Source organism: Aquamicrobium sp. LC103 (genome assembly GCF_001014615.2).
Lineage (GTDB): Bacteria > Pseudomonadota > Alphaproteobacteria > Rhizobiales > Rhizobiaceae > LBCQ02.
On the sequence record NZ_LBCQ02000012.1, the window covers coordinates 57,672 to 113,385 of the forward strand.

The following is a 55,714-nucleotide window of genomic DNA, read 5'->3' on the forward strand; positions in this document are numbered from 1 at the left end:
GCGTGGTCGACGACGCGGCCGAGCGCCAGGTGGCCGAGGACTATCGCCGCACGCTCGGCATCCGCACACCGAGCATCTTCCAGAAGGTGATGAACCTTTCGGGCGGCAACCAGCAGAAGGTCGTGCTCAGCAAATGGCTCTTCGCGGGGCCGCAGGTGCTGATCCTCGACGAGCCGACACGCGGTATCGACGTCGGCGCGAAGTTCGAAATCTACGGCATCATCAACCGGCTGGCCGATCAGGGCAAGGGCGTGATCATGATCTCCTCCGAAATGCCGGAACTGCTGGGAATGTGCGACCGCATCTGCGTCATGCGCGAGGGCGCGATCGTCGGCGACCTGCCGGCGGCCGAGGCGAACCAGGAAAGGATCATGGCAATGATCGTGAAGGGGCAGGAGGGGCGGCAGTGGCATTGACCAAGAGCGCGGCGGAAACGCCCAGGTCGTCCGCGGCGCGGTATCTTTCCAATCATCTGCGCGAATACGGGATGCTGCTGGCGCTTGTCGTCATCATGATCTTCTTCCAGATCGTGACCGACGGCACGCTCATGCGCCCGGTCAACATCACCAATCTGTTCCTTCAGAACAGCTACATCATCATCATGGCGCTCGGCATGCTGCTGGTGATCGTGTCGGGCCATATCGACCTCTCCGTGGGATCGGTGGTCGGCTTCGTCGGCGCGCTGGCCGCGATCATGCTCGTCCATTGGCAGTTGCCGACATTCGTGGTCATCCCCGCCTGCCTCCTCGTCGGCATTCTCATCGGCGCCGCACAGGGCTATTGGGTGGCCTATTGGCGCATTCCGTCCTTCATCGTCACGCTCGCGGGCATGCTCGTCTTCAGGGGGCTTAGCCTGTGGATTCTCCAGGGGCAGTCGGTCGGCCCGTTCCCCCGCAATTTTCAAGCGCTCAGCACCGGTTTCGTTCCCGACCTGTTCGGCGTCGACAAGCCGAACCTGACCGCGCTGCTGCTGGGTTTGGTCGCTGCCGGCACGATCCTATTCATGGCCGCCCGCTCGCGAAAGAGACATCAGAAATTCGGCATGGAGGAGGAGCCATTCGGCTTCTTCATCGCCCGCAACGGCCTCATCGCGCTCGCCATTATCTACATCTCATACCTGCTTTCGACCTATCGCGGCTTGCCGAACGTATTGATCACGATGGCGATCCTGACGGCCATCTACGCCTTCCTGACCAAGAGCACGACGATCGGGCGCAGGATCTACGCTCTCGGCGGCAACGAGAAGGCGGCGAAGCTCTCCGGCATCAATACCGAGCGACTGACCTTCCTGGCCTTCGTCAACATGGGCATGCTGGCGGCGCTTGCCGGCCTGATCTTCGCCGCGCGTCTCAACACGGCGACGCCGAAGGCCGGCGTCTCCTTCGAGCTCGACGTGATCGCGGCCGTCTTCATCGGCGGGGCGTCGATGTCAGGCGGCGTGGGCAAGATCATCGGCGCGGTCGTCGGTGCCTGCATCATGGGCGTCATGAACAACGGCATGTCGATACTGGGTATCGGCATCGACTATCAGCAGGTCATCAAAGGCCTGGTGCTGCTCGCCGCCGTCATCTTCGACGTCTACAACAAGAACAAGCAGACCTGAAGGGAACCGCGGGCTTGCTGATTTCGCAGATACGAGGCGCGACCGGCGACTTGTGCGTTATCGTGCGCGAAGGCAGCGAGGCCTATGTCGTTCGCGACGCCGGCAGCGTCTATCGCCTGACGGTGGAGGCGGCACGCAGCGGTGCGCGGCTGGCGGCGAGAATCCATGAGCTCGGGCTTGGTGAAGCGGTTGATCTGGAGGCGGTCTACGAGGAGGGACGTGTTCTGCTGCCGATCACCCATCCCGATCCGGCCCGCATGCACCTGGCCGGTTCCGGACGCCTGCATCCCGCCGCATCCGAAATGGGCGAGGCGGCAGTGGCGGTTTCGAGACAGGTGCCGTCTTCACGGCGGGGGAAAGGAACAACGCCGGGCCGCCCGACCAATGCGCAACCAGCCTGGTTCTACAGGGGCAACGGATATTCCGCCATCGCGCCCGGAGCGCCGTTTGCTTCGCCCTCATTGCCGGGAAGAGGCGGCGGAGAGCCGGAGATCGCGGGCATATACGTGATCGGCGACGACGGAACGCCGTTCCGTCTCGGCTTTGCTCTTGCGAACGGGTTCTTCGGTCATGCCGACCAACGCGCCGAATCTCCTGATCTGGCCTCCTCGGAGCCCCGGCCGAGTTCGTTCGGCCCGGAAATCCTCGTGGGCGACCTTCCGGCCGATATTCGCGGCGTCTTGCGCGTTCTGCGCGGAGGAAGGGCGCTTTTGGAAGAGCCGTTTCGCTCCGGCGAAACCAGCATGTTGCATTCGATAGCCGATCTCGAGCGCAACCATTTCAGGCACGATCTCTTCCGCCAGCCGGGCGACCTGCACATTCATCTGTTCGGCGCGGCGGCGGGCTCGTTTGCGGATGATTTGCGCGCCAGGGAAGGGGACGTTTTCGAGATCGCCGCGCCGGATTTCGGTCTGCCGCTGCGCAATCCATTCGCCGTTTCCGCTTCCATGGAAAACATGCGGGCGCCGCGTGTGGCGACGCTATAGCGCGTCGCTCGTTATCGCCGACGGGTGAGCACGACGCCTGCCAGGATCAGGATCACGCCGAGCGAGCTTGCCCAAAGCGTCTGCGACGCGGAGCGGAACAGGTCCAGTATCACGCCTGAAACCATCTGGCCGCCGATGACGAGAAGCGCGGTGTTGACCGCGCCGATGCGGGGGATCAGCCAACTCCCGGCCGCCACGAAGACGACGCCTATGGGGCCGCCGAAATAGGCGAGCCAGGGGGCCTCGAAGGCACCGGGAGGGATCAGCCCTCCGGCAACGAGTCCTGCCGCGGTCAGTGCGACGAAGCCGACGAGATGGTTCCAGAAGGAAGCGATGAGGGGCGAGGTGGAAAGGCTGAGCCGCCCGTTGATCTGGCGGCTAACTCCCACGAGGACGCCGGCGAGCGCGGCAAAGAGGATCGACAGCGTCATATGGCGCCTGCCCCGGAGAGGATGATCAGGGTGCTGCCTGCGAGGATGAGCCCCAGCGCGGCAAGGTCGTTCATGCGCGGCCGCCGCACCGGCAAGCCGAACAGTCCCCAGCGATCGGCCGCGAGGCTGAAGACCACCTGTCCCGCGAGCCCCAGCGCCAGCGTGCCGGAAAGGGCGAGCGGCGAATTCACCGTAATGGCGGTCAACATGACCGTGACGGCGCCGGAAATGCCTCCGAGATAGGCCCACAGCGGCGCGCGGCCATATGGGCCCCGGTCGCCGCGACTGCGGCGATGAAGAAGCCCCAGCAGAACGATCGCGGCAACGGTTCCCGTGCCATGCGCGCTCCAGGAGGCGAACAATGCGTTGCCATGCAGACCCAATTCGCCGTTGAAATGAACCATGAGCGTCAGCAGGCCACCGGTGCCGAAGGCGGCCAGCAAATGGAGCGGGTTGGGGCGGTGAATGGCGGGAGCGGTCACGCGGTTTTCTTCCTGGAATCAAAATCGCATCCGTAATCAACCTGCCACGATCGGCGGCACGGGAGAATTCCCGAGCTTTCAAGACGACAATCCGCGGAGCATTTTTCCTGGACAAGGCCAGTGGGGAACTTCATTGGTCCAACCATTGGTGAGGCTGCGGTCAAAAAAGTATCAGTCATACGCGGGAATCGTGGTGGCACGCCGCTGGTCCGCTGGCTATGGTTCTCCAGTCACAAGCCCGAAGGGAATATCGGGCCGACGGGAAGAACGAACTTGCGGTGCGTTCCGCCGCTACGTTCGGGAGGAACAGGATGGAACCCGACCTCGAGCTGGTCCAGATTCGACGCGGTGAATCCTTCACGGCCTGGTCGCACGGCTACCCCTTCCATACGGTGCGCTGGCATTTTCATCCCGAATACGAGCTTCACCTGGTGGTTTCCACCAGCGGCCGCTATTTCGTCGGCGATTTCATCGGCGAGTTCGAGCCCGGCAATCTCGTGCTCACCGGTCCGAACCTTCCGCATAATTGGGTGAGCGACGTCCCGGAGGGTTCCAGCGTTCCGCTGAGGGGACGTATCATCCAGTTCAGCGAATGCTTCATAGACGACGCCATGAAAGCGCTGCCCGAGCTTGCCGCGCTCGGCCCGCTGCTTCAGTCGGCGCGGCGCGGCGTGTTGTTTTCGGAAGAGACGGGCCGCGAAATCTGGCCGCTGATGGCCGCTCTGATGGAGGCCCAGGGCATCCGCCGCCTCGAGCTGTTCATGGCGATCGCAGGGATTCTCGGTCATGCGCAGGGCGCCCGGACGCTGGCGAGCCCCAACTATCTGCCCGACCCGTCGGGCTACATGTCGGCGGGAATGAACAAGGCGCTCGGCCATATTCGCCACAACCTGACCCAGCCGTTCGACGAGACGGACCTGGCCGCGATCGCAGGCCAGTCAACCAGCGCGTTTTCCCGCGCGTTCCGCCGCCACACGGGCATGTCGCTGGTGCAATATGTCAAGCGGCTGCGCATCAACCTCGCCTGCCAGATCCTGATGAGCGACGAGGAGGCCTCGATCGCCGATATCTGCTACGAGGTCGGCTTCAACAATCTCTCGAATTTCAACCGTCAGTTCCTGGCCGAGAAGGGCATGCCGCCCTCGCGGTTCCGACGGCTACTTGCGGAAAACATCGACGCGATGCGCGCTTGAGGAAGGAGGCAGGGAGGAGAGGTCATCGCTGAGAACAGTGCGACGAAGCAACAACGGCAAGGCCTTGGCCGATCGTCTGGCACCGGGACCTGCCACCAATCGTTCCTTTATGGAAATGGAGGAGATCAGATGAAAACGACTTTCTGGAAAACTGCCGGTCTGGGTATGCTGGCAGCCACGCTTTTGAGCGGCGGTGCGCTGGCTCAAAGCGCCGACAACGCCACTGTGGCGTTCCTGATGCCCGATCAGGCATCGACCCGCTACGAGGAGCATGACGCGCCCGGCTTCATCGCCGAGATGAAGAAGCTTTGCGAATCCTGCAAGGTGATCTACCAGAACGCCGACGCCGACGTGGCGCGGCAGCAGCAGCAGTTCAATTCGGCAATCTCGCAGGGCGCCAAGGTGATCGTGCTCGATCCGGTCGACTCCGCGGCCGCCGCCTCGCTCGTCAAGCAGGCGCAGGGCCAGGGCGTGAAGGTGATCGCCTATGATCGCCCGATCCCGGCGACGCCGGCCGATTTCTACGTCTCCTTCGACAATGAGGCGATCGGCAAGTCGATCGCGGAATCGCTCGTAGAGCATCTCAAGGCGACGAATGTCGAGCCGGGCGAGGGCACCGGCGTGCTCCAGATCAACGGCTCGCCGACCGATGCCGCCGCCGGCCTGATCAAGAAGGGCATTCACGCCGGGCTCGACAATAGCGGCTATGCGATCCTGGCTGAATTCGACACACCGGACTGGGCGCCGCCCAAGGCGCAGCAATGGGCCGCCGGCCAGGTCACGCGCTTCAACAAGAACATTCTCGGCGTGGTGGCCGCCAATGACGGCACGGCGGGCGGCGCTATCGCGGCATTCAAGGCTGCCGGGTTCGATCCGGTGCCTCCGGTCACGGGCAACGACGCGACCACCGCCGCGCTTCAGCTCATCATCTCCGGCGACCAGTACAACACGATCTCCAAACCGAGCGAGATCGTTGCCGCCGCCGCGGCGAACGTCGCCGTCCAGCTTCTCAAGGGAGAGACGCCGAAAGCCGAGGTGACGCTCTATGATACGCCGTCGCAGCTTTTCGTTCCGGCGGTCGTTACGGCGGAGAACCTGAAGGCAGAGATCATCGACAAGGGGATCGCCAAGGCCGAGGATCTCTGCGGCGGACGCTACGAGGAAGGCTGCAAGAAGCTCGGCATCATCGAGTAGGACAATGGCGAACCCGCCGGCCGCCTCGGGCGACCGGCGGGTTCGGATCAGGAAACAGGTGAGCAGATGACGGACAGTGCGCATGACGGCGCCCCCGACCGCAGCCCGGTATTGAGCTTGCGCGGCGTCTCCAAGAATTTCGGCGCGGTCTCGGCGCTGGCCGACATCGATCTCGACGTCCATGCCGGCGAAGTCGTCGCCCTCGTCGGCGACAACGGCGCGGGCAAGTCGACCCTGGTGAAGATCCTTGCCGGCGTGCACCAGCCGAGCGCCGGCGAGATCGCCTTCCACGGCAAGCCGGTCACGCTTGCCAATCCGAGCGCCGCGCTGAAGCTCGGTATTGCGACCGTCTTCCAGGATCTGGCGCTTTGCGAAAATCTCGACGTGGTCGCCAATATCTTCCTCGGCCGCGAAATCAATCCATTCCAGCTCGACGAGGTCTCCATGGAGATCCGCGCGTGGACGCTGCTCAACGAGTTGTCGGCGCGCATTCCAAGTGTGCGCGAGCCTGTGGCATCGCTTTCGGGCGGCCAGCGCCAGACGGTTGCTATCGCGCGCTCCCTGCTGCTCGAGCCGACGGTGATCCTGCTCGACGAGCCCACCGCGGCCCTCGGCGTCGCCCAGACCGCGGAAGTGCTCGATCTGATCGAACGCGTGCGCGAGCGTGGCCTCGGCGTGGTGATGATCAGCCACAACATGGAGGACGTGCGCGCGGTGGCGGACCGCGTCGTGGTGCTGCGGCTGGGGCGCAACAACGGCGTCTTTTCCGCCGACGCATCGAACCAGGAACTGGTCGGTGCCATCACCGGCGCTTCCGACAATTCGGTTTCGCGTCGGGCGAGTCGGCGCGCCCGCCGTGAAGAGACGGGGATACAGCATCCATGACGACCGACATCGACGAAAACGCCAAGACCGAACCGCTGCTCGACCGCAGGGACGAGCGCGTGACGCATGCGGCGGGTGTCGGCGACAATGTCCGCGCCTTCTTCAACCGCGTCCGCTCGGGCGATCTCGGCTCGCTCCCGGTCGTCGTCGGGCTGGCGATCATCTGGACCGTGTTCCAGACGCTCAACCCGGTGTTTCTGTCGGCCAACAACCTCGTAAATCTCCTCTTCGACTGCTCGATCGTGGGTGTCATAGCGCTCGGTATCGTCTGCGTGTTGATGGTGGGCGAGATCGATCTGTCGGTAGGCTCGGTCAGCGGATTTGCCTCCGCGCTGGTCGGCGTGCTGTGGGTCAATCAGGGCTGGCCGGTCGCACCGGCGATCCTCGCGGCGCTCGGCTTCGGCGCGGTGGCGGGCCTGGTTTATGCGCTGCTCTACAACCGGTTCGGCATGCCAAGCTTCGTGTCGACGCTTGCCGGACTTCTCGCGGTGCTGGGGATGCAGCTCTACATCCTCGGCTCGACCGGCTCGATCAACCTGCCCTATGGCTCGGCACTGGTGAATTTCGGCCAGATGCTGATGATGCCGGATTGGGTGTCCTATGTTTTGGCGGCTCTCGCCGGCGTCATTGTCTTCGCGGCCGGCTATCGAACCGCCATACGCCGGAAGGCTGCCGGGCTCTCCTCGCGATCCATCGGCGGGCTGCTCCTTCAGGCTGCGATCGTCACCGTGGTGCTCGAAGCCATCGTCTACTATCTCAACACAGATCGCGGGGTGCCATGGATGTTCGGCCTGTTCGTCGGGCTCGTGGTCGCGATGAACTACGCGCTCAAGCGCACGAGATGGGGTCGTTCCATGTCGGCCGTCGGCGGCAATCGCGAGGCAGCGCGCCGTGCCGGCATCAATGTCAAGCTGATCTATGCCAGCGCCTTCGTGGCATGCTCGACGCTCGCCGCGGCCGGCGGCGTGCTCGGTGCCGCACGCCTGGCCACCGCCAGCCAGCAGGCCGGCACCGGCGACGTCAATCTGAATGCGATCGCGGCCGCCGTCATCGGCGGGACCAGCCTCTTCGGCGGACGCGGCAGCGCCTATTCGGCGCTTCTCGGCATCATCGTCATCCAGTCGATCGCCAGCGGTCTGACCTTGCTCGATCTGTCGTCGTCGCTTCGCTACATGATCACCGGCGGCGTCCTGGCGATCGCGGTCATCGTCGATTCGCTTGCCCGCCGGTCGCGTGTTTCCCATGGGCGGGCCTGAAACCACAAGCAGCAAGAGGTAGAAATGAATCTCGACTTGTCCGGGAAGACAGCGGCGATCACGGGCGCCGCGTCGGGCATCGGCCTGGAATGCGCCAGGACCCTTCTGGCGGCGGGTGCCCAGGTCGTGCTCGTCGATCGCGCGGAGGAAAGGCTGAAGGAGGTTTGCTCCGAGCTCGGCTCCGAGGCGATTGCGCTCACGATCGATCTCACCGCGCCTGAAAGCGTGGCCGGGATGATGCCGCAAATCCTGGAGAAGACCGGCAAGCTCGACATCTTCCACGCCAATGCCGGCGCATATATCGGCGGGGAGGTCGTCGATGGCGATCCCGACGCCTGGGACCGCATGCTCAATCTGAACATCAATGCGGCGTTTCGCTCCGTTCATGCCGTCCTGCCGCATATGGTCGAACGGAAAACCGGCGACATCCTGTTTACGAGCTCGGTGGCGGGGCTCGTTCCGGTGGTCTGGGAGCCGATCTACACCGCCTCGAAACACGCGGTGCAGGCTTTCGTCCACACCGTCCGGCGGCAGGTGGCGAAACACGGCATCCGCGTCGGTGCGGTGGCCCCGGGCCCGGTCGTCACGCCGCTTCTCAGCGACTGGCCGCAGGAAAAGCTCGATGATGCGCTCGCGGCAGGCTCGATCATGGAGCCGAAGGAGGTGGCCGAAGCCGTGCTGTTCATGCTGACGCGGCCGAGAAACGTCACCATCCGCGATCTCGTCATCCTGCCGCAGAGCGTGGATCTGTGACGGATGAGCATCGCGGGCGGCATCCGAAACCAGCCGGAGATATCTGAATAGCCATGGCGGATCATTTCCTCGGTGTAGACGTTGGAACCGGCAGCGCACGCGCGGGCGTGTTCGATCGCTCCGGCAAGCTGCTTGCTTCGGCAAAGCGCGATATCGCCCTCTTCCGCGAAGCGGGCGACGTCGTCGAGCAGTCGAGCAACGACATCTGGCGCGCGGTCTCGGCCTCGGTGCGCGAGGCGGTGAAGCGGGCCGGCGTCGCTTCGGACACGATCCGCGGCGTCGGCTTCGACGCGACCTGCTCGCTCGTCGTGCTGGGCGAAGGCGGGCGTCCGCTTCCCGTCGGCCCCTCCGGAGACGCCGAGCGCAACATCATCGTCTGGATGGATCATCGCGCTACCGATCAGGCGCGCCGGATCAACGAGACCAAGCATCCCGTCCTCAATTATGTCGGCGGCTCGATCTCGCCGGAGATGGAAACGCCGAAACTGCTCTGGCTCGCCGAAAACATGCCGGAGACCTTCGGCACGGCGTGGCAGTTCATGGATCTGACGGATTTCCTGACCTGGCGCTCGACCGGCAGCCTCGCGCGCTCGGTTTGCACCGTGACCTGCAAATGGACCTACCTGGCGCATGAGGGCCGTTGGGACGACGATTATTTCCGCAAGGTCGGCCTGGCGCGGCTCGCCGAGGAATCGTTCGAGCGCATCGGTACGGAAGTGGTGCCGGGCGGGACACGTCTTGGGAGCGGCCTGACGGAAGATGCCGCCTCCGATCTCGGCCTTCTTCCCGGAACGCCGGTCGCCGCCGGCCTGATCGATGCCCATGCCGGCGGCATCGGCACAGTCGGCGCGCGTGGCGACGCTGGAAGCGTGCTGTCGCGCATGGCCTATGTCTTCGGCACGTCGGCCTGCACCATGTCGTCGACCGTCAGCCAGACCTTCGTGCCAGGCGTTTGGGGCCCATATTATTCGGCGATGGTGCCGGGTCTCTGGCTCAACGAGGGCGGCCAGTCGGCCGCGGGGGCGGCCATCGACCATCTGGTGCGGCTGCATCCGGGCACGGTCGATGCCGCGAGCAAAGCGGAAGAAGCAGGGCTGGGCCTCAACGCGTGGCTGGCACGCGAGGCTGAAATTCACGGCGGTGCGGCCGCCTTGCCGGAACTCGTGGGCGGACTGCATGTGGTACCCGAGTTCCTCGGCAACCGTGCGCCGTTCGCCGATCCGAATGCGCGCGGCCTTGTTGCCGGGCTCGGCATGGACGACGGCGTCGACAGCCTGCTCGGCCTCTATCTCGCCGGCCTTTGCGGTCTCGGCTATGGCGTGCGGCAGATCGTGCGGACGCAGGGCCAGGCGGGAATATCGATTGACGCGATCGTGGTGAGCGGAGGGGCGGGGCAAAGTCCGCTGGTGCGCCAGTTGCTGGCGGATTCGACCGGTCTCGCGGTTGCAGCCTCGACTTCCGACGAGCCGGTGCTTCTCGGTTCGGCGATGCTCGGCGCTGTCGCCGCCGGCGCCTACCGGGATCTCGCTACCGCCATGCCGGCCATGTCCGAACTGGGCGAGATCTATCGTCCGTTGCCGGACAACGCAAACTGGCATGAATGGCGGTTCCAGGCGTTCGAGCTCCTCCAAAACGCCGGTCGGGCGGTCAACGGCATCTCGTCCGGAAAATAGGATCAGGAAAGCGCAAAGGCGGGGTCGAAGCGGGCAAGCTCCTCGGCGTTCGGCAGGCCCGCCCGTCCGCCCGGCTTCGTGCATTTGAGAGCGGCGACCGCGTTGGAAAACGCGATCGCGCGCTCCAGCGGCCAACGGCGGGCCAGCGCCACCGCCAGGGCGCCGTGGAAGGCGTCGCCGGCGCCGACGGTGTCGACCACGGTCACGGAGGGCGGGCGAGCGTTCACGAGCTCGCCATCCGAAAGCCAATAGAGGCCAGCCGCGCCGTCGGTGACGCCGATAAGCTTGTGCGAGGGTCTTGCCGCGCTGCGCAGTCCGGCCGCGATGTCGTCCGTGCCGGCGAACTGCGCCAGTCCCGGCCTGGAGAAGACGACATGGTCGGCGGCCTCGACAAGTGCCGCGGCATGCTCGTGGCCATGCCGGGAAATGTCGGCGTCGAGCACGCTGGGAATCTTCCGCTTCCTTGCCGCGCCGAGCACCTTGAGGGCGCCTTGCGGCCAGGAGAGATCGCAAAGGACGCCGTCGCCCAGGCGTTCGGGGTCGAGCCAGCCGGCGTCGGACGGCAGGTCTGGGTCGGCATAGGCGACGATCAACCGCTCGCCCGCTTCGTCGACAAGGATCACGGAGCCTGGTGATTTGTGACCGGCGAATTGCCGGAGCCATTGCGTGTCGACGCCTTCCGCGGCGAGTTCGGCGCGCAGTGCCGTTCCGATCGCATCGTCACCCAGCCGGCCGGCGAAGGCCGCCCTGCCACCGAGGCGTGAGATCGCGACGCTGGCCGTCGCGGCCGGACCTCCGCCGATCTCCTGACGCGCCTTGGCGTAGAGCTTGACCGGCTGCCTCGGAATTTCCGCGACGCTTAGCAGCGTGTCCTGAATGGCGAGGCCGATGCAGAAGACCCCGCCCGCGCCATGTTCAGACAAGTGCCGCACCCGTTTCGGGATGGAAGAGATGGAGACGATCGGCGTCGACATGGAAACGGCGTCCGGCATCGCCGACGCGGGCGGAACCCGGCTTGACGCGGGCCATGATTTCCTGGCCTCCGAGCGAAACGACCGCAACCGAATCCGCGCCGTGATCCTCGACGAGGATGATGTCGGATGAAAAGCCGGCGACATCCGCGCGGCTCTTGCCGGCGAGGGAGACGTGTTCCGGCCTCAAGCCGACTTCGACGCGGTCGACCTTCGCTCGCGTCAATGCTTCGATGCGTGGTTTCGGCAGCGCGATTTCCTGACCAGCGCCGAAGAGGAGGTTGAGTTCGTCGCCTTCCCGGCGCAACGTGGCCGGCAGGAGGCTCATCGGCGGCGAGCCGATGAAGGTGCCTACGAAGCTGTTCGCCGGCCGTTCGTAGATGTCCATCGGCGTGCCGATCTGCTGGACCTCGCCGAGCCGCAGCACGACGATGCGGTCGGCCATCGTCATCGCCTCGATCTGATCGTGCGTGACATAAATGCTGGTGGTGCCGAGCGCCATCTGCAGCTTGCGTATTTCCATGCGCATGCCGACCCTGAGCTTGGCGTCGAGATTGGAAAGCGGCTCGTCGAAGAGGAACACCTCGGGTTCGCGGATGAGGGCGCGACCGAGCGCGACGCGCTGTCGCTGGCCGCCTGAAAGCGCCCTCGGCTTGCGTGCAAGCAGCGCGTCGAGCTCCAGCATCCTGGCAACCTCGGACACGCGTTCGGCAATCGCGGCGGCGGGCATGTCGCGCATCTTCAGCGCGAATCCGAGGTTCTCGGCCACCGTCATATGCGGATATAGCGCATAATCCTGGAACACCATCGCCATGTCGCGGTCGCGCGGTGCCATGGCGTCGATGTTGCGACCGTCGAGCAGGATTTCGCCGGAAGAGATCTCCTCGAGCCCCGCGATCATGCGCAGCAGCGTGCTCTTGCCGCAGCCGGAGGGCCCGACCAGAACGATGAACTCGCCGTCGGCCACTTCCAGGTCGATGGCCTTGACGGCCTCGACCGTTCCGAAACGCTTTGCGACGGCGCGCAGTGTCAACCCTGCCACTTTCGCCTCTCTCCCATGTTGACATTCCGACTTTCTAAAGCACAATAATTACACAGTGTAAATATAATGGAAAATCGATGTCGGGACGGATTGCGCCAAGAAGCCGGAAGGAGACGCGAGCAGCGGTGCTCGAAAGCCTTCTGCGTAGCGGCGGTGCATTTCGCCCGCTGATCGCGCGCGATACGCAGCTTACTGAGGCGAGCGTTTCCCGTATCCTGGCCGAATTGCGCAGTGAAGAAATCGTTGAGGAGCTGAGGCGTCCTGCGCCCTATGTTGGTGGTCCGACTGCTCTGGTTACACTAAGCAATGATATACCCGTTGCCGGCATCGAGCTGTCGAACAACCGGCTTTCCTTCGGCATTGGCGGCCTCGGCGGTACCGTGGATTACGTCGAACGCCTGCCGGTCTCGCCGCAGCTCAGGCAGGAGGAGTTCGAGCAATTGTTCAGCGATTCCCTCGCCACCATGAGGCGGTGGACGGGAACGCGCGGCATCGCCATCCGTCAGGCGGCATTTTCCATTCCTGGCTACAGCCGCACCCACGCCAATCCGATCTTTCCCTGGGACATGGAACGCCTGAGCGGCTTTCTTGGCGACGCGCTGGAGGGCGTTCCGCTGGCAATCACCAATTCGGTCATCGCGCAGGCGGCTTTTCATCGCTATTCCAACGTGGCCGCCTATCCGGCGGAGGGCGATCATCTCTTTCTTTTCGTCGGCCATGGCGTCGCCGGCGTCGTCGTCAACGAGACCGCCCCGATCGACGCCTTTTCGCCCTTCGAGCTTGGCCACATGGTGATCGAGCGGGGCGGACTTGCCTGTCGCTGCGGCCACAAGGGCTGCCTCGAAGCCTACACGTCGCTGCGCGCGATCTCGACCATCGTCGGCGTTGCCGAGAGCGAGGTGCTGCAGCAGGGCGACCGGTTCATCGATCTGCTCGACCTTGGGCGGGACATTCGCGAGAGGCTGCGTGAACGGCTCTTTCTGCTGGGGCTCGGCGTCGGCAACGCGCTCAACCTGCATCCGGTTTCCTCGGTGGTCATCAGCGGCTGGCCGTCTTTGATGTCGGATGCCGACCGGGCAGCAATCAGCGCGGGCATCGACGAGAGCCTGCTCGGCGGCTTCGATGCGGAACGCCTGAAACTGTCCTTCATCGCGCCATCGATCGGCAACGATCCGCAGGCGGCGCTCTATTACGCGGCCCATTGTTTCGTGCGCGCGGGCGGCCTCGAGGCGAAAGCCGAGCCGCAGGCCGTGCTGGGGGAGAATGCTTGATGACGGTTCTGCATGGCTCGGGAGAGACGCGAATGGACGCAGGGCGAATAGGGGTTCTCTTCGTCGCCTCGTCATTGTTCTCGGAAGCCGCCGCGAACGAGCTCATTGGTCGCACCAAGCGGCTGGCGACGAATGACGCCCTGAGGGGAAGACTTGATATCGCCGGAAAGCTGGCGCGCGACCGGACGAGCTGTGCCGAGGCGCTGCAGTCGCTCGATCTTGGCGAGATCGACGGTCTTGTCGTCCAGCTCTCAACCTTCTGCACCGCCGAACTTCTGCACGAGGTGCTGGCCGCAATCGGCGATCGAGACGTTCCTGTCGCGATCTGGGCGCTGGAGGAGAGCGACGAGATCGTGACCAACTCGCTGTGCGGCGCGCAGCTATGGGCCTCGACGCTTGCACGGTTCGGGCGCCGCTTTACCTTTCTCCTGGGTAATCCCGAGGACGATGCGCTTGCCGGCGAGCTTGCCGCATTCGCCGCCGCCGCCCGCGCTCGCGCCCGCATTTCCGGCGCACGCATCGCGCTCGTCGGCTCGCATGCCGAGTGGTTCACCAATCTCGCGGTCGATCCCTGGGCATTGCGCAAGGCGCTGGGCGTGACCATCGAGCAGACGACGCTGGTGCGCTTCCTCGAGGGTTGCAAGGCGGAGGAGGCGGCGGCCAGGAAAGGCGCCGAACGCTGGGCCGCGGCGCGGTTCGAGAACGGCGACGCCGAAGGCGGCCGCCTGACGCTCGGGGGCACCTATGCGCGCCTCGAAGCCGGCCTCGATCGGGTCGTCGCGGATGCGATCGCGATCCGCGACTGGCCGGAAATCCTTTACGCCGAAGAATTTCGCGGCACATGGCCGGCACTCGGCGAATTGTCGGATCGTGCGGTTCCGGTCGCGCCGGAAGGCGATGTCATGGGGGCGCTGACGGCGCTTGCCGTGCGTGCCTTCGATCCGGCTTCGCTGCCGTTCCTCACCGACATCTCCGGTATCGACCGAGCCAATAATAGGCTGGTGCTCTGGCATTACGGCGTGAGCCCCAGGCTTGCCAACGGGCCGCGCTCGCTCGACCCTGTCCTCAAACAGGAAAGCTTTCCGCTTCGTGCCGGCGCGATGACGCTGCTGCGGCTGTCGCTGCGCGACGACGGTTCGCTGCGGATCTTCGTCGCCGAGGGCGAGATCGAGGCCGAGCGGTCGCGCGCCAACCGCGCGGCAGGCTATTTCCGTCCCCGCGGGCTCGAGGCGGAGGCGTTCGTCCGCCGTTTCATCGATCAGGGTTACGAGCATCACGTCACCGCCGTCTACGGGCATTGGGGCAACGCCGCGCGCCATCTCGGTCGACAGCTCGGCGTCGAGGTCGACCATGCTTGACGCCGCTCGGCCACTATCCGCAGTTCTGCTGCCCTCCGGCGCGGCCTACCGACCCGTTTCGATCGGTTGGCGCGCGCCCGGCGGTTCATGGACGAGCGTGCCTTTCGATGAAGCCACCGAGGTGGAGGTCGTATCCGGGGACGACGGCCGCAGCCGGCGCGTCATCGCATCGAAACCGGGAGCCGCGGCGGTCGAGATCGTCTTCGCGGTGCCGCCCGTCTTCCAGGCTTTCGGCGGTGGCGAACGCTTCGAGACGATCGACCTGCGCGGCCAGTCGGTCCGCTATTATCTGGAGAATTTCGGGCTCGGCAACGGCACCTATCTGCCGAGCCCGTGGATCGCGACGACACTGGGCTACGGTCTTTTCCTCGCCGACGAGGCGCCGGCGGTCTTCCACATCGCGCCTTCCTTCGATCCGAACGTGCTGCGCGTCCAGATCGAAAGCGACCGGCTGGATATAGAGATTCATCTCGGCGACATTCGCGAACTCTATCGGCTGCTGATCGAGCGCATCGGCCCGCCGCTGATGCCGGAGGACAGCTTTTTCGGCCTGTGGAAGGCCGGAGACTGGCGGACCGAGAACGCGACGACGGTGGCGGCCGACGTCGCTGGCCATGCCGAGCTCGGCCTGCCGATGGGCGTCAAGCTGATCGACGCTTATTGGGCGAGCGAGGTCCATTCCTTCGCTTTCGACACGGAGAAATATCCGGACGCGTGGGGAATGGTCGAGGACCTCGCCCGGGATGGGACGGAGGTCTATCTGTGGCTCTGCCCGTGGGTCGTGGTCGGCACGCGCTCCTTCGAGCATGCGAAGGCGAAGGGCTATGTGATCGTCGATGCCGCGGGCGAACTGATCACCCGCCGACCCGGCGCCAATCCCAACGTGGTCGCCGCGCTCATCGATTTCTCCAACCCGGAAGCCCGCGCCTGGTGGTCAGCAAGCCTGCGCCGGCTTCTCGGTCAGGGTATCAAGGGCTTCAAGGCGGATTTTGGCGAGCAACTGCCGGAACACGCCGTGCTGCGGTCGGGCGAGACGGGCGGGCGGGCGCACAACGCTTTTGTCCGCCACTATCTGGAAGCGACCATCGACGCATTCGACGGCCGCACGCCGGCGATCATCAGCCGCTCCGGCTCGCCGCGGGTGCGCGCGCCGATCTGGAGCGGCGATCAGACCTCCGACTTCTGCCCGAAGACCGGCCTGCCGTCCGCGATCCGCGCCGCCCAGAGCGCGAGCATCTGCGGCTGGTCTTTCGTCGGCAGCGATCTCGGCGGCTATTTCGGAACGCCCACGCCGCAGGTCTTCGCTCGCTGGGCGCAGTTTTCCTGCTTTACGCCGCTGATGATGCTGCACGGCCTCGGCTGCCGCGAGCCGTGGGATATGGATGACGGCTCGGCGGCAATCTACAAGCGCTTCTCCCAGTTCCACCTGGCGCTGCTGCCGGTCTTCCGGCGCTTCGGCCATGTGGCCTCGCAGGGCGGATTGCCGCTTCTGCGCATGATGCCGCTCGCCTTTCCGGAGATCGACTGGCGCAACATCAACGATTGGGACCAGCAGTTCATGCTGGGCGACGACATCCTCGTCGCCCCGGTCGCCTTCTACGGCAACACGCGCGCCGTCTATCTGCCCGCCGGCGACTGGTACGACGTGCTCGCGGGCGAATGGGTCAGCGGACCCGCCTGGCGCATCCATGACGTGCCGCTGCAGGACGTACCGCTCTTCGTCCGGGCCGGCGCCAGGATCACGCTCGCCACCGACACTGCGACGCGGCGCGCGCTGCAGCTGGTGTTCATGCGCCCGGACGATGCCGGCCGCGTCACGCTGGATCTGGCCGGCGATGCCGACGGGTGGAACATCGAGCTTCTAGGGATTGCCGGAACCAAGGGGCGCGCCGGCATCGCGGAGAGCGCGAACGGGCCGCAATCGGGTCCCGAGATCGCGGTCGAGGACTGGTTCGGCCCCGACATCGTCTGGGCGGTGCCCGGCGAGGGCAAGCAGGTGGAGATCGTCCTGTCAGAAAGCTCGGAGACACCGACGCGACGGGACTGAAGTCAGGAACGGAGGAGACGACAATGAACGTGCATGCAAGCTTCAGGAAAAGCGCGGCGGCAGCGATCGCCGCGCTCGGCTTCGGCCTTTCGCCCGCCATGGCCGACAACATCGTATTCTGGATCAACTCGCCGCTCGCGGCGGGACCCGACGCGCCGATCCATGAGGAGATCAAGGCGTTCGAGGCCGAGACCGGACATACGGTCGAGATCCAGCCGGTCGCGCATATGGAGATGGAGCGCAACCTGTTCGTCGCGCTTTCCAGCGGCGCCGGACCGGATGTGATGGCGCTCGACATCGCCTGGGTGGCCGGCCTTGCGGATGCGGGTCTTCTTGCCGACATCACCGAAAAGGCCGCTCCCTTGGCCGGCGAGTTCCAGGCCGGGCCCTTCGCCAGCGGTCGCTTCAATCAGAAGCAATATGCCTTGCCGCTCTACACCAACAACGTGGCGCTCTTCGTCAACGACCGCATGCTCGCGGAAGCCGGCATCGACAAGGCGCCGACCAATTGGCAGGAATTCCAGGAAGCCGCCGTCGCCATGACCGACAAGGAGAAGGGCACCTACGGCCTGACCTTCGGCGGCGGCCGCATGGGCGCGTTCCAGATCTACAGCTTCATCTGGCAGAACGACGGCGAGATCATCGACGAGAACGGCGAGGTCCGGGTCGGTGATCCGGAAGCCGCGGGCGCGGTGGATTTCCTCGGCAAGCTCTACACGGAAAGCAAGGCGATGCCGGAGGCGGTGCTGACCGCCGGCTCCTGGGACGAAGTGAACGCGCCTTTCGTTCAGGAGCGCGCGGGCATGCTGGTCAGCGGCGACTGGGCACTGGGAGCACTGGAGAAGGGTAATCCCAATCTCGACTTTTCCGTTCATCCCCTGCCGGCGGGCAAGAAGGCGGCGACCGTCATCGGCGGCTACGACCTCGCGATCAACGCCGCCACGTCCGTTCCCGACGCGAGCTGGGAACTGGTGCGCTGGCTGACCGGCCCGCGAGGCATCGAGCTCATGCGCAAATACGACCGGCTTTCGGCGGCCGCCGCCGCGACGACGCCGGAGGCGATCGCCGCCCTGCCGGAGGAACTGCAACCCTTCATGGCGCAGGCGGATGCCGGCACGCCACGGCCGGTCGTGGCGAGCTGGAGCCAGATTCACAACGAGATCATCGCCAGCGCATGGGATGCCGTGCTGCGCGGCAAGTCCGCGCAGGATGCGATGACCGAGGCGGCGACCGCCATCAAGGGCCTTGTTGGGCAGTGACGAGATGACGGTGCGCACTCTGCCTTCGGGAAAACTCAAATGGACATGGTCCTCGGTCTTCGAGACGGGGTGGGGTGCGCGCGTCTATCCTTATCTGATGGTGATGCCCGCCTTGGTCGTCGTTCTCGGCGTCGTGGTCTATCCCGTGTTCTCGGGCATCGCCTCGGCCTTCTACGACGTGACGTTGAAAACACTGAACACCGGTGGTGTCATCTTCGTGGGCTTGCGCAATTTCGAGCGGGTCTTTGCCGATCCGGTCTTCCTGCAGGCATCGACGAATACCCTTGTCTGGGTGGTGCTGAACGTCGTCGCGCAACTGGTGCTGGGGCTTGCTTTGGCGTTGCTCCTGCACCGTGCAATGCCGGGCATCGGCTTCTTCCGCTCCGGCATCCTGGTTCCGTGGGTGGTGCCGAGCGTGGTGGCCGTGCTCACCTGGCGGTGGATGTACGATCCGAGCGTCGGCATCGCCAACGAGCTGCTCATACGCCTCGGCATCATCGACGACTACCATCCCTGGCTGGGCGACACGGCGACCTCGCTCTACGCGGTCACGGTGGAGAGCATCTGGAAGGGCACGCCGTTCGTGATGCTGCTCCTGCTTGCCGCGCTGCAACTCGTTCCGCGCTCGATTATCGAGGCGGCCTCGATGGATGGTGCTTCCGGCTGGCGCAAGCTCTGGTACGTCATCCTGCCGCAAATCCGCGTGTCCTTCGCGATCGCGGCCGTGCTCACCTTCATCCTGACGGTGAACAACTTCAATGCAATCTGGCTGATGACCGAAGGCGGGCCGCTCAACTCGTCCGAGATACTTTTCACGCTGGCCTACAAATACGGTTTCAAGCGGTTCGATCTCGGCATGGCCTCTGCGGTGGCCACCATGCTCTTCGTCGGCCTGGTGATCGCGACCACGGTCTATCTCAAGCTCATCCAGGCGCGTGAAGGCGACTGAACCATGCATATGGCAAACGTTCACCACCGCCAGGCGAATAAAAACGCGATGCCGCGCATTCGCCGCGGCTTCCAGCTGCCGAAGCCGGCGCGCAAGGCGCTGATCTATCTGACGCTGTGGATCGCCTTCGTCTGGTCGGTCTTCCCCTTCTACTGGATGATCGCCACCTCGCTGAGGGCGAGGGAGGAGATATTCCAGCGCCCGCCGAGCCTGGTGCCGCATGCCGTCAGCTTGCAGAACTACGTCGATCTGCTCGTCGGCGCGCAGTTCTGGCGCTTCGCCCTGAACAGCTTGATCCTGACCCTGAGCGTCACCGTCGTCAGCGTGCTTATTTCGGTGACGGCGGGCTATGCCATGGCCCGTCACCGCTTCAAGGGCTCGGTGATGCTGCCGCTGTTCATGCTCTACGGGCAGATGTTCCCGCCCGTTCTGCTGCTCATCCCGTTCTACGTGCAGCTTCGTTTTCTTGGCTGGCTCGACAGCCTCTATGGTCTGATCCCGGTCTATCTCAGCTACATGCTGCCGCTCTGCGTCTGGCTGATGCGCGGCTTCTTCTCGCAGGTGCCGTTTTCGTTGGAGGATGCGGCGCGCATGGACGGATGCACGCGCTGGCAGGCGTTCTGGAAAGTCATCCTGCCGATGGCGCGGCCCGGGATCGTGGCGGTCGCGACCTGGGTGATGATCCACACCTGGAACGAGTTCCTTTACGCCAGCACGTTCATCCTCAGTGAGAAGAAACGCACGTTACCCCTTGGGCTTAGTGGCCTTATCGGCCAATACACCACCGACTGGGGGGTGCTGATGGCCGGTGGAGTGATAACCGCGGCACCCATTCTTCTCGTCTTCTTCTTCCTGCAGAAACATCTCGTTTCCGGTGTCGGCGGCGGTGCGGTGAAGGGATGACGTGGACCATCCCATGAGAGAATTCCGATGACCAAGATCAAGCGTATCGAAGCCTTCGCGCTTTCCTGCCCGACACCGGGAGGCGCCGTCTTCGCCGTCGGCCGGTCGGCCAAGCGCGACATGGTGCTCGTCCGCATCGAGACGACAGACGGCATTGTCGGCTATGGCGAGGCGCACCACGCGCAGACGCCAAGCACGATCGCCGCCTTCATCAACGACGCGCTCGCACCGTCGCTGATCGGCATGGACGCGCACGAGACCGAGGCGATCTGGCAGAAGAGCCATCGTCGTTTCATCGCCACGCATGGACCGGGGGCTGCCGCCGTCATCGGGCTGAGCGGTGTCGATCTGGCGTTGTGGGACATCAAGGGCAAGGATCTCGGTCAGCCGGTCTATCGGCTGCTCGGGGGCAGCCGCCGACCCATTCCGGCCTATGCCGGTGGTATCAGCCTAGGCTTCCAGCCCGTGGATGATCTGAAGCGCGAGATCGAGAAGCTCGTCGAACGCGGCTACACCTTCATGAAGCTGCGCGTCGGCGACACGATGAGGAACGACCTCGAACGCGTCGGCGCGATCCGCGAGGCGTTCGGGCCGTCGATCGTCCTGGCGGCAGACGCGGGCACCCGCTACCGCACCTGCGACGTCGCGCTCATCGCGGAAGTCTGCGAGGCCGGCAGCCTCGCCTGGCTCGAGGAGCCGTTCACGCCTGACAATTTGCCGGGCTACCGACGTCTGAGGGATCTGACGGCGACACCGCTCGCGGCCGGCGAGAACCATTTCACCCGGCATGAACTTCGCGCGCTGATTTCCGAGCAGGTCATCCAGTTTGTGCAGGCCGACTGTTGCAAGACCGGCGGCATCACGGAAATCCTGAAGATCGCCGCGCTTGCCGATGCCTGGCATCTGCAGTTCGCACCGCACACCAGCGCCTCGGTGCTGAGCACGGCGGCGTCCGTCCATGCCCTGTCGGTCGCGCCGAACGCTTTCATATACGAGGCCGATGTCTCCGCGATCAACGCCTTCCGAGACGAGCTCGGCGCGCCGTTCGAGATCACCGACGGCACGATCACGGCACCGGATGCCCCCGGTCTCGGCGTCGAGATCGATGAAGCGCTGATCGGCAAATACCCGTTCATTCCGGGCGCGTCGTATCAGTGAGGCGGGCGATCTGCTCTCAGGCCGGACCGGCCGCGACCGCCTCGACCTCGACGACGAATTCGGGACGGCTGAAGCCGGAGACAATCATCAGCGTGGACGCGGGGTAGGGCGCGGGAAAGAGCGCGTTGCGCACGTCCATATAGGGTGCGAGATGTTCGCGAGCCGTGACGAAGGCATTGATACGGACGATGTTGGAGAGGCTCATTCCGGCCTCCCGCAGCACCGCTTCGATATTGGCGAAGCAGAGCCGCGCCTGCGCCGCGCAGCCCTCCGGGACCATGCCGTCGGGCGCGATGCCGAGCTGTCCGGAACAGAAGAGCAGGCGCGAATTTTCCGGAACGACGACACCGTGGCTATAAGCGGAGAACGGCGCGAGAATATCGGATGCGGTGATTGATTTGAGCATGAAGCGAATCCTGATCAGCCGGAGACTAGCGCGCCGAGCGGCGGGCGGAAAGCTTTGCCATGGGCCGTACTTGGATCGGCCAACTGCGAGAGCTGCGGTTCTTGACAGGCGGTGGGATTTCGCCGACCCTTTCCTCACCCCATGGCACAGGGCTTCCAGGGAACGAGCCGCAACCCGGACTGACCGCGGAATGGTCACAAGGAGAAGCGCAATGCTCGCCGGCCTGAAATTCCCAAACATTCGCCCTGTCGTCGACCGCCACGCCTTTCCGCTCGGCGTGCCTACTTCGCCATTCCGTTTCGGAGCACCTTCATGACCAGCCGCAGCGCCCGCTGGGCGGACCTCTCGCGCCACGACTTTGCCGCGCTCGACCTTGCCAATGCAATCGCGGTACTGCCTGTCGGCGCCACCGAGCAGCACGGGCCACACCTGCCGGTCTCCGTCGACACAGACTTGGTCGAGACAGTCGTCGATCGGGCCTTGCCGCTGATCGACCCCGGGCTGACCGTCCTGTTCCTTCCCGCGATAGCCTATGGCAAAAGCAACGAGCACGCGGCGGTGCCCGGCACGCTGACGCTGTCCGCGGAGACGCTGATGCGCGTGCTCGCCGACATCGGCATGAGTGTGGCGCGCGCCGGCATCCGCAATCTCGTCTTCCTCAACGGCCATGGCGGCAATACGCCGGTGCTCGAGATCGCGGCCCGTGACCTCAGAGTGGATGCGGGGCTGCGGACGGTGACCTGCCATTGGTACAATTTCAACGAAGCGAATGCCGAGAGCGACGCGATCGAGCAGGCGTTCGGCATCCATGCAGGCCTGGTCGAGACGAGCGCCATGCTCGCCATCCGGCCTGAACGGGTCGCCATGGACCGCGCGGCCGATTTCGACAACGCCGCGCGCGGCTGGCAGGAGCGCTATCGCCATATCGGCCTCGCGCCCGGACGGGCACGTCCTGCCTGGGTGATCGACGACCTCAACGAGGACGGTGCCTGCGGAAACGCCGCGACCGCGACGCGAGAGACGGGTGAGCGGCTGCTCGACGTGGCCGGGCGCAATTTCGCGAGCTTTCTCCTCGAACTGGACCGCTTCCTCCGCGACGAAGCCGGGAAATCTGCAACCCAGACGAAACGGGGATCATGATGTCGATATCCGGCAAGACGACCATCGATTGGCAGGACTTTCGCCGCGAACTGGGCGAGGTCGAATGTTTCGATACGCCGTCGATCGTCAAGAAGCGCTCGCGTGACTTCTTCTGGTACAGCCCGATCCTCAACCGCGAGCTGGCGGGGAATTTCGGCGATCTCGTCGCCGCGCCGCGCGGCACGGCCGAACTCGAAACCTGCATTGCGACCGCCGCGAGATGGAAGGCGCCGACGGTTCTGCGCGGCGGGGGAACCGGAAATTACGGCCAAGCGGTTCCGATGGATGGCGGCCTCATCATCGACATGACCGGGATGAACCGCATTCTCGAAATCGGCGAGAATACCGTGCATGTCGAAGCCGGCTGCCGGATCGGCGCGATCAACGAAACGCTGCGCCGGCACGGGCGCGAGCTTCCGATCTTCCCCTCCACCGAAGCCATCGCCACGATCGGCGGTTTCATCGCCGGTGGATCGGGCGGCATCGGCTCGATAACCCATGGCATGCTTCGCGACGGCGGCAATGTCGACTCCATCGCCGTCCTGTCGATGGAGGAGCGGCCGCGGCGGCGTCTCTTCAAGGGCGAGGACATCAGGGCGATCCATCATGCCTGGGGTCTCAACGGCATCATCACCGACCTCGTGCTGCGCACCGTTCCCGCCCGCAACTGGATCAACGTGATCGCGTCCTTTCCCTCCTATCGCGAAGCCTTCGAGGCAGGCATCGCGGTCGGTGGCGGCGAGGGGTTCGAACTCAAGCTGCTGACTACGATCGATGCGCGGATCGCTGCCTCGATCCGCGGCTTCGACGGTGTCGTTGCCGACGGACGCCCGCTGCTCCTCGCGCTGGTCGACGATGACGGAAGGGCGGCGCTGGAGGATTTGATCCGCTCGAAAGGCGGCTCGGTCGAGCTGGCGCTCGACGGACAGGCCATGGCGGCTGCCGGCCTGCCGCAGCTTTCCGAATTCTCCTACAATCACACCACCTTGCAGGTGCTGAAGAACGACCGCAGCGTGACCAATCTCCAGGTGACTTTCCGTGCGCCGCTCGACAGTTCCAAGATCGACACGCTGCAGGCGATCTTCAAGGACGAGGTGCTGATGCACCACGAATTCGCTTTGCTCAACGGTGCGCTCGTCGCATTCGATCTGCCCGTTGTCCGCTATACGAGCGACGAGCGGTTGTTCGAGCTGATGCGGATCTATGACGAGAACGGCTGTCCGACCTCCAACCCGCACGTGCCTTACGTCGAGGGCGGCTCGATGAAGCCGGACTTTCGTCACCTTGCCTGGAAAAAGCGGCTCGATCCGCACGGGCTCCTGAATTCCGCCAAGTCGCGGCTGTGGAACGAGGTGAAGCATCTTCCGGCCGACGAGATCGAGCACCTGCCGAGCCGCGCCACGGCCGCGGGAAGCGCGGCGTGACCCGGACGGCGGCGATTTCCATGGTCAAGGTGAGAGGCTAAGGGGATGGAGGTGCCACGGCAGGGGCGGGCGCGTAACGGCATCTACCCCGATGTCCGCGTCCCACGATCGCTCGTCGCGGACGAGGCCCGCTTTGGCGGGAAAACGGAGGGCGATTGCCTCGCCGGCGACCTGATCGTGAAAGACGGCAGGATCGCGGGGATGACGCTTTCGGGCGACACCGGAAAAGACCTCGGAGGAACCATCGTCACCACGCGGCTCGTGGAGGCGCACTGCCATCTCGATAAATGCTTCACCGCCGCGCGCCTTGATTTCGCCGGCGGCACGCTTCTCGATGCCATCGCCGCCCAGGTGCGGGACAAGGCGAATTGGACGGCTGAGGATATCCGCCGCCGTGCCAGTCGCGGACTGGAGGAACTCGTCGCTGCCGGCTGCGGACTGGTGCGCACCCATGTCGACTGGACCGTCGATCCCGTGACGCCTTCGCGCACGCCTCTCGCCTGGGAGGTGCTGGGCGAACTTGCCGAGGAGTGGCGCGGCCGCATCGCGATACAGCGCGCCGCATTGCTGCCGATTGATGTCTTTTCCGACGAGGACGCCGCGGACGCCCTTGCTGCGCGCATTGCGGCCGACGGCGGCGTGCTCGGCGCCTTCGTGTTCGATCAGGCGGGGAGGCGCGAGAACATCCGTCGCATGGTGCAGACCGCCCGTAAGCACGGGCTCGCGCTCGACGTCCACGTCGACGAGGGTTTGTCGCCGGAACTCGACGGTGTCGATCTTATCGCCGAGGCGGTTCTCGCGGAGGAGTTCGAAGGGCCGGTGCTGTGCGGCCATGTCTGCAGCCTGAGCAGCATATCCGGCGACGAGCTGGCGCGGCGTATCGAACGGATCGCACGGGCACGGCTCGCAATCGTCAGCCTGCCCGCCAGCAACCTTTATCTGCAGGATAGAGGCGATGGCACGCCCGTCCGCCGCGGTATCACGCGGGTGAAGGAGTTGATGGCGGCGAACGTCACCGTCGCCTTCGGCACGGACAATGTGCGTGACGCGTTCTGTCCCGTCGGCGCGCACAATCCCATGCAGAGCCTTGCATTGGGCATGCTTGCCGCACAGCTCGCACCACCCGTGGGGCGATGGCTGCCCTGCGTCACCCACGCGGCGGAGCGCGCCCTGGGCCTCTCCCCCACCTTGCTCGAAGGCTGCTCGGTCGATCAGGTGATCTTCCGGCGTGCCGGCGAGACCGCCGACCTTCTCGCGCACGTGCCGGCAACCGCGCCGGGCGGCTGGCTGGAGTTGTCGTAGGCGAGGTTCCTTGATGTTCGAGGGCTTGCTAGCTTCCCGCTTATCGGCAAAGACTTGGAAAAAGATCGGTCGGTTCGGAGCAGGGAACCGCCGCTCGGCAGCATCGACGTCGTGCCCCGGAGGAGGAACATGCCGGAAAGCCCCTATGAGATCCTTGATTCGCGTTTTGCGCGGCTGGTCAATTCCACCGCCAAGGTGGAGCAGCTCTTTACCGGCTGCCGCTGGGCCGAAGGGCCGGCATGGTTCGGGGCAGGGCGCTATCTCGTCTGGTCCGACATTCCCAACGACCGCATGCTGCGCTTTGACGAAACCGACGGCGAGGTCAGCGTCTTCCGTCATCCAGCGGGCAATTCCAACGGCAACACGGTCGATCGGCAGGGGCGGCTGGTCAGTTGCGAGCACGGCAACCGCCGGGTCAGCCGCACCGAGCACGACGGCACGATCGTCACGATCGCCGATCGCTGGCAAGGCAAGCGGCTCAACTCGCCGAACGACGTGGTGGTGAAGTCGGACGGTTCGATCTGGTTCACCGATCCGACCTATGGCATCGATTCGGACTACGAGGGCAACAAGGCCGAGAGCGAGATCGGCGCCTCGAACGTCTACCGGGTCGATCCTCACACCGGTGCGGTCGAAGCCGTGGCGACCGATATGGTGAAGCCCAACGGCCTCGCCTTTTCCACGGACGAAACCAGACTCTATGTGGTCGATACCGGACGCACGCACGGCGCGCATCATCCGGCGCATATGCGCAGCTTCGAAGTGGGCGAAAACGGCAGGCTTTCCGGCGGCAAGGTTTTCGCGGACTCAACCGCGGGCCTGTTCGACGGCTTCCGCCTCGATACCGACGGGCGCATCTGGACGAGCGCGCAGGACGGCATCCACTGCTATGATCCCGACGGAACGCTGATCGGCAAGATCAAGGTGCCGGAAGTCGTTTCCAACTGCGTCTTCGGCGGCGCCAAGCGCAATTGCCTCTACATCACCGCCACGACGTCGCTCTACATGGTCCGGCTGATGGTCAACGGTCACAAGACCTATTGACGATTTCGCCCGTCAGCCGCTCCTCGCTCAGGCGAGGAAGTCGGCGCGGTGCGGCGTGAAGCTGTCGACCAGCCTTCCTGCCTCCAGCGCCTTTACGCCATGGACGACATTCGACGGCACGATGAAGGAATCGCCGGCGGAGAGCACGGCCGTGTCGTCTCCGATCTTCACCTCGAAACGGCCTTCCGCGACATAGCTCGCCTGCACATGCGGATGCGAGTGCGGTGCGCCGACGCCGCCCTTTTCGAAGGCGAACTCCACCATCATCAGCTTGTCGGTGTGGAGAACCACCCGGCGACGGTTGCCGGCGCCGAGATCGGTCCAGACGCCGTCGTTTTTCGTCGCAAAGAGTTTCGTTCCCACCATCTTCTCACCTCATCGCGCGAGCCAGCCGCCGTCGACCGGGACGACGGCGCCGTGCATGTAGCTGGAGGCCGGCGCGAGCAGGAAGACCGCGGCGTCGCCGATATCCTCCGGCCTTCCCCAGCGGTTTGCCGGGATGCGGTCGAGAATCGCCGCGCTCCGGTCGGGATCGGCCCGCAGGGCCTGCGTGTTGTTAGTCTCGATATAGCCGGGTGCGATCGCATTGACATTGATGCTTTTGGCGGCCCATTCGCAGGCAAGCAGGCGGGTCAGGCCCAGCACCCCGTGCTTGGAGGCGGTGTAGGAAGCGACGCGGATACCGCCCTGGAAGGAAAGCATCGAGGCGATGTTGACGATCCGGCCGCCCCGACCCTCCGCGACGAGCCGCCGGCCGAAAGCCTGGCATAGCGTGAACATCGACTTCAGGTTGACGTCCATCACCTCGTCCCAATCGGCCTCGGTGAAGTCGAGCGCGTCGGCGCGCCGGATGATGCCGGCATTGTTGACGAGCCCGTCGATCGGTCCGTGCGCATTCCACGCCGCCTCGAACATTTCGCGCGCCGCGGCCGTATCTGAAAGGTCGCAGGAGATTCCCGTGAAGCGGCCGCCCTCGGCTTCGACGAGACGGGCGGTCTCGTCCATTGCCGAACGTCCAACGCCGAGCACCGAGCCGCCGGCGCGCGCGACCGAGGCCGCGATCCCCTGGCCGATGCCGGTATTGGCGCCGGTGACCATCACCAGCCTGCCGGCGAGGCTGAAAGCGACGCTCAACGCAGCGTGTCCAAAGGGACGGAATCGACGTCGGTATAGTCGACATTGTCGCCGGCCATCGCCCATATGAAGGTGTAGCTTGCCGTGCCGCAGCCTGAATGGATCGACCAGGGCGGCGAGACCACCGCTTCCTCGTTGGCCATGACGATGTGGCGGGTCTCCGATGGCTCGCCCATCAAATGGAAGACGCGCGCGGTTTCCGGCAAGCCGAAATAGAGATAGGCCTCCATGCGCCGGTCATGCACATGGCAGGGCATTGTGTTCCAGACCGAGCCGTCGGCGAGCGTCGTCATGCCGACGACGAGCTGGCAGGTCTTCACCCCTTCGGGATGAACGAACTGGAAGATCGAGCGCTCGTTGGAGGTGGCCTGACTGCCGAGATCGAGGCGCCTGGCGTCGCCGATGCGGATCAGCTTCGTCGGATGCTTCTGGTGCGCCGGCGCGCTGAGAAGATAGAATTTCGCCGGGTCGGCCGGATCGTCGGACATGAAGGACACCGTGCCGCCGAGCCCAACATAGAGCATGTCGCGGGAGGCGAGGGCGTGGGTCTCGCCATCGACTTCCATCCTGCCGGCCGCGCCTATGTTGACGGCGATCAGCTCGCGCCGTTCGAGAAAGGCTTCGGTTCCCACGGGCCGGATCGTCTCCAGCGCCAGCTTTTCGTCCACGGGCATCACGCCGCCGACGACCATGCGGTCGTAGTGGGTGTAGGTCAGGTTGATCGTGCCGGGCTCGAAGAGGCCGCCGATGTGAAAATTTTCGCGGAGCTCCGCGCTTCCCATGCGCGCGCCGGCCACTGGATCGACGGCATGGCGGATCGAATATCTGACATGGCTCTGGTTCATGGCGTCCTTCGATTGTTTGTCGCTAGCTGTTCTTGGAGTTGCGCCCGAAACGGTATTCGGCCTGCTCGTCGCTCAGTCTTTCGCGATAGCGCTGCTGGCTCGCGGCAAGATGCGCGCGCATGGCGTCGCGGGCTGCTTCCGGATCGCCCGCGGAAATCGCCTTGAGGATCGCGAGATGTTCCTGCTGCAGACCCTCTTCATACTCGCGCGCGAGCACGCTGTCGGTGCCCCAGGGCGAGGTGATGTCGCAAGGAATGGCGCGCATCCCGAGCGCGTCGAGGACCTCGACGTAAAACGGGTTGTTGGTGGCCGCCGCGATCGCGCGGTGAAACGCGAAATCGGTCCGGCCGGTGGCTTCGCCATGCGCCAGCAAACGGTCGAACTCGAAGAAGGCTTCGTGTATCGCCGCCTCCTGTGCCGCGTTGCGGCGCACGGCTGCGAGCCCGGCGCTCTCGATCTCGAGGCCCATGCGTACCTCTATCACGTTCAGCGCATGCGAGATTTTGTTGCCGATTTCCTGGCTGATCGAGCTGAACGCCATTACCGGGCTTTCGCAGACGAATACGCCCGCACCCTGTCGCGATTCCACCAGCCCGTCTGCCGCGAGGGTGGCAATCGCCTCGCGGATGACGGTGCGGCTCACACCGAAGACTTCCGTCAACTGGCTCTCCGTCGGCAGTTTCTGGCCGGGCTTGAACTCCCCCGAGAGAACCTGCGAACGCAAGGCGGTCACGACGCGCTCCGAAAGTTTCGGCCTGCGTTCGATCTTCAAATTGTCGGAAAAGTCGGTTGCCATGTCCATCCTCTATCGGAACACGCTCGGAAGCCAGAGCGAGATAGCCGGGACATAGGTGACGAGACCTAGCACGATCAAGCCCGCGAGATAGAACGGCCAGATCGACCGCATCGCCTGCCAGACCGTGATCTTGCCCACGGCGCAGGCGACGAACTGGACCGCGCCCACGGGCGGCGTGTTGAGCCCTATGCCCAGATTGAGAATGAGGATGACGCCGAAATGGACCGGGTCGATGCCGTAATGCATGGCGACCGGCAGGAAGATCGGCGTGGCGATGATGATCGTCGGCCCCATGTCCATGAACGTGCCGAGCATCAGCAGGATCAGGTTGATGAGCAGCAGGATGACGAGAGGGTTTTCCGACACCGCGCCCATCCACGCGATCAGCGCGGCGGGGATGCGCATATAGGCCATCAGCCACGCGAAGGAGGCCGCGGTGCCGATGATCAGCAGCACCATGGCGGTAGTGCGCACCGCGCCCAGCGTCGCGTCGACGAAGTTCGTCCAGCCAAGCTGGCGGTAGACGAACAACGTCACCAGCAGCGCGTAGACGACGGCGATGCAGGAGCTTTCCGTCGCGGTGAATATGCCCGAACGCACCCCGCCGAAGATGATGGCGATGAGCAGCAGACCGGGCAGAGAGTTGAGGAAGAACCAGCCGATGCGACGGAAACCGGGGAAGGTCTCGGTCGGATAGCCGCGCTTGCGCGCGACCAGATAGGCGGTGACCATCAGCGACAGCGCGAGCAGCAGCCCAGGAATGATGCCGGCGGTGAACAGGTCGGCGATCGAGATCTTTCCGCCCGCCGAGATCGAATAGATGATCATGTTGTGCGAGGGCGGCAGGAGCAGCGCGATGAGCGCCGCCATCGAGGTGACGTTGACGGCGTAGTCGGCGCCGTAGCCGCGCGCTTTCATCTGCGGGATCATCAACCCGCCGACCGCGGCCGCTTCGGCCACCGCCGAGCCGGAGATGCCGCCGAACAGCGTCGATGCGGCGATGTTGACCTGACCGAGGCCGCCGCGCATGTGGCCGACGAGCGAACCGGCGAAATTCACGATGCGCTGGGCGATGCCGCCGCGCACCATCAGGTCACCGGCATAGATGAAGAAGGGGATGGCAAGCAGCGTGAAGACGCTCATGCCGGAATTCATCTGCTGGAATACGACCAGCGGCGGCAATCCCATATAGAGAATTGTCAGGAAGCTCGCCACGCCCAGGCAGAAGGCGATCGGGACGCCGATCAGCATCAGCGAAACGAAGGTTCCGAAGAGGATCAGGCTTGCCATCCTCAGACCTCCTTGACCTGGTCGAGCACCGGCAAGGGTTCGTCGATGAGATCGGCGTCGACGTCATAGCCGGCAAATCGCAGCGCCAGGCGTTCCAGCGCGAACAGCGATATCAGGATTCCGCCGCCGACGAGCGGCAGGTACCGGATGCCTTCGGGAATGCCGAGCGCGGGCATGCGCGCCGCCCATTGCAGCATGACGAGTTGCGAGCCGTAGACGATCATGCCGACAGCGAAGGCGAGAACGACGGTGTCCGAGATCATGCGAAGATACTTCTTCGCGCCTCGGGGAAGCGCGTAGACGAGTACATCGAAACCGAGATGGTAGTTCTCGCGCACGCCCACGGCCGCGCCGAGGAAGATGAACCAGCTCATCAGCATGACGGCGGTGATCTCGGTCCAGGTGTTCGTCCAGTTGAGCACGTATCTGACGAACACCTGCCAGAAGACGATGCAGGTCATGGCCACGAGGCCGGCACCGGCAAGGTAGAGCGCCGAGTTGCATATCGCGGTCAGTGCTCTGGCAATTCCTTGCATGCGCGGTCTCGCGGCCATGTCATGTGCTTCGCCGATGCTTTTAGCCTCCGCCATGTCAGTCCTCCCCACCTGCCGTCCGGCCTTTGCGGACGGGAAAAAAGCGGGACGAGGCTGAGCCCCGTCCCGAAGCCATCACTGAGTTTCCCGGATACGCTTCACCAGATCCTGAAGCTTCGGATCGGTGACGTGCTTGTCGTAGACGGGTTTCATCGCATCGATGAAGGCTTGCTTGTCCGGCTCGGTGATCTGCGAGCCGCCCGCCTCGACGATCTCGCGCGACTTGGCGACCTGTGCGTCCCACAGTTCGTACTGCTTCTCGACGCTGTCCTTCGCGGCCTGCTTGAAGATCGCCTGGTCTTCCGGCGAGAGCTTGTCCCAGGAAACTTTCGACATCACGAGCACCTCCGGCACGATCAGGTGCTCGTCGAGCGAGAAGTGCTTGGCGACCTCGGCGTGCCTGGCGGTGTCGTAGCTCGGGAAGTTGTTTTCCGCGCCGTCGATGACGCCGGTCTCGATGCCGGAATAAACCTCGCCGTAGGGCATCGGCGTGGCGCTGGCGCCGAGCGCGGCGACCATGTCGACGAAGATGTCCGACTGCATCACGCGGAACTTCATGCCCTTCAGATCCTCGGCCGAGTTGATCGGCTTCCTGGAGTTGTAGAAGGAGCGTGCGCCGCCGTCGTAGAAGGCAAGTCCGATGACGCCATGCGGTTCGAAAGCGGCGAGGATCTCGTCGCCGATCGGGCCGTTCATCACCTTGCGGGCGTGGTCGACCGAACGAAAGACGTAGGGCAGCGACGGCACGGTGGTCTCGGGGATCAGGCCGTTCCACGGACCCATGGAAACGCGATTGAGATCGATCACGCCGGTGCGGACCTGCTCGATCGTATCGGCTTCCTGGCCGAGCTGCGCGGAATGGTAGACCTCGACGGTATAGCGCCCGTCGGTCCGCTCCTTGATCAGTTCCCCGAAATGCTTGACCGCCTCGACGGTGGGGTAGCCGTCAGGATGCGTGTCGGACGAGCGCAGCATGGTCTGCGCAAACGCCGTCCCTGTCATCAATGATGCTGCAACCGTCGCGGCGGCAGCGAGCTTCCAGATATGCAACATGGTTTCCTCCCGTTTGCATTGGGGCATTCGCGCCCGTCAAAGCCGATACGCTTTCTTCGCCAGCGTATAGGCAAGCTCCGTGGCCAGTTCGAAGGCCTCTTCCTCTCTGAGTCTGTGCTCGGCGACGAGGCGCGCCAGGAAGGCGCAGTCGACGCGGCGGGCGATATCGTGGCGCGCCGGGATCGACGGAAAGGCGCGCGTGTCGTCGTTGAAGCCGACGGTGTTGTAGAAGCCGGCGGTTTCGGTGGTGAGCTCGCGGAAGCGGCGCATACCTTCCGGACTGTCGTGGAACCACCAGGCCGGCCCCAGCCGCAATGCCGGATAGACACCCGCGAGCGGCGCGAGTTCGCGCGAATAGGCGCTCTCGTCGAGGGTGAACAGGACGACCGTGAGCTCGCGCTCGAGCCCTACCGCGTCGAGCAGGGGTTTGAGCGCGGCCACATAATCGGTGCGGGTCGGTATATCGAAGCCCATGTCGCGGCCATGGCGCGCCATGATCGAGGGCGAGTGGTTGCGCCAGGAGCCGGGATGGATCTGCAGGACCAGCCCGTCGTCCAGGCTCATTCGGGCCATTTCGGTCAGCATCTGGCCGCGGAAGAGGCGTCTTTCGCCGGCATCCGCCTTTCCCGTGCGAACACGGTCGAACAGGGAGGCGGCTTCGCCGTCGCCAAGATTGGCGGTATCGGCGGTCGGATGGCCATGATCCGACGACGTGGCTCCGAAGGATTTGAAATAGGCGCGCCGCTTGCGGTGCGCGGCGAGATAACCACTCCACGAGCCCGTGTCCTCGCCGGTGATCTCGCCGAGCCTGTCGAGATTGGTGGAGAAGCCCTCGAAATCGGGATCGGTGACCGCGTCCGGCCGGTAGGCGGTCACCACGCGACCTTTCCAGCCACTCTCTCGGATCACCTTGTGCCAGCGCAGATCGTCCAGCGCGCCCTCGGTGGTGGCGATCACCTCGATGTTGAAGCGTTCGAACAGCGCGCGTGGGCGATAGGCGGGCTCGCCAAGCCGTTCGGCGATCCGATCGTAGGTCCTGTCGGCGGTGGCCGCGCTCAGCGGCTCGTTTGCGCCGAAAAGCGAGGAGAGCACATAGTCCATCCACAGCCTGGTCGGCGTGCCCCGGAAAAGATGATAATTTTCGGCGAACAGCTTCCATATCCGGCGGCCGTCCGCCTCGACGGGCCCTTCATCGGGCCTGGCAACGCCGAGATCCTCCAGCGCGACGCCCTGGCTGAACAGCATCCGGAAAATGTAGTGATCGGGAACGATCAGCAGGCGGGCGGGATCGGGAAAGGGCTCGTCGAGCGCATACCAGCGCGGGTCGGTATGCCCGTGAGGGCTGATGATCGGCAGGCCGGCAACCGTCTCGTAGAGCGCGCGCGCGGTCGATCGGACGCCCGGCTCGGCTGGAAACAGCGCATCGCGGTCTATCAGCGAAGTCATCCTGGGTGCCGCTCCTCCCTCGGCTCCTTATGGCTAAGGCAGAACGATAAATCATGTCAACATACAAAAAGAAGTTTGTTGTATGATAAGTTGATTGCGCGAACCGCGCCGCCTGTTGTAGTGGATGGGCGGGTGGGACCGGGAGGAGCAGGGAATGAGCGGTCGCGATCGGCTCTCTGAAGCGACTTTGCGCGGGGCAAAAGGCGCCACGTTGCCGGCTTATGACCGGCGAAGGGTCACGACCGGGGTCGTTCATCTCGGTGTCGGCGCCTTCCATCGTGCGCATCAGGCCGTCTATATCGACGATTGCCTCGCTGCCGGGGAGGCGGGATGGGGCATCGTCGGCGCCTCGTTGCGCAGCACCGACACACGTGACGCTCTCGCCCCGCAGGACGGGCTCTACACGCTCGCGGAACAGGATTCGTCGGGCGAGAAGCTGCGCGTGGTTGGCTCCATCAAGGAACTCGTGGTCGCGCCGGAAAACCCTGAGGCGCTGGTCGCGCGGATGGCCGCCCCCACCACGAGAATTGTTTCGCTCACGGTCACCGAAAAGGCCTATCTGCGTGATAGGGGCGGCGATCTCGATCTCGCCCATCCCGACATCGTTCATGATCTTGCCGAGCCTCAGCGTCCGCGCACGACGCACGGCTTCATCGCTGCCGCGCTGGAGCGCCGCCGGAAGGAAGGCGCCGCACCCTTCACCGTCCTTTGCTGCGACAACCTTCCGGCAAATGGCGAGACGCTGCGGCGGCTGATCCTGCAATTCGCCGCGGCGCGGGGCGGCGATCTTGCGCGGTATGTCGAGCAGGAAGTCGCTTTTCCTTCGACCATGGTCGACCGGATCGTGCCGGCCACGACGGACGAGGACCGCGAGCGGATATCGCGGGCGATCGGGCTCGCCGACGCCTGGCCGGTGAAGACGGAGCCTTTCATGCAATGGGTCGTGGAAGATCGCTTCACGGCCGGTCGTCCGCGCTGGGAGAAGTTCGGCGTCACCATGGTCGGGGACGTGCGGCCGTTCGAGGAGATGAAGCTCCGGCTGCTCAACGGCGCGCATTCCGGCATCGCCTATCTCGGCCTTCTTTGCGGCCGCCGGTCGGTGTCGGAGGCATTCTCCGATCCGGAGATCCGTGGCTTCGTCGATCGGCTGTGGGCCGAGGCGATACCGACATTGCCAAAAGGCGCCGGCCTCGATCCGCAGGCATATGTAACCGCGCTGGCGCGGCGTTTCGCCAATACCGCGCTCGTTCACCGCACCGCGCAAATCGCCATGGACGGAAGCCAGAAGCTGCCGCAGCGCATCCTCGCCGCGGCGCGTGGGCGGCTGGCTGAAGGCCGCCCGGCCGCGCATCTGATGCTGGTCGTCGCTGCCTGGATCGCTTGCTGCGAGGCGCGCGGGACGCCGGCCATGCCGGAGAGTTTCACCGATCCGCTCGACGACCGGCTCGCCGCTGTTCTCGTCCAGCGGGGATCGCCCGAGGAAACGGTCAGACGGGTTTTCGAGGCGGCGGGCTTCGGTGCGGTGACGGGCGAGGCTGCCGGACCGCTCGCGGGCATCGCGGCGAGATTCCTGGGGACGATCCGAGAGAGTGGCGCGCGGGCGGCGATCGAGCAGGCGATGCGCGAGGAGGAGACTGAATGAAGCAGACCTGGCGCTGGTTCGGACCGGACGATCCGGTGCCGCTCGCGCATGTGCGGCAGGCCGGGGCCACGGGCATCGTCACCGCGCTCCATCATCTCAATGACGGGCGCGCGTGGCCGGCGGACGAAGTGGCGAAACGCAAGGCCGAAATCGAGGCCGCCGGGCTCGAATGGGCGGTGGTCGAAAGCATCATCGTGCATGAGGACGTCAAGACGCGCACCGGCCGCTTTCGCGAATTGATCGACAATTACAAGGCGTCGATCCGCACCGTCGCGTCGGCGGGCATTCGCACCGTCTGCTACAATTTCATGGCGATCACCGATTGGACGCGCACCGATCTCGATCATCCGATGCCACATGGCGGCACGGCGCTGCGCTTCGACATCGTCGAGTTCTGCGCCTATGACGTGTTCGTGCTGAAGCGCCGCGATGCCGAGGCGGATCACCCGCCGACACGCATCGAGGCGGCGCACCGACGGCTCGCGGCGATGAGCGCGGGCGATCTCGCCCGCATCGAGCGCAACCTCATCGAATGGGTGCCGGCGCGCGAATTCGTCTATGACCGCGAAAGCTTCCGGCGCATGCTCGACCTCTACCGCGATCTCACGGTCGAGGGCTTCAGGCAGAACCTCTTCGCCTTCCTCCGCGAGATCGTGCCGGTCGCGGAAGAGGCCGGCGTGAAGCTGGCGATCCATCCCGACGATCCGCCCTTCTCGATCTTCGGGTTGCCGCGCGTGGTTTCGTGCGCCGCCGATGCGCGCACGCTGATCGCGGCCGTCAAGTCGCCCGCCAGCGGCCTCACGCTCTGCACGGGCTCCTACGGCGCCGGCCACCAGAACGATCTTGTCGCCATGGCGCGGGAATTCGGTTCTGACATCCATTTCGCGCATTTGCGGAACGTCGCGCACGAGCCGGGCGGGTCATTCCACGAATCCGAGCACCTCGACGGCGATGTCGACATGGTCGGCGTGGTCGCCGAACTGCTCGCCGAGGAGCGCCGGCGGCGCGAAACCGGCCGGCGGGACGCTGAAATCCCGATGCGGCCGGACCACGGCCATGTCATCCTCGACGATATCGGCAAGAAGGTGAACCCGGGCTATTCGGCCATAGGAAGGCTGAAGGGCCTGGCGGAGCTACGAGGCGTCATGCGCGCCGTCGAGCGCTACCGATCCTAGGGAGGAAGAAATGGCAAGGACGCGCATCGCGATCATAGGGCTGGGCATGGCCTCGACGCCGCATGCAAAAAGCCTCGCCGATCTTTCCGATCAGGTGGAGGTCGCAGCGGCATACAGCCCATCCGAGGATCGCTGCAAAGCGTTTTCCGAGCGCTGGGGCGTGCCCGCCGCGGTCAATCTGGATGCCGTCTTCGACGATCCGTCGATCGACGCGGTGATGGTGCTGACGCCACCCAGCAGCCATCTCGAACTGGTTGCGCGCGCGGCAACCGCCAAAAAACACATCTTGCTGGAAAAGCCGCTGGAGATCGCGACCGACCGCGCCGTCCGCCTGGTCGAAGCCGCCGAGAAGACAGGCGTGAAGCTCGGCATCGTGTTGCAGCACCGCTTCCGTCCGGTAAGCCTAGCTTTAGCCGATATCATCGCTAAGGAGCGGCTCGGGGAACTGGTCGGAGCGTCGGCCCGGCTCTCCAACTGGCGACCGCAGAGCTATTACGACCAGCCCGGCCGCGGCACCAGGGCGCGCGACGGCGGCGGTGTGCTGCTCACCCAGGGCATCCACACGCTCGATCTTCTCATTTCGTTCGCCGGCATGCCGGCGGAGGTGACCGGTTATGCGGTGACCTCGCCGGTGCATCGGATGGAGACCGAAGATCTCGCCGCCGCGGCGATCCGCTTCGACAATGGTGCGATCGGCACCGTATCCGCGACCACCTGCGCCTATCCCGGGATTCCCGATGCGATCGAACTTCTCGGGACGAAGGGCACCGCGCGTATCGAGGGTACCTCGCTCATCGCGCAGTTCCACGATGGCACCGAGGTCCGGCAGGACGATGGAGCCGCCGGTGGCGGCGCGGGCGCCGATCCGATGGCGTTTCCGCATGACCATCATCGCGCCGTGCTCGCCGATTTCCTCGATGCGATCGAGGATGACCGGGAGCCCGGGGTGAGCGGGCGCGAGGCACTGAAGGTCCATCGCCTGATCGACGCCCTTCTCAGGTCGGCCGAGACCGGGCGGCGCGAGATGTTGTAGGATTGTCGGGAGGAGGCCTCCATGCTCGACAGAACGCCGCGCTTCGTGCGCCTGCATGCGCAAGACAATGTCGTCATATGCGTCGACCGGGCAGCGGCCGGGGCGAGAGTGGGCGACGTCGCGGCGACGGAAACGGTTCCGCGCGGACACAAGATGGCGACGCAGCCGATCGCCGCCGGCGCGCCGGTACGCAAATTCGGCCAGATCATCGGCTTCGCCAGCGCGGATATCACCGCCGGCGCGCATGTGCATGAGCACAATTGCGCAATCGCCGATTTCGAGCGCGATTACGCCTTCGCCACGGAAAACAATTGGCTTGCTCCCGAGATCGCCGGCTTGCCGGCGAGTTTCAACGGCTTCCGCAGGGCGAACGGCCGGGTGGGCACGCGCAATTACATCGCCGTCCTCACCAGTGTGAATTGTTCGGCCTCCGTTGCCCGCTTCGTCGCCAAGGCGGCGACCGAAAACGGCATGCTCGACGACTACCCCAATGTCGACGGCGTCGTCGCCTTCACCCATGGAACGGGCTGCGGGATGGATGGCCGAGGCGAGGGCTACGACCTTCTCCAGCGTACGGTCTGGGGCCACGCGGCGAGCCCGAATGTCGGCGGCGCGCTGATGATCGGCCTCGGCTGCGAGGTATTCCAGATCCCGCGCCTGCTCGAGACATACGGGTTGAAGGATACGCCCACCTTCCGCACGATGACGATCCAGCAATCGGGCGGCACGCGCGCGACCGTGGAACGGGCGCTGGAGACGATCCGCGAGATGCTGCCGCTGGTCGACGCCGCGCGGCGGGAGGAGGCGCCGATCTCGGAACTCTCACTGGCGTTGCAATGCGGCGGTTCGGACGGCTATTCGGGCATCACCGCCAATCCGGCGCTCGGCTTCGCCGCCGATCTGCTGGTTGCCATGGGTGGCACGGCGATCCTGTCCGAGACGCCGGAGATTTACGGCGCCGAGCACCTTCTGACCCGCCGTGCGGTCGATCCTGAAACCGGCGAGAAGCTCGTCCGCCTCATCCGCTGGTGGGAGGCCTATACCGCCAGGCTCGGCGGCAACATGAACAACAACCCGTCGCCGGGCAACAAGCTCGGCGGACTCACCACCATACTGGAGAAATCGCTGGGAGCGGCCGCCAAGGCGGGCACCTCTCCGCTCGCCGGGGTCTTCGGATATGGCGAGCCGATCGACAGGCGTGGTTTCGTCTTCATGGATTCGCCTGGCTACGATCCCTGCTCGGCTACCGGGCAGGTGGCCTCCGGCGCGAATCTGATCGCTTTCACCACCGGTCGCGGCTCGGCTTTCGGCTACAAGCCGGTCCCATCGGTCAAGCTCGCCACCAACAGCGAACTCTATGCCAACATGGCCGAGGACATGGATTTGAACTGCGGCGATATTCTCGACGGCATATCGATCGAGGAGAAGGGTCGCGAGATCTTCCGCCTCCTGGTCGAGACGGCGTCGGGCCGACGATCGAAATCCGAAGAGCTCGGCTATGGCGACAACGAATTCGTGCCCTGGCAGATCGGCGCGGTGATGTAGCCAACAGAAGGGGCCCCACGGCGCTTCAGCACCGCGTCGTCAGGTGGCGAAGACGAGTTCGATCCGGTCGGCGGCGAAGCGGGTTCGCGAGCGCTGCATCGGCTGGCCCTCGGGATCGACGTTCAGCGATTCGGCGACGATGACGATCGCGTCGGCGGGACAGGCCAGATGCGCGGCGTCGGCCGGCGAGACGTGCTCCGCCGCGACGCGGGTTTCGCGGCGGTGATAATCGACGAGGCCATGTGCTTCGAGTGCCTTCGAGACCGAGCCGGTTTCGGCATAGGCTGCGACGATCGCCGGGAAACGCTCGACGGAAAACCAGCTGGTCGACACCGACAAGGGCATCCCGTCGGCGACATGCAGGGTCTCCATGCGGTGGACCGCGGCGCCAATCCGCAGGCCCAGCGCCGCCGCGATGCGGGCATCGGCGGGCTCCACCGAAGCCTGAATCAGCCGGCCCGCCGGCTCGCGGGCCTGTCGCGAGATGTTCTCCGAAAACCGCGTCCGTGTCCCGATCGGATAATGCAGCCGCCCCGGCAACTTGCGAAAGAAGGTGCCGCGCCCGCGTTCGGTATGGACGAGCCCTTCGGCCGCAAGCGCCGCGATGGCGCGGCGCACCGTATGCCGGTTGACGCCGAATCGTTCGGCAAGTGCCGCCTCGCTCGGCAACAGGCCGCCATCGGCGTCACTCTCCGCGGCGAGCGTCCTGATGCCGTCGGCTACCCGGCGCCATCGCGCAATTCCGTCATCCACGTTCATTTCCGTCGCTCCGCTCGCGCTACCTTTTCCAGCCTGACCGTCATGTGACTGTCATGCACGAGGACTAGATAAAGGAGCTAGATAGAGTTGTCTATATAACTATACAAGTTGAGGGCGTTGGAGAGATGGAAAGCGAGTCCGCATTTGCGGAGGAAGGGCGGCGACGTGCGATGTCGGCATTCGCCGTCGCTTCGCCGCGTCTTTTGAGCGAGGCGTGGGGGCGGTTCGGCGACGATGCCGATGTCACGCCGGTGCGCGGCCCCGAAATCGGGCTGGTGATGCTGCGCGGCCGCATCGGCGGTGGCGGCGGCCCGTTCAATCTCGGCGAAGCGAGCGTGACGCGGGCAACCGTCAGGCTTTCTTCCGGCGAGGTCGGTCATGCGCTGGTGCTCGGCCGCGATCCACAGAAGGCGCGATTGGCGGCAATGTTCGACGCCGCCTGGCAAAGACCCGACTGGCGTGAGCGGGTGGAGGTCGAGGTGGTCGCGCCGTCGCTCGCAGCACAGGAAGAGGCGGACCGGAAGCTGGCTGAGGAAACCGAGGCGACCCGCGTCGATTTCTTCACCATGGTGAGGGGAGAGGATTGATGACGCATTCCGAGGCGGTTGCGACCGAGGGCGGTTTTGCCGATCCGGTGTTCGATTCGCAGGCGGTCTTCGCGGCGATCATGGATGCCTTTGCCCGACCGGGAAAGATCGTTGATCTCGGCGCACGTGCGACAGCACCCGCGCCGATGCCCGCGGCGGCGGCGGCCTTCATCGCGACGCTCGCCGATTTCGATACGCCGATCTGGCTGGACGAAGGGCTTGGGCAGGTTCCCGGACTGGTGCCATGGATTTCCTTTCATACTGGCGCGCCTCTGGCCGGCAAGCCCGATGCTGCACGCTTTGCCGTGCTCTCGGATGCCCGGGAGCTCCTGGACCTTGGGCGTTTCGCCCTTGGGACGCCGGAATATCCGGACCGTTCCGCGACGATCATCGCGGTGCTGGAAGGCCTCGATGGCGGTGAGCGGCTCGTTCTTTCCGGGCCGGGCATAGAGCATGAGGCGTTCATGGAGCCGCGCGGCCTGCCGTCCGGCTTCCTTGCCGCGGTGGCTCGGAACAACGCGCTCTTCCCGCTCGGCGTCGACATTCTTCTCGTTGCCGGAGCGAAGGCGCTTGCCTTGGCCCGCACGACACGCATCCGGAGTGCTTGATCATGTATATCGCCGTAAAGGGTGGCGAGGCGGCCATCCGCAACGCCCACCGGCTTCTCGACGACCGTCGCCGCAGCGACCGCTCGGTGCCGGCGCTCACGCTCGACCAGATCGTCGGCCAGATGGCCCTGGCGGTCGATCGCGTGATGGCGGAGGGTTCGCTCTACGATCAGGAACTTGCCGCCATGGCGCTGCGCCAGGCACGGGGCGACATGATCGAGGCGATCTTTCTCCTGCGCGCCTACCGCACGACCCTGCCGCGCTTCGCAGCGGCACGGCCTCTCGACACGTTCCGGATGCGGATCGAGCGCCGCATCTCGGCCGTCTACAAGGACATTCCCGGTGGTCAATTACTCGGGCCGACCTTCGACTACACGCACCGCCTGATCGAGCCCGCGATGGCCGACGACCCGCCGGTTGACGAGCCGATGCGCCGTCTTTCCGAGGCGGAGAACTGCCCGCGCGTCACCGATATTCTCGGCGCAGAGGGGCTGATCGAGGCCGACGGCCAGGCCGGATCGGACGGTGAACCGGGCGATCTCACGCGCGATACGCTGGACTTTCCGATCTCGCGCGATGTCCGGCTGCAGGCGCTGGCGCGCGGCGACGAGGGTTTTCTGCTCGCGCTCGGCTATTCAACGCAACGCGGTTACGGCCGTACCCATCCCTTCGTCGGCGAAATCCGCATCGGCCTTGTTGACGTCGAGGTCGAGCTGCCGGAGGTGGGCTTCCCGGTCGGCATCGGCCGCATCCGCGTCACCGAATGCCAGATGGTCAACCAGTTCAAGGGTTCGGCGAAGGAACCACCGCAGTTCACCCGCGGCTACGGGCTCGTCTTCGGCCAGTCGGAACGCAAGGCGATGGCGATGTCGCTCGTCGACCGCGCGCTGAGGGCGGACGAATTCGACGAAGAGAGGACCGCGCCCGCCCAGGACGAGGAGTTCGTCATCTCGCACTCCGACAACGTCCAGGCGACGGGCTTCGTCGAGCATCTGAAACTTCCCCACTATGTCGACTTCCAGGCCGAGCTCGATCTCGTCCGCCGCATGCGGCGTGAGCAGGAGAGGCCGAGGGAGGAAACCGAAAGCGTCCAGGAGGCTGCCGAATGAGCGCCACGACCCCCACCTACGCCTTTGCCTATCTGGACGAGCAGACCAAGCGGATGATCCGCCGAGCCATCCTCAAGGCGATCACCATTCCCGGCTATCAGGTGCCGTTCGCCTCGCGCGAGATGCCGATGCCCTATGGCTGGGGCACCGGCGGCGTTCAGGTGACCGCCTCGATCATCGGCCCCAATGACGTTCTGAAAGTCATCGACCAGGGCGCCGACGACACCACCAACGCGGTCTCGATCCGCGCCTTCTTCGAGCGCACCGCCGGTGTCGCCACGACGACCAGGACCACCGAGGCGACGATTGTGCAGACCCGGCACAGGGTTCCGGAAACGCCGCTTGCCGAGGGCCAGACGATCGTCTTCCAGGTTCCCATACCCGAGCCGCTGCGCTTTCTCGAACCGCGCGAGACCGAGACGCGGGTGATGCATGCGTTGGAGGAATACGGCCTCATGCACGTGAAGCTCTACGAGGACATCGCCCGTCACGGTCACATCGCGACCACCTATGCCTATCCGGTGAAGGTGGAGGGCCGCTATGTGATGGACCCGTCGCCTATCCCGAAATTCGACAATCCGAAAATGCATCGCTCGCCCGCGCTGCAGCTCTTCGGCGCCGGCCGCGAGAAGCGCATCTACGCCGTGCCGCCCTACACCGAGGTCGTCAGCCTCGACTTCGAGGATCACCCCTTCCGCATTCAATCTTTCGACCGGCCTTGCGCGCTCTGCGGCGCCGATGACGTCTACCTGGACGAGGTGGTCACCGATGACAGGGGAGGGCGCATGTTCGTCTGCTCCGACACCGACCATTGCGAGGATCGCCGCGCCAAAGGCTTCACCGGCGAGCAGGTTCATCAGGAGGCCGCCGAATGAGCGACGCGCCGCTTCTCTCCGTCCGCGATCTCTCCAAGCGCTATGGCGCGCGTGTCGGTTGCGAGGATATCTCCTTCGATCTCTGGCCGGGCGAGGTGCTTGCCATCGTCGGCGAGTCGGGTTCGGGCAAGACCACACTCCTCAATTGCGTTTCGACCAGGCTTCAGCCTTCGTCCGGCGCCGTCTCCTACCGGATGCGCGACGGCGTGCTGCGCGACCTTGCCGAGCTCGGCGAGGCGGAGCGCCGCTTCCTGATGCGCACCGACTGGGGCTTCGTGCATCAGAACCCCGCCGATGGTTTGCGCATGCGCGTTTCGGCCGGCGCCAATGTCGGCGAGCGGCTGATGGCGATCGGCGAACGCCACTACGGGCGCCTGCGCGAGACGGCGACCGACTGGCTCGGCCGTGTCGAGATAGCCGAGGACCGCATTGACGATCGTCCGGTTGCGTTTTCGGGCGGCATGCGCCAGCGGCTCCAGGTCGCCCGCAACCTGGTGACAAAGCCGCGGCTGGTCTTCATGGACGAGCCGACCGGAGGTCTCGACGTCTCCGTGCAGGCGCGGCTGCTCGACCTCCTGCGCTCGCTGGTCTCCGAGCTCGGCCTGTCGGTGATCATCGTCACCCACGATCTCGCCGTCGCGCGGCTGCTGTCGCAGCGGATGATCGTCATGAAGGGCGGACGCGTGGTCGAAAGCGGTCTGACCGACCGCGTCCTCGACGATCCGCACCACGCCTACACGCAGCTCCTCGTCGCCTCTATTCCGGAGTCCTGAGAGCCATGTCTTCCTCCGCAAAGCCGCTGCTGTCCGTCCGGGGCGTGCAGAAATCCTTCACCATGCACCTGCGTGGCGAAACGCGCCTCGACGTGGTCGACGACGTCAGCTTCGATCTCGCGCCGGGCGAATGCGTCGTGCTCGGCGGTCCGTCCGGTGTCGGAAAATCCTCGATCCTCCGCATGATTTACGGAAATTACGCCGTCGATGACGGTGAGATCCTGGTCCGAGAGGGCGACGGCGGGTTCGCTGATCTTGCAGGTGGCGATCCGCGCCTCGTCATCCGGCTGCGTCGCGACGTGATTGGCTATGTCAGCCAGTTCCTGCGTGCCGTGCCTCGGGTCGGAGCTCTCGACGTGGTCGCCGAGCCGCTTCTGTCACGCGGGATCGATCGCGACGAAGCCCGCGAGCGGGCAAGGGCCTTGCTCCGGCGCCTCAACCTTCCCGAAGCGCTCCATGAATTGCCGCCGGCGACTTTCTCCGGCGGCGAGAAGCAGCGCGTCAACATCGCGCGCGGTTTCATAACCGACCACCCGATCCTTCTGCTCGACGAGCCGACGGCTTCGCTGGATGCGGAGAACCGCGACATCGTCTGCGAGATGATCGAGGCGAAGACGTCGGCCGGCACGGCGATCCTGGGCATCTTCCACGACGAAGTCGTCCGCGAGCGTATTGCTACGCGAACGATCGACGTCACCGCCTTCTCGGCCCGCAGGGCAGCGGCCTGAACGATGACCAGATACTCCGAAAATCCTTTCGTCGACGAGAGCGCCAGGGTCGCGAACACCGAGCTTGGGCGTTACACCGCGATAGCCGAGCGCAGTCGTGTCTCCGAGACGGTGATGGGCGACTATTCCTACGTGCGCGAGGATTGCGACATCTGGTGCGCGCGGATCGGCAAATTCGTCAACATCGCCGCCGCCGTCCGGATCAACGCCACCAACCACCCGACGTGGCGTGCGAGCCTGCATCACTTCACCTATCGCGCCGGAGACTATTTCGAGGACGCCGGCGACGAGGCCGAATTTTTCGGCTGGCGGCGCGACCATGCGGTCGTCATCGGCCATGACGTGTGGATCGGCCACGGCGCGACCCTATTGCCCGGCGTCCGCATCGGCAATGGTGCCGTTGTCGGTGCGGGGGCGGTGGTCTCGAAGGACGTTGCTCCCTACGCGATCGTCGGTGGTGTGCCCGCGAAAATTATCCGCGCGAGGTTCCCGGGCGCGATCGGCAAGCGGATGGATGCGCTCGCCTGGTGGGACTGGAACCATGCGAGCCTGCGTCGCGCGCTCGACGATTTCCGTAGCCTCGAGGCGGAAGCCTTTCTCGATAAATACGAAACCGACGGCTCATTGAGCGGTGAACTGTCATCCGCCAGTCACGTGAGTGTCATCGCAGCCAAATAGAATGCATCCAACAGCCCGAAAGCAGGGCAAGGGGATCGGATCATGACTGCTATTTCAGTACGAAATCTCTCGAAAAGCTTCGGCCGCAAGCAGGCGTTGAAGGATGTCAGCCTGGAGATCAAGAACGGCGAGATGGTCGCGCTGATCGGCGCTTCGGGCTCGGGCAAGAGCACGCTGATACGCCATATCTGCGGTCTGGATACCGGCCAGAGCGGAAACAGCGGCATCGAGCTCTTCGGCCAGTCGATGCAGAGCGACGGGCGCCTGATGCGCAGCGCGCGCGAGTTGCGGCGCAATGTCGGTGTCATCTTCCAGCAGTTCAATCTCGTCGGACGCCTGCCGGTGCTGACCAACGTGCTGATCGGCAATCTGGGACGGATCCCGACCTGGCGTGGCACGCTCGGCCTTTTCACGGCCGAGGAGAAACGCATCGCCCGCGAGGCGCTGGCGCGTGTCGGCATTCCGGAAGTCGCATGGCAGCGCGCTTCGACGCTTTCGGGTGGACAGCAGCAGCGCGCCGCGATCGCCCGCACTCTGGTGCAGCGTTCAAAGATATTGCTTGCCGACGAGCCGATCGCCTCGCTCGACCCGTCGTCGGCGCGCCGCGTCATGGAAGTTCTTGCCACCATCAATCGCGAGAATTCGATAACCTGCGTCGTTTCGCTGCATCAGGTCGAGTATGCGCGTCGCTATTGCCCGCGCACGATCGCGCTTCGCGACGGGCGCGTCGTGTTCGACGGCCCCTCCGCGGCGCTCACCAACAAGTTTCTGACCGAACTCTACGGAGCCGATTCCGAAGAGCTGATCCTGCCGGAAGTCGCGCCGGCCAAGCCCGAAAGAGGTGAACCGCGAAGGAAAGCGCCGGTGAGCGCGGAAGCCTTCGCCGCGGCCTGACAACCACCGAACTCAACAGGGATGCAATCATGAAGACGATGCTTCGCACCATCGCGGCCGCAACCGTAGCCGCCACCATTGCGCATGCCTCCGGCGCGAATGCCGAGGAAATCAATTTTGGCATTATTTCCACGGAGTCACAGCAGAACCTTCGCCCGAAATGGGAACCTTTCCTCGCCGATATGGAGGCCGCGACCGGTCTCGACATCAAGCCGTTCTTCGCCTCCGACTATGCCGGCGTCATCGAGGGCATGCGCTTCGGCAAGGTGCAACTCGCCTGGTATGGCAACAAGTCCGCGATGGAAGCGGTCGACCGCGCCGATGGCGAGGTCTTCGTGCAAACGGTCGATGCCTCCGGCAATCCCGGCTACTGGTCGCTGATCGTGGCGCCGAAGGACAGCCCGCTGAACTCGGTCGATGATCTTCTCAAATGCGACAAGTCGCTGAATTTCGGCCTCGGCGACCCGAACTCGACCTCCGGCTTCCTCGTGCCGACCACCTTTGTCTTCGTGGCCAACAATGTCGAGCCGAAAGACTGCTTCAAGAACGTCACCAACGCCAACCACGAGACCAACGCGATGGCGGTGGCCAATGGTCAGGTCGACGCGGCGACGAACAACACCGAGAACCTCGCTCTGATCGAGCAGAACAACCCGGCCGCCTTCGAGAAGATCAAGGTCATCTGGAAGTCTCCGCTGATCCCGTCCGATCCGATCGTGTGGCGCAAGGATCTGCCTGAGGACGCGAAGGACAAGCTCAAGACCTTCTTCCTCACCTACGGAACCGACCAGTCGAAAGGCGACATCGCGAAGGAGAGGGAAGTGCTCGCCGGCCTGGCCTGGGCACCGTTCAGGGCCTCCACCGACGACCAGCTTCTGCCGATCCGGGTGATGGAACTGTCGAAGTCTATCGCCAAGATCGAGGCCGACACCACCATGCCGGCCGATCGTAAGAAGACGGAACTGGAGAAGCTCGAGGCCGAGAAGGCCGCCTACGAGGAAAAGATCAAGAACGCCGAACAGAGCTGAGGAACGAGACCGGCATAGCTCCGGCCTCTTCTCCTCTCCTCGCGCCGGCTGGGCTGTTTCTGGTACGGCCGGCGCGCCCTCGAAATTTTGAGATTTCCGGATGACCGATCTCGCTGAAATGTCAGCTTCCGCCAAGCAACGCCCTGAAATTGGCCGCGACTGGACGCGCAGCCTTTCCAACCTCCTGATGTGGGGAGGGCTCGCCGGGCTCCTGATGTGGAGCTGGGCGCCGGCCGAAATGAACCGCTGGCCGTTCCTGTTCACCGACGCCGGCAATATGGCGCAATACGCCTCGGGCTTTGCGCAGCCGAACTTCGCGGAATGGCGCTACTACCTCCAGGAGATGGTCGTCACCATTCAGATCGCGCTCTGGGGAACTTTTCTGGCGGTGGTCTTCTCCGTTCCCTTCGGCATCCTTTCGGCGCGCAACATGGCGCCATGGTACATCGTTCAGCCCGTCCGCCGGCTGATGGACATGTTCCGCGCCATCCACGAGATGGTGTTCGCGGTGCTGTTCGTCGTCGCCGTCGGCCTCGGGCCCTTCGCCGGCGTCCTGGCGCTCTTCATTCACACCACCGGCATCCTCGCCAAGCTCTTTTCTGAGGCGGTCGAGGCCATCGACCCGCGGCCCGTGGAGGCGATCCGCGCAACCGGTGCATCGCGCCTGCAGGAGGTGGTGTTCGGCGTCATACCGCAGGTACTGCCGCTCTGGATGTCGTTCACGCTCTACCGCTTCGAATCGAACGTGCGTGCCGCCACGGTGCTCGGGCTGATCGGAGCGGGCGGCATAGGCCAGGTTCTCTTCGAGTCGATCAGGGGCTTCTACTATCCGGAAGCGGCGGCGATGCTGATCATCGTCGTGGTGACGGTTTCGCTCACCGACCTGCTCTCCCAACAGCTTCGCAAGTTCTTCATCTGATGCGCGCCGCGATCTACTTTACGCCGCCGGCGGATGCTCCCCTGACGAAGGCGGCGGCGGACTGGCTCGGCTGGGACGCATTCTCGGCAAGCCCGACCCGCAAGGCGCATCCGGCGATCGACGCGATCGTGCACGACCCGGCGCGATATGGTTTCCATGCCACCTTGCGGGCGCCGTTCCGCCTGGCAGACGGGCGCGACCTTTCGGCGTTGGATGAGGCGCTGGCAGCCTTCGCGAAGGCCCGGCGCGGCTTCGTCATTCCCCAACTCGCGCTTTCCAGGCTCGGCGACTTCTTCGCGCTGGTTCCCCGCTTCGCCAGCGACGAGATCCGACAGCTCGAGGGTGCGGTCGTGCGGGCCTTCGAGCCCTTCCGCGCACCGCTCACGGAGGCGGAGATCGCCCGCCGGATGCCGGACCGCCTCACCGAGCGTCAGAGACGTTATATCGACGAATGGGGCTATCCCTACGTACTCGACGAATTCCGTTTCCACATGACTTTGACGAGCCGCATCCCGGCGCGGGAGAGCGCCGACGTGATGGGCCAGCTTTCGGAACGCTTCGGCGAATTCGCCGAAGCTCCGCTTCGCATCGACGGGCTGGCGCTCTTCGTCGAGCCCGCGCCCGGCGAGCCCTTCCGCGTCCATTCCCGGCACCCCTTCCAGACCAATTCCCAGAGATGACCCGATGACCAGTGAAATCGTCCTGAACAACGCAAAGATAGTGCTGGCGGACCGTGTGCTTGAAGGTCATCTCGTCGTGCGCGACGGTGCAATCGCGGAGATCGGCGAGGGGAGGGGCGGAGCCGGCGAGGATCTTGGCGGCGACTATCTCCTGCCGGGGCTCGTCGAGCTGCACACCGACCATCTCGAAGGGCATTTCATGCCCCGGCCGAAGGTGCGTTGGAACAAGATGGCCTCCGTGCAGGCGCACGACGCCCAGGTTGCCGCGTCCGGCATCACGACCGTCTTCGACGCGCTGCGCGTCGGCATGGACGAGGACGCCAACATCACCGCAGCCGACATGCGCGAAATGGCCGACACGATTGCGGTTGCCGTGGATGAGCGCCGGCTGCGCGCCGATCACTATATCCATTTGCGCTGCGAGGTTTCGGCGGCGGACGTGCTCGAAGGCTTCGAGTTGATGCAGGGAAACCAGCGCCTGCGCCTGGCCTCGCTCATGGACCACGCGCCGGGCCAGCGGCAGTTCATCAGCATGGAGACCTACCGCACCTATTATCAGGGCAAGATGAAGCTTTCCGACAGCGAGTTCGACGCATTCTGCGAGAGGCGCATGCGCCAGTCGCAGGAGAATGCGCCACGCAACCGCCCGGTCATTGCCGAGCGGTGCAGGCAGGCCGGCATCACGCTCGCCTCGCATGACGACGCCACCACGGAACACGTACGGGAGGCGTTGGAACTTGGCACGGCGCTCGCCGAATTCCCCACGACCGCGGAAGCCGCGGGCGCATCCGCGGCCGCCGGCATGAAGGTCCTGATGGGCGCCCCCAACGTCGTGCGCGGCGGCTCCCATTCGGGCAACATCTCGGCGCTCGATCTCCACCGCTCCGGCCATCTCGATGTTCTGTCGTCGGACTACGTACCGTTCAGCCTCATGCAGGCGGTATTCGTGCTGGCGGAAAGGGAGGAGGCAGGCCTGCCGGCGGCGGTCCGGCTGGTGACGAAGCATCCGGCCGAGGTGAGCGGGCTTGTCGACCGCGGCGAGATCGCGCCGAAAAAGCGCGCCGATCTGGTGCGTGTCCGCGCCGCGCCGGAAATGCCGCCGATCGTCCGATCGGTGTGGCGCACGGGCGAGCGCGTCGCCTGATGGCATTCGTCGACCGTGATCTGGCGGTGCCGATCGAGAGCAGCGCGCGCCCGACTTTCATCGCGGTCGTTGGGCCGAGCGGGGCGGGCAAGGACAGCCTTATTGCGGTCGCCCGCGAGCGGCTTGCCGAAGACGACCGCTTCGTCTTCGCGCGCCGGATCGTGACGCGTGAGGCCGATCCGGATCTGGAGGATCACGACTGTCTCGACGCGAAGGGGTTTCAGGCAGCCGCGGAAGCGGGACGGTTCTGCGTCTCCTGGCAGGCACATGGCCTTTCCTATGGCCTGCCGGCGTCGCTGCTGGACGACTATGCCTCGGGCAGGGTCGTCATCGCCAACGTCTCGCGCAAGGCGCTGGATGAAATCGCCGCCGGCTTTCCCGCGCTTCACGTCGTCGAGGTGACGGCGCCCGGCCATGTGCTGATGGAGCGCCTGCTTTCGCGCGGTCGCGAAACGCGCGAGGAGGTCGCGCGTCGCGTGGCCCGCGCTATCGAGCAGGGAGTGCCGGCCGGCGGCTGGACTTACCGCAAGATAGAGAATGCGGGCGGGCTCGATGAGGCGGCCGCGGATTTCGTTCGGACCTTGCGTTCGATCGCGGCACGGCCAGGCGAAGATACGGCCGCCGGATAGGACCCCTCATCCGTGGATGTGCGTTGTCTCGCCTTCCCAATGGAGCGGGTCGTACATCATGTCCTTGGACAGCAGGCCGCATACGCGGGCGAAGCTCATGAAAGCCTTGCGGGCTTCCTCCTCGGATTCCGCATCGACCGTCGCGGCGAAGCAGGCCGACATCGCGCGCTCGTAGATCGGCCCGTCCTGATGCGGCCAGGCGAGCAGAAAATCCAGTGCCTGCGCGGCGCTATAGAATTCGGTGACCGGCTCGCCGTCGCGGATGATGATGCGGACCGGCAAGCGGAACTGTGCTGCGTCCATCGGTGTAACCCTTCGCCTCGCCAAGACACCAAGCTGGCAAGTCCCATGAATGTGGGACCCGGCGCTGAAGTTTCAATATCACTTTTGGGACGAGGCGGCGGTAAACAAGATGTGCTTTCGACTGATCCCGGCAGGTGATGTAAGGATCTGCCCGGAATTCACTGCGCTTCTGCCTGAAAACCGATCTTATTTGTTCAGCGGAGGGTAGAGAAGTATATGCGCGTCCTTCGCCGCCGCGATGAACGCATTGCGCGCATGGCTCGGCGGCTTGTTGCCCTTTATGACGTCGAGGCAGGCTTTCATGGCCTTGACGCGCTTTTCGCTTTCCATCGGCCATTCGCGCAGAAGTATCTGCGCGGCGTCGCGCGTGGATATCACGACCCGATCTCTGTCGATCCGGCCGGGCTGTATGACAACGGGTTTGTGAAACGGTTTCTTACTCATAGTCCTGCGGCGCTTGTTTACTCTGAAAATCGCCGAAAATTTGTCTTTCGCGGCAAAAAATTAAGGCCGGATGAAGAAAATGCCGTTTCGCGAACCCAGTGGTTGCCGTGGAGACTGTGTTTTACACGTCAGGAGCGTGAATCATCTCCGGCAGCGCCGGTATAGCATTCCGAGATCGCTCGCTCGGCGGCATCGAGATCGACCGGCCGGCCGCGTCTTTGAAGGGCATCACCCAGCGCAAGCACATTCTCAAGGACGATCTCCCGCCGCGCCCGCGACCCCGTGTGATTGAGGCGGACGAGATTTTCAGAATTCGCGCCGACACCTCCGTCTATGTTCGCCGCGACGACGGCGGGGTCGCGCAGCATCTCCTCCGCGTCGCAGCCTTCAGGGAGGAGGGCGGTGGTGACGAGATTGGAAGCGGCGCCACCCGGTGCCCAGAGCCGCAGACCGAGCGCGCGCAAGCCCGCCCGCGTCGCTGCGCCGGTGAGCGCGTGGCGGGCTATCGCCGCCTCGAGGCCTTCCGCCTCGATCCTGTCGAGTGCCGCTTCCATCGCATAAAACTCCAGCGCCGACGGCATTCCGGGCGGCACGCCGCGGCCGGTGTCCAGCCAGTTCCGCTTGAGGTCGGCGAGCGACAGCACGGAAGAGGTTGGTGCGTCCAAGCGATCGACGATTTCGAGTGCCCGTGCGCTCACTGCGACAGCGGAAAGCCCGGACGACCCGCCGAGCGCCTTTTGCGGACCGATGACGGCGACATCTATGCCGAGATCGTCGACGTCGAGATCGTGCCCGCCGACGGAGGCTACGGCGTCGAGCACGATGAGCGCGCCTCGCGAGTTGGCAAGCCGGACAATCTCCGGCAAAGGATTGAGGATTCCGGTTGCGGATTCGGCGTGCACCAGAGCGACGAGATTGGTCCGCGGCCGGTTTTCCAGCGCCTCGGTGAAGGCTTCGACGGTCACCGGCTGGCCGGGTTCGGCGACGAGGTCGACGGTTTCGGCGCCAGCGCGCCGCAGCCAGTCGCCGAACAATCTTCCATAAGGGCTGGTGACGACGTTGAGTGCGCGGATTTCCGGATTGCCAAGGCTGGTGGCGACCGCTTCCAGCGCCACGATCGCTTCTCCCTGGACAAGAAGCACGGGATTGCGCGTACGCAGAAGCGCGGCGATGCGGTCGGCAAGAATGGCGTATCCCGGGGGAGGATAAGCCGGGAGATCGAGCAGATCGGGTCTCTTGGGATCAGTCATTCGCTTTGCCTTGCGGATTGAAGCGCGGCACGGCTGCGACGAGCTCCCGGCCGGTTTCGGAGCGCGGGCGGGCCGTCACCGCGCTCGCGGGGCCCTCCTCGACGATCCGACCATGGTCCATGATCGCGATACGGTGGGAAACGGCGCGGATCACGGCGAGATCGTGCGAAATGAAGAGATAGCTCAGTCCCTCCGCTCGCTGCAATTCGACGAGCAGGTCGAGGATCTGTCCGCGAACGGTCACGTCGAGCGCCGAAACCGCCTCGTCGAGGACGATCATATCGGGACGCGTGGCGATGGCGCGGGCGATGGCCACGCGTTGACGCTGTCCACCGGAAATCGCATTGATGGAGCGATGCATGAGTTCGGCGGGAAGCCCGACCCGCTCCAGCAGCCCCATGATCGCGGCCGGGCGCCCGGGGCGATCCCCAATGCCGTGGATGCGCAACGGATCGGCCAGCGCATCGAATACCGTGGCGCGCGGGTTGAAGGCGGCGAGCGGATCCTGGAACACCATCTGAATGCGTTTTCGCATCCTGCGCAACGGCGCGCCGCGCAGCGCGAGGAGATCGACGCCGGCGAATTCCACCCGACCGCCATCGGGCTCGATGAGGCGAAGCAATACGCGGGCAAGCGTCGACTTGCCGCTTCCGGACGGGCCCACGAGCCCCAGCGTCTCGCCCGCCGCAAGCGTTAACGACACGTCCTCGATCGCCACCGTGGCCCTGGCGCCCGAATAGGCCTTCCTCAAGCCGTCGACCTTGAGCAAGAGCGTGCTCATGCCTGCGCGCCTTCTATCAGCGGCGGCGTGGCCAGGTCGATATGGCTGTCGATCAGCAGTCTTGTGTAAGCTCGGCTCGGGCGCGAAAGCACCTCGTCGGCCGCGCCCGCCTCGACCAGCCTCGATTCATGGAAGACGGCCACCGCATCGGCGAAGCCAGAGGCTAGCGCGATATCATGGGTGATGAAGAGCAGCGCCATGCCGCTTTCGCTCACCAGCCGGTCGAGCAGCGAGACGATTTCGCGCTGCACGATCGTGTCGAGCGCGCTGGTCGGCTCGTCGGCAATGAGAAGCTTCGGCTGCGCGGCGATCGCGACGGCAATCGCCACGCGCTGTCTTTGACCTCCGGAGAGCTGGTGCGGATAGGCCCGCAAAGCTGCTTCCGGCTGGGGGATGCGCACACGTTCGAGCAGATCGCACGCATGTATGTACGCCTCCCTCCAACCAAACCCGAGATGATTCTTTGCCACCTCGGCGATCTGTTCGCCGATGCTCAGCACCGGATCGAGGCTCGCGCCGGGGTCCTGGAAGACGAAGCCGATGTCGCGGCCAGGAGCCGGAAGGTGAGGAAGGCCGGGCCAGGCTATCTCTCCCTCGACGAGCGCGTCGTTCGGCAACAGGTCGGTGATGGCGAGCGCCAGCGTGCTCTTGCCCGAGCCGCTTTCGCCGATGACGGCAAGCCGTTTTCCCGCCTCAATCGCCAGATCGACCTGCGAAAGCGCGGCGGTGCGGCCGTTTTCGGTGCGATAGGCGACCGAAAGATTTTCGATTTCGGCGAGAACGGCGCTCAATTTGTCGTCTTTCTTGCCGAGATTGCGTCCGAGAGGCCTTCGGAAAACAGGTAGACGCCGAGAACGGTGACCACCAGGCCGAAGCCCGGAATGATGGAGAGGAAAGGCGCGGAACGCAGCACATTGCGCCCTTCCGCGATCATCGAGCCCCAGGTGACGATGTTCGGGTCGCCGAGCCCGAGAAAGGAAAGCGCGGCCTCGATGAGAACGGCCGAGGCGACGATCACCGAGCTCAGGGCGAGCACGGGCGGCAAGGCATGCGGCAAGACCTGCCTGAGGGCGATTTCGAGGGGATGCATGCCGATGACACGGGCGGCCGCGACATAGTCGCGCTCGCGGATCGACAGCACCTCGGCGCGGGCGAGCCTTGCCGGCCCGGTCCACGCGCCGAGCGCGATCGCGATGATCACCACCGTCAGCGATGCACCGGTGACGCTGACGAAGGCGAGCGCCAGCAGGAAGCTCGGCACGATCTGGAAGGCATCGACGATGCGCATCAGGGCTTCGTCCACGAGCCCGCCGGCGAAGCCGGCGATCGTTCCGACCAGCGCCCCGACGATGACGGCGACCGCCGCCGCGGCGATGCCGACGGCAAGCGAGGCGCGGGCGCCGTGGACGAGACCGGCGAGCACGTCGCGGCCGAGGCGGTCGGTGCCGAGTGGGAAGGCGGCGTCGGTGAAGGGCGGCAGCAGGGCCGGCCCGGCGATTGAAAGCGGGTCGCTCGGGAAGATGATGGGCGCGAGGAGCGCCGCCAGTGCCAGCAGGCAGAGCATGATCGTGCCGGCGAGCCCTTCCGGGGTGCGAAGCAGCCGCTTCAGCACCGTCATGTCGTCGCTCCCGAAGCGCCGACGCGCGGGTCAAGCAGTGCATAGGCGATGTCGACCAGCAGGTTGACCAGGATCACCAGCAGGGCGCTGACGATGATGATGCCGATCAGCAGCGGCGCGTCGCGACCGGCCACCGCCTCCTGCGCGAGGCGACCGAAGCCGGGAATGGCGAAGACGCTTTCGATCACCACGCTGCCGCCGAGCATGGAGGCCGCCTGCAGGCCGAGCATCGTGACGAGCGGCAGTAGCGCGTTGCGGGCAATGTGGCGCAGCACGATGCGGCGCCGGCTCAGGCCCTTCGCGCGCTGGGCGAGGGCGAAGTCCTGCCGCCACGCCTGCGCCATCCCCGCCCGCATCATGCGCAGGAAGAGCGCGAGATAGATGAAGCCGAGCGCGCCGACCGGCAGGATCAGGTGCCGTGCGATGTCGAGCGCGCGCTCGAATCCTTGCTTGCCGGAGGCGATGGTCTCGATTCCGGAGGTCGGCAGCCAGCGCAACTGCACTGCGAAGACGATGCTGAGCACCAGCCCGAGCCAGAAGCTCGGAACGGCGTAAAGCGCCAGCGAGCCGACCGACAACACCCGGTCGCTCATGCTTCCCGGCCGCGCGCCGGCCACGATGCCGA

Annotated in this window: 58 protein-coding genes (2 of these 58 only partly in view); 37 read left to right on the forward strand and 21 right to left on the reverse strand. The window is 65.0% G+C overall.

What is annotated here, in order from left to right; genetic code table 11:
* The 3 genes in view from mmsA to XW59_RS22050 are tightly spaced (at most 14 nt apart) and all read left to right on the forward strand, a layout consistent with a single transcriptional unit that may run on beyond the window.
* Positions 1–416: the end of a multiple monosaccharide ABC transporter ATP-binding protein gene (mmsA, locus tag XW59_RS22040; protein ID WP_047147997.1), read on the forward strand. It extends 1,126 nt beyond the left edge of the window; the window shows 416 of its 1,542 coding nt (coding positions 1,127–1,542); its start codon lies beyond the left edge, outside the window; the stop codon is at positions 414–416.
* The gene (gene mmsB, locus XW59_RS22045; RefSeq protein WP_246666179.1) at positions 413–1,603 is read left to right on the forward strand and encodes a multiple monosaccharide ABC transporter permease; all 1,191 of its coding nucleotides are present in this window, start codon (positions 413–415) and stop codon (positions 1,601–1,603) included. Before mmsA ends, mmsB begins: the two co-directional genes overlap by 4 nt.
* 14 nt (positions 1,604–1,617) lie before the next feature.
* Positions 1,618–2,589 carry a hypothetical protein gene (locus XW59_RS22050; protein WP_047147995.1) on the forward strand — a complete coding sequence of 324 codons (972 nt, stop codon included), beginning with the start codon at positions 1,618–1,620 and terminating at the stop codon, positions 2,587–2,589.
* 11 nt (positions 2,590–2,600) lie between these two features.
* Here the strand turns inward: XW59_RS22050 and XW59_RS22055 are convergent, their stop codons facing one another.
* Positions 2,601–3,020 (reverse strand): DMT family transporter, encoded by a 420-nt coding sequence (locus XW59_RS22055; RefSeq protein ID WP_047147994.1) that lies wholly within the window; start codon positions 3,018–3,020, stop codon positions 2,601–2,603.
* Complete coding sequence (locus XW59_RS22060) at positions 3,017–3,502, reverse strand: DMT family transporter (RefSeq protein WP_047147993.1); 486 nt, start codon at positions 3,500–3,502, stop codon at positions 3,017–3,019. Before XW59_RS22060 ends, XW59_RS22055 begins: the two co-directional genes overlap by 4 nt.
* A 311-nt stretch (positions 3,503–3,813) precedes the next feature.
* On the opposite strand from XW59_RS22060, the gene XW59_RS22065 reads away from it, so the two are divergent.
* The 6 genes from XW59_RS22065 (at position 3,814) to XW59_RS22090 (ending at position 10,456) form a co-directional block, all read left to right on the forward strand.
* Entirely contained in the window at positions 3,814–4,695 is an 882-nt protein-coding gene (locus XW59_RS22065; protein WP_047147992.1) for an AraC family transcriptional regulator, read from the forward strand.
* Between the two features lie 165 nt (positions 4,696–4,860).
* Positions 4,861–5,889 carry a sugar ABC transporter substrate-binding protein gene (locus XW59_RS22070; protein ID WP_246666180.1) on the forward strand — a complete coding sequence of 343 codons (1,029 nt, stop codon included), beginning with the start codon at positions 4,861–4,863 and terminating at the stop codon, positions 5,887–5,889.
* 66 nt (positions 5,890–5,955) lie between these two features.
* A complete protein-coding gene (locus XW59_RS22075; protein ID WP_047147990.1) occupies positions 5,956–6,774 on the forward strand; it encodes an ATP-binding cassette domain-containing protein in 819 nt (272 codons plus the stop codon).
* Entirely contained in the window at positions 6,771–8,030 is a 1,260-nt protein-coding gene (locus tag XW59_RS22080) for an ABC transporter permease (RefSeq protein ID WP_047147989.1), read from the forward strand. Before XW59_RS22075 ends, XW59_RS22080 begins: the two co-directional genes overlap by 4 nt.
* 24 nt (positions 8,031–8,054) lie before the next feature.
* Entirely contained in the window at positions 8,055–8,783 is a 729-nt protein-coding gene (locus XW59_RS22085; protein WP_047147988.1) for an SDR family oxidoreductase, read from the forward strand.
* A gap of 53 nt (positions 8,784–8,836) precedes the next feature.
* The gene (locus XW59_RS22090) at positions 8,837–10,456 is read left to right on the forward strand and encodes an FGGY-family carbohydrate kinase (RefSeq protein WP_137327075.1); all 1,620 of its coding nucleotides are present in this window, start codon (positions 8,837–8,839) and stop codon (positions 10,454–10,456) included.
* A gap of 2 nt (positions 10,457–10,458) precedes the next feature.
* Here XW59_RS22090 and XW59_RS22095 read toward each other — a convergent pair whose 3' ends face one another.
* Both XW59_RS22095 and ugpC read right to left on the reverse strand, forming a co-directional pair.
* Positions 10,459–11,379, reverse strand: coding sequence for a PfkB family carbohydrate kinase (locus XW59_RS22095; RefSeq protein ID WP_047147986.1), 921 nt, complete (start codon positions 11,377–11,379; stop codon positions 10,459–10,461).
* Positions 11,372–12,469, reverse strand: coding sequence for a sn-glycerol-3-phosphate ABC transporter ATP-binding protein UgpC (gene ugpC, locus XW59_RS22100; protein ID WP_047147985.1), 1,098 nt, complete (start codon positions 12,467–12,469; stop codon positions 11,372–11,374). The genes XW59_RS22095 and ugpC overlap by 8 nt, the downstream gene beginning before the upstream one ends.
* Before the next feature lie 125 nt (positions 12,470–12,594).
* Here ugpC and XW59_RS22105 point away from each other — a divergent pair, with 125 nt between their 5' ends.
* Genes XW59_RS22105 through XW59_RS22135 form a run of 7 tightly spaced genes read left to right on the forward strand, consistent with a single transcriptional unit; the run spans position 12,595 to position 21,414 of the window.
* Positions 12,595–13,740, forward strand: coding sequence for an ROK family protein (locus XW59_RS22105; RefSeq protein ID WP_052958395.1), 1,146 nt, complete (start codon positions 12,595–12,597; stop codon positions 13,738–13,740).
* Positions 13,740–15,098 (forward strand): hypothetical protein, encoded by a 1,359-nt coding sequence (locus tag XW59_RS22110; RefSeq protein ID WP_082137752.1) that lies wholly within the window; start codon positions 13,740–13,742, stop codon positions 15,096–15,098. The genes XW59_RS22105 and XW59_RS22110 overlap by 1 nt, the downstream gene beginning before the upstream one ends.
* A complete protein-coding gene (locus XW59_RS22115; RefSeq protein ID WP_047147982.1) occupies positions 15,091–17,145 on the forward strand; it encodes a TIM-barrel domain-containing protein in 2,055 nt (684 codons plus the stop codon). The genes XW59_RS22110 and XW59_RS22115 overlap by 8 nt, the downstream gene beginning before the upstream one ends.
* A 23-nt stretch (positions 17,146–17,168) precedes the next feature.
* Positions 17,169–18,404: a sugar ABC transporter substrate-binding protein gene (locus tag XW59_RS22120; protein ID WP_047147981.1), complete on the forward strand. Its 1,236-nt coding sequence runs from the start codon at positions 17,169–17,171 to the stop codon at positions 18,402–18,404.
* A 4-nt stretch (positions 18,405–18,408) separates the two neighbouring features.
* On the forward strand, positions 18,409–19,353 hold the full coding sequence (locus XW59_RS22125; RefSeq protein ID WP_052958393.1) for a sugar ABC transporter permease: 945 nt from the start codon (positions 18,409–18,411) through the stop codon (positions 19,351–19,353).
* A 48-nt stretch (positions 19,354–19,401) separates the two neighbouring features.
* A complete protein-coding gene (locus XW59_RS22130; protein ID WP_052958391.1) occupies positions 19,402–20,256 on the forward strand; it encodes a carbohydrate ABC transporter permease in 855 nt (284 codons plus the stop codon).
* A gap of 27 nt (positions 20,257–20,283) precedes the next feature.
* The gene (locus XW59_RS22135; RefSeq protein WP_052958389.1) at positions 20,284–21,414 is read left to right on the forward strand and encodes a mandelate racemase/muconate lactonizing enzyme family protein; all 1,131 of its coding nucleotides are present in this window, start codon (positions 20,284–20,286) and stop codon (positions 21,412–21,414) included.
* Between the two features lie 16 nt (positions 21,415–21,430).
* On the opposite strand, the gene XW59_RS22140 is transcribed toward XW59_RS22135, so the two are convergent.
* Complete coding sequence (locus tag XW59_RS22140) at positions 21,431–21,820, reverse strand: RidA family protein (RefSeq protein ID WP_047147980.1); 390 nt, start codon at positions 21,818–21,820, stop codon at positions 21,431–21,433.
* Positions 21,821–22,132: 312 nt separating this feature from the next.
* Between XW59_RS22140 and XW59_RS22145 the strand changes: the two genes are divergently transcribed.
* From XW59_RS22145 to XW59_RS22160, 4 genes are all read left to right on the forward strand, one after another.
* A complete protein-coding gene (locus tag XW59_RS22145) occupies positions 22,133–22,960 on the forward strand; it encodes a creatininase family protein (RefSeq protein WP_047147979.1) in 828 nt (275 codons plus the stop codon).
* A complete protein-coding gene (locus XW59_RS22150) occupies positions 22,957–24,384 on the forward strand; it encodes an FAD-binding oxidoreductase (RefSeq protein ID WP_246666172.1) in 1,428 nt (475 codons plus the stop codon). Before XW59_RS22145 ends, XW59_RS22150 begins: the two co-directional genes overlap by 4 nt.
* Positions 24,385–24,429: 45 nt before the next feature.
* Positions 24,430–25,686, forward strand: coding sequence for an amidohydrolase family protein (locus XW59_RS22155; RefSeq protein WP_047147978.1), 1,257 nt, complete (start codon positions 24,430–24,432; stop codon positions 25,684–25,686).
* Positions 25,687–25,815: 129 nt separating this feature from the next.
* The gene (locus tag XW59_RS22160) at positions 25,816–26,730 is read left to right on the forward strand and encodes an SMP-30/gluconolactonase/LRE family protein (RefSeq protein ID WP_047147977.1); all 915 of its coding nucleotides are present in this window, start codon (positions 25,816–25,818) and stop codon (positions 26,728–26,730) included.
* A gap of 27 nt (positions 26,731–26,757) precedes the next feature.
* On the opposite strand, the gene XW59_RS22165 is transcribed toward XW59_RS22160, so the two are convergent.
* From XW59_RS22165 to uxaC, 8 genes are all read right to left on the reverse strand, one after another.
* Positions 26,758–27,096: a cupin domain-containing protein gene (locus XW59_RS22165; protein ID WP_047147976.1), complete on the reverse strand. Its 339-nt coding sequence runs from the start codon at positions 27,094–27,096 to the stop codon at positions 26,758–26,760.
* Between the two features lie 9 nt (positions 27,097–27,105).
* Positions 27,106–27,864 (reverse strand): 2-dehydro-3-deoxy-D-gluconate 5-dehydrogenase KduD, encoded by a 759-nt coding sequence (kduD, locus tag XW59_RS22170; protein ID WP_281406245.1) that lies wholly within the window; start codon positions 27,862–27,864, stop codon positions 27,106–27,108.
* Positions 27,861–28,709: a 5-dehydro-4-deoxy-D-glucuronate isomerase gene (kduI, locus tag XW59_RS22175; protein ID WP_047147975.1), complete on the reverse strand. Its 849-nt coding sequence runs from the start codon at positions 28,707–28,709 to the stop codon at positions 27,861–27,863. Before kduI ends, kduD begins: the two co-directional genes overlap by 4 nt.
* A 22-nt stretch (positions 28,710–28,731) precedes the next feature.
* Positions 28,732–29,505, reverse strand: a complete 774-nt coding sequence (locus XW59_RS22180; protein ID WP_047148059.1) for a FadR/GntR family transcriptional regulator — start codon at positions 29,503–29,505, stop codon at positions 28,732–28,734.
* Positions 29,506–29,514: 9 nt separating this feature from the next.
* On the reverse strand, positions 29,515–30,795 hold the full coding sequence (locus tag XW59_RS22185; protein WP_047147974.1) for a TRAP transporter large permease: 1,281 nt from the start codon (positions 30,793–30,795) through the stop codon (positions 29,515–29,517).
* Positions 30,796–30,797: 2 nt separating this feature from the next.
* On the reverse strand, positions 30,798–31,331 hold the full coding sequence (locus tag XW59_RS22190; protein ID WP_136068448.1) for a TRAP transporter small permease: 534 nt from the start codon (positions 31,329–31,331) through the stop codon (positions 30,798–30,800).
* Positions 31,332–31,463: 132 nt separating this feature from the next.
* On the reverse strand, positions 31,464–32,441 hold the full coding sequence (locus XW59_RS22195) for a TRAP transporter substrate-binding protein (RefSeq protein ID WP_047148058.1): 978 nt from the start codon (positions 32,439–32,441) through the stop codon (positions 31,464–31,466).
* 36 nt (positions 32,442–32,477) lie between these two features.
* Positions 32,478–33,887 (reverse strand): glucuronate isomerase, encoded by a 1,410-nt coding sequence (gene uxaC / locus XW59_RS22200; protein ID WP_047147972.1) that lies wholly within the window; start codon positions 33,885–33,887, stop codon positions 32,478–32,480.
* A 154-nt stretch (positions 33,888–34,041) separates the two neighbouring features.
* Here uxaC and XW59_RS22205 point away from each other — a divergent pair, with 154 nt between their 5' ends.
* From XW59_RS22205 to XW59_RS22220, 4 genes are read left to right on the forward strand one after another with little or no spacing between them, the layout of a single operon-like run.
* Complete coding sequence (locus tag XW59_RS22205; RefSeq protein ID WP_047148057.1) at positions 34,042–35,529, forward strand: mannitol dehydrogenase family protein; 1,488 nt, start codon at positions 34,042–34,044, stop codon at positions 35,527–35,529.
* Complete coding sequence (gene uxuA, locus XW59_RS22210; protein ID WP_047147971.1) at positions 35,526–36,704, forward strand: mannonate dehydratase; 1,179 nt, start codon at positions 35,526–35,528, stop codon at positions 36,702–36,704. The genes XW59_RS22205 and uxuA overlap by 4 nt, the downstream gene beginning before the upstream one ends.
* A gap of 10 nt (positions 36,705–36,714) precedes the next feature.
* Positions 36,715–37,737 carry a Gfo/Idh/MocA family oxidoreductase gene (locus XW59_RS22215; protein ID WP_047147970.1) on the forward strand — a complete coding sequence of 341 codons (1,023 nt, stop codon included), beginning with the start codon at positions 36,715–36,717 and terminating at the stop codon, positions 37,735–37,737.
* A gap of 21 nt (positions 37,738–37,758) precedes the next feature.
* The gene (locus tag XW59_RS22220) at positions 37,759–39,282 is read left to right on the forward strand and encodes an altronate dehydratase family protein (protein ID WP_047147969.1); all 1,524 of its coding nucleotides are present in this window, start codon (positions 37,759–37,761) and stop codon (positions 39,280–39,282) included.
* A 39-nt stretch (positions 39,283–39,321) separates the two neighbouring features.
* Here the strand turns inward: XW59_RS22220 and phnF are convergent, their stop codons facing one another.
* Positions 39,322–40,041, reverse strand: a complete 720-nt coding sequence (gene phnF / locus XW59_RS22225) for a phosphonate metabolism transcriptional regulator PhnF (protein WP_047147968.1) — start codon at positions 40,039–40,041, stop codon at positions 39,322–39,324.
* 170 nt (positions 40,042–40,211) lie between these two features.
* On the opposite strand from phnF, the gene phnG reads away from it, so the two are divergent.
* The 13 genes from phnG to phnN all read left to right on the forward strand — a co-directional run bounded on the left by phnG (position 40,212) and on the right by phnN (position 50,693).
* Complete coding sequence (gene phnG / locus XW59_RS22230) at positions 40,212–40,628, forward strand: phosphonate C-P lyase system protein PhnG (RefSeq protein WP_082137759.1); 417 nt, start codon at positions 40,212–40,214, stop codon at positions 40,626–40,628.
* The gene (gene phnH, locus XW59_RS22235) at positions 40,628–41,236 is read left to right on the forward strand and encodes a phosphonate C-P lyase system protein PhnH (protein WP_047147966.1); all 609 of its coding nucleotides are present in this window, start codon (positions 40,628–40,630) and stop codon (positions 41,234–41,236) included. The genes phnG and phnH overlap by 1 nt, the downstream gene beginning before the upstream one ends.
* 2 nt (positions 41,237–41,238) lie before the next feature.
* The gene (locus tag XW59_RS22240) at positions 41,239–42,345 is read left to right on the forward strand and encodes a carbon-phosphorus lyase complex subunit PhnI (protein WP_047147965.1); all 1,107 of its coding nucleotides are present in this window, start codon (positions 41,239–41,241) and stop codon (positions 42,343–42,345) included.
* Positions 42,342–43,220: an alpha-D-ribose 1-methylphosphonate 5-phosphate C-P-lyase PhnJ gene (locus XW59_RS22245; protein ID WP_047147964.1), complete on the forward strand. Its 879-nt coding sequence runs from the start codon at positions 42,342–42,344 to the stop codon at positions 43,218–43,220. Before XW59_RS22240 ends, XW59_RS22245 begins: the two co-directional genes overlap by 4 nt.
* Positions 43,217–43,993 (forward strand): phosphonate C-P lyase system protein PhnK, encoded by a 777-nt coding sequence (gene phnK / locus XW59_RS22250; protein ID WP_047147963.1) that lies wholly within the window; start codon positions 43,217–43,219, stop codon positions 43,991–43,993. The genes XW59_RS22245 and phnK overlap by 4 nt, the downstream gene beginning before the upstream one ends.
* 5 nt (positions 43,994–43,998) lie before the next feature.
* Positions 43,999–44,721, forward strand: a complete 723-nt coding sequence (gene phnL, locus XW59_RS22255; protein ID WP_047147962.1) for a phosphonate C-P lyase system protein PhnL — start codon at positions 43,999–44,001, stop codon at positions 44,719–44,721.
* Positions 44,722–44,724: 3 nt separating this feature from the next.
* The gene (locus tag XW59_RS22260; protein WP_047147961.1) at positions 44,725–45,399 is read left to right on the forward strand and encodes a DapH/DapD/GlmU-related protein; all 675 of its coding nucleotides are present in this window, start codon (positions 44,725–44,727) and stop codon (positions 45,397–45,399) included.
* Positions 45,400–45,441: 42 nt separating this feature from the next.
* Positions 45,442–46,293, forward strand: coding sequence for a phosphonate ABC transporter ATP-binding protein (phnC, locus tag XW59_RS22265; RefSeq protein ID WP_047147960.1), 852 nt, complete (start codon positions 45,442–45,444; stop codon positions 46,291–46,293).
* Between the two features lie 29 nt (positions 46,294–46,322).
* On the forward strand, positions 46,323–47,321 hold the full coding sequence (gene phnD / locus XW59_RS22270) for a phosphonate ABC transporter substrate-binding protein (RefSeq protein ID WP_047147959.1): 999 nt from the start codon (positions 46,323–46,325) through the stop codon (positions 47,319–47,321).
* Between the two features lie 100 nt (positions 47,322–47,421).
* Complete coding sequence (gene phnE / locus XW59_RS22275; protein ID WP_136068443.1) at positions 47,422–48,240, forward strand: phosphonate ABC transporter, permease protein PhnE; 819 nt, start codon at positions 47,422–47,424, stop codon at positions 48,238–48,240.
* Positions 48,240–48,920, forward strand: coding sequence for a DUF1045 domain-containing protein (locus tag XW59_RS22280; protein ID WP_047147958.1), 681 nt, complete (start codon positions 48,240–48,242; stop codon positions 48,918–48,920). Before phnE ends, XW59_RS22280 begins: the two co-directional genes overlap by 1 nt.
* A gap of 4 nt (positions 48,921–48,924) precedes the next feature.
* Positions 48,925–50,064 carry an alpha-D-ribose 1-methylphosphonate 5-triphosphate diphosphatase gene (locus XW59_RS22285; protein WP_047147957.1) on the forward strand — a complete coding sequence of 380 codons (1,140 nt, stop codon included), beginning with the start codon at positions 48,925–48,927 and terminating at the stop codon, positions 50,062–50,064.
* Positions 50,064–50,693, forward strand: a complete 630-nt coding sequence (gene phnN / locus XW59_RS22290; protein ID WP_047147956.1) for a phosphonate metabolism protein/1,5-bisphosphokinase (PRPP-forming) PhnN — start codon at positions 50,064–50,066, stop codon at positions 50,691–50,693. Before XW59_RS22285 ends, phnN begins: the two co-directional genes overlap by 1 nt.
* A 6-nt stretch (positions 50,694–50,699) precedes the next feature.
* On the opposite strand, the gene XW59_RS22295 is transcribed toward phnN, so the two are convergent.
* The 7 genes from XW59_RS22295 to XW59_RS22325 form a co-directional block, all read right to left on the reverse strand.
* Complete coding sequence (locus XW59_RS22295; RefSeq protein WP_047147955.1) at positions 50,700–50,996, reverse strand: DUF982 domain-containing protein; 297 nt, start codon at positions 50,994–50,996, stop codon at positions 50,700–50,702.
* 186 nt (positions 50,997–51,182) lie between these two features.
* On the reverse strand, positions 51,183–51,440 hold the full coding sequence (locus XW59_RS22300) for a DUF982 domain-containing protein (protein WP_047147954.1): 258 nt from the start codon (positions 51,438–51,440) through the stop codon (positions 51,183–51,185).
* 128 nt (positions 51,441–51,568) lie between these two features.
* Positions 51,569–52,690, reverse strand: coding sequence for an aminotransferase class V-fold PLP-dependent enzyme (locus XW59_RS22305; RefSeq protein ID WP_047147953.1), 1,122 nt, complete (start codon positions 52,688–52,690; stop codon positions 51,569–51,571).
* The gene (locus tag XW59_RS22310) at positions 52,683–53,471 is read right to left on the reverse strand and encodes an ATP-binding cassette domain-containing protein (RefSeq protein ID WP_047147952.1); all 789 of its coding nucleotides are present in this window, start codon (positions 53,469–53,471) and stop codon (positions 52,683–52,685) included. The genes XW59_RS22305 and XW59_RS22310 overlap by 8 nt, the downstream gene beginning before the upstream one ends.
* Positions 53,468–54,262 carry an ABC transporter ATP-binding protein gene (locus XW59_RS22315; protein ID WP_137327076.1) on the reverse strand — a complete coding sequence of 265 codons (795 nt, stop codon included), beginning with the start codon at positions 54,260–54,262 and terminating at the stop codon, positions 53,468–53,470. The genes XW59_RS22310 and XW59_RS22315 overlap by 4 nt, the downstream gene beginning before the upstream one ends.
* On the reverse strand, positions 54,259–55,089 hold the full coding sequence (locus XW59_RS22320) for an ABC transporter permease (protein ID WP_047147950.1): 831 nt from the start codon (positions 55,087–55,089) through the stop codon (positions 54,259–54,261). The genes XW59_RS22315 and XW59_RS22320 overlap by 4 nt, the downstream gene beginning before the upstream one ends.
* Positions 55,086–55,714, reverse strand: partial view of an ABC transporter permease gene (locus XW59_RS22325; protein WP_047147949.1) — the 3' portion only. 361 nt of this gene lie beyond the right edge of the window; 629 of the gene's 990 nt are visible here — the last part of the coding sequence; the start codon falls outside the window, past its right edge; its stop codon occupies positions 55,086–55,088. The genes XW59_RS22320 and XW59_RS22325 overlap by 4 nt, the downstream gene beginning before the upstream one ends.

Excerpts from the sequence above, each read along its gene's own strand:
- XW59_RS22055 (WP_047147994.1), bottom strand. The coding sequence starts at position 3,020 with ATGACGCTGTCGATCCTCTTTGCCGCGCTCGCCGGCGTCCTCGTGGGA.
- XW59_RS22065 (WP_047147992.1), top strand. The coding sequence starts at position 3,814 with ATGGAACCCGACCTCGAGCTGGTCCAGATTCGACGCGGTGAATCCTTC.
- XW59_RS22070 (WP_246666180.1), top strand. The coding sequence starts at position 4,861 with ATGCTGGCAGCCACGCTTTTGAGCGGCGGTGCGCTGGCTCAAAGCGCC.
- XW59_RS22075 (WP_047147990.1), top strand. The coding sequence starts at position 5,956 with ATGACGGACAGTGCGCATGACGGCGCCCCCGACCGCAGCCCGGTATTG.
- XW59_RS22080 (WP_047147989.1), top strand. The coding sequence starts at position 6,771 with ATGACGACCGACATCGACGAAAACGCCAAGACCGAACCGCTGCTCGAC.
- XW59_RS22085 (WP_047147988.1), top strand. The coding sequence starts at position 8,055 with ATGAATCTCGACTTGTCCGGGAAGACAGCGGCGATCACGGGCGCCGCG.
- XW59_RS22090 (WP_137327075.1), top strand. The coding sequence starts at position 8,837 with ATGGCGGATCATTTCCTCGGTGTAGACGTTGGAACCGGCAGCGCACGC.
- XW59_RS22110 (WP_082137752.1), top strand. The coding sequence starts at position 13,740 with ATGACGGTTCTGCATGGCTCGGGAGAGACGCGAATGGACGCAGGGCGA.
- XW59_RS22115 (WP_047147982.1), top strand. The coding sequence starts at position 15,091 with ATGCTTGACGCCGCTCGGCCACTATCCGCAGTTCTGCTGCCCTCCGGC.
- XW59_RS22120 (WP_047147981.1), top strand. The coding sequence starts at position 17,169 with ATGAACGTGCATGCAAGCTTCAGGAAAAGCGCGGCGGCAGCGATCGCC.
- XW59_RS22125 (WP_052958393.1), top strand. The coding sequence starts at position 18,409 with ATGACGGTGCGCACTCTGCCTTCGGGAAAACTCAAATGGACATGGTCC.
- XW59_RS22130 (WP_052958391.1), top strand. The coding sequence starts at position 19,402 with ATGCCGCGCATTCGCCGCGGCTTCCAGCTGCCGAAGCCGGCGCGCAAG.
- XW59_RS22135 (WP_052958389.1), top strand. The coding sequence starts at position 20,284 with ATGACCAAGATCAAGCGTATCGAAGCCTTCGCGCTTTCCTGCCCGACA.
- XW59_RS22140 (WP_047147980.1), bottom strand. The coding sequence starts at position 21,820 with ATGCTCAAATCAATCACCGCATCCGATATTCTCGCGCCGTTCTCCGCT.
- XW59_RS22145 (WP_047147979.1), top strand. The coding sequence starts at position 22,133 with ATGACCAGCCGCAGCGCCCGCTGGGCGGACCTCTCGCGCCACGACTTT.
- XW59_RS22150 (WP_246666172.1), top strand. The coding sequence starts at position 22,957 with ATGATGTCGATATCCGGCAAGACGACCATCGATTGGCAGGACTTTCGC.
- XW59_RS22155 (WP_047147978.1), top strand. The coding sequence starts at position 24,430 with ATGGAGGTGCCACGGCAGGGGCGGGCGCGTAACGGCATCTACCCCGAT.
- XW59_RS22160 (WP_047147977.1), top strand. The coding sequence starts at position 25,816 with ATGCCGGAAAGCCCCTATGAGATCCTTGATTCGCGTTTTGCGCGGCTG.
- XW59_RS22165 (WP_047147976.1), bottom strand. The coding sequence starts at position 27,096 with ATGGTGGGAACGAAACTCTTTGCGACGAAAAACGACGGCGTCTGGACC.
- kduI (WP_047147975.1), bottom strand. The coding sequence starts at position 28,709 with ATGAACCAGAGCCATGTCAGATATTCGATCCGCCATGCCGTCGATCCA.
- XW59_RS22180 (WP_047148059.1), bottom strand. The coding sequence starts at position 29,505 with ATGGCAACCGACTTTTCCGACAATTTGAAGATCGAACGCAGGCCGAAA.
- XW59_RS22185 (WP_047147974.1), bottom strand. The coding sequence starts at position 30,795 with ATGGCAAGCCTGATCCTCTTCGGAACCTTCGTTTCGCTGATGCTGATC.
- XW59_RS22190 (WP_136068448.1), bottom strand. The coding sequence starts at position 31,331 with ATGCAAGGAATTGCCAGAGCACTGACCGCGATATGCAACTCGGCGCTC.
- XW59_RS22195 (WP_047148058.1), bottom strand. The coding sequence starts at position 32,441 with ATGTTGCATATCTGGAAGCTCGCTGCCGCCGCGACGGTTGCAGCATCA.
- uxaC (WP_047147972.1), bottom strand. The coding sequence starts at position 33,887 with ATGACTTCGCTGATAGACCGCGATGCGCTGTTTCCAGCCGAGCCGGGC.
- XW59_RS22205 (WP_047148057.1), top strand. The coding sequence starts at position 34,042 with ATGAGCGGTCGCGATCGGCTCTCTGAAGCGACTTTGCGCGGGGCAAAA.
- uxuA (WP_047147971.1), top strand. The coding sequence starts at position 35,526 with ATGAAGCAGACCTGGCGCTGGTTCGGACCGGACGATCCGGTGCCGCTC.
- XW59_RS22215 (WP_047147970.1), top strand. The coding sequence starts at position 36,715 with ATGGCAAGGACGCGCATCGCGATCATAGGGCTGGGCATGGCCTCGACG.
- XW59_RS22220 (WP_047147969.1), top strand. The coding sequence starts at position 37,759 with ATGCTCGACAGAACGCCGCGCTTCGTGCGCCTGCATGCGCAAGACAAT.
- phnF (WP_047147968.1), bottom strand. The coding sequence starts at position 40,041 with ATGAACGTGGATGACGGAATTGCGCGATGGCGCCGGGTAGCCGACGGC.
- phnG (WP_082137759.1), top strand. The coding sequence starts at position 40,212 with ATGTCGGCATTCGCCGTCGCTTCGCCGCGTCTTTTGAGCGAGGCGTGG.
- phnH (WP_047147966.1), top strand. The coding sequence starts at position 40,628 with ATGACGCATTCCGAGGCGGTTGCGACCGAGGGCGGTTTTGCCGATCCG.
- XW59_RS22240 (WP_047147965.1), top strand. The coding sequence starts at position 41,239 with ATGTATATCGCCGTAAAGGGTGGCGAGGCGGCCATCCGCAACGCCCAC.
- XW59_RS22245 (WP_047147964.1), top strand. The coding sequence starts at position 42,342 with ATGAGCGCCACGACCCCCACCTACGCCTTTGCCTATCTGGACGAGCAG.
- phnK (WP_047147963.1), top strand. The coding sequence starts at position 43,217 with ATGAGCGACGCGCCGCTTCTCTCCGTCCGCGATCTCTCCAAGCGCTAT.
- phnL (WP_047147962.1), top strand. The coding sequence starts at position 43,999 with ATGTCTTCCTCCGCAAAGCCGCTGCTGTCCGTCCGGGGCGTGCAGAAA.
- XW59_RS22260 (WP_047147961.1), top strand. The coding sequence starts at position 44,725 with ATGACCAGATACTCCGAAAATCCTTTCGTCGACGAGAGCGCCAGGGTC.
- phnC (WP_047147960.1), top strand. The coding sequence starts at position 45,442 with ATGACTGCTATTTCAGTACGAAATCTCTCGAAAAGCTTCGGCCGCAAG.
- phnD (WP_047147959.1), top strand. The coding sequence starts at position 46,323 with ATGAAGACGATGCTTCGCACCATCGCGGCCGCAACCGTAGCCGCCACC.
- phnE (WP_136068443.1), top strand. The coding sequence starts at position 47,422 with ATGACCGATCTCGCTGAAATGTCAGCTTCCGCCAAGCAACGCCCTGAA.
- XW59_RS22280 (WP_047147958.1), top strand. The coding sequence starts at position 48,240 with ATGCGCGCCGCGATCTACTTTACGCCGCCGGCGGATGCTCCCCTGACG.
- XW59_RS22285 (WP_047147957.1), top strand. The coding sequence starts at position 48,925 with ATGACCAGTGAAATCGTCCTGAACAACGCAAAGATAGTGCTGGCGGAC.
- phnN (WP_047147956.1), top strand. The coding sequence starts at position 50,064 with ATGGCATTCGTCGACCGTGATCTGGCGGTGCCGATCGAGAGCAGCGCG.
- XW59_RS22295 (WP_047147955.1), bottom strand. The coding sequence starts at position 50,996 with ATGGACGCAGCACAGTTCCGCTTGCCGGTCCGCATCATCATCCGCGAC.
- XW59_RS22300 (WP_047147954.1), bottom strand. The coding sequence starts at position 51,440 with ATGAGTAAGAAACCGTTTCACAAACCCGTTGTCATACAGCCCGGCCGG.
- XW59_RS22305 (WP_047147953.1), bottom strand. The coding sequence starts at position 52,690 with ATGACTGATCCCAAGAGACCCGATCTGCTCGATCTCCCGGCTTATCCT.
- XW59_RS22310 (WP_047147952.1), bottom strand. The coding sequence starts at position 53,471 with ATGAGCACGCTCTTGCTCAAGGTCGACGGCTTGAGGAAGGCCTATTCG.
- XW59_RS22320 (WP_047147950.1), bottom strand. The coding sequence starts at position 55,089 with ATGACGGTGCTGAAGCGGCTGCTTCGCACCCCGGAAGGGCTCGCCGGC.